Annotated in this window: 55 protein-coding genes (2 of these 55 only partly in view); 21 read left to right on the top strand and 34 right to left on the bottom strand. The window is 61.2% G+C overall.

The features are described from left to right. Positions 1-593 carry the 5' portion of a tRNA 2-thiouridine(34) synthase MnmA gene (gene mnmA, locus E8K79_RS10070; RefSeq protein WP_136514633.1) on the bottom strand. It extends 487 nt beyond the left edge of the window, so the window shows 593 of its 1,080 coding nt (coding positions 1-593); it begins with the start codon at positions 591-593; its stop codon lies off the left edge, out of view. A gap of 204 nt (positions 594-797) precedes the next feature. Here mnmA and E8K79_RS10075 point away from each other — a divergent pair, with 204 nt between their 5' ends. Continuing rightward, entirely contained in the window at positions 798-1,628 is an 831-nt protein-coding gene (locus tag E8K79_RS10075) for an HDOD domain-containing protein (RefSeq protein WP_136514634.1), read from the top strand. Here E8K79_RS10075 and E8K79_RS10080 read toward each other — a convergent pair. From E8K79_RS10080 to E8K79_RS10095, 3 genes are all read right to left on the bottom strand, one after another. Then, positions 1,625-2,017: a (deoxy)nucleoside triphosphate pyrophosphohydrolase gene (locus E8K79_RS10080; RefSeq protein ID WP_246043790.1), complete on the bottom strand. Its 393-nt coding sequence runs from the start codon at positions 2,015-2,017 to the stop codon at positions 1,625-1,627. The two genes, E8K79_RS10075 and E8K79_RS10080, sit on opposite strands and share 4 nt — an antisense overlap. Before the next feature lie 307 nt (positions 2,018-2,324). Beyond that, positions 2,325-3,428, bottom strand: coding sequence for a hybrid sensor histidine kinase/response regulator (locus E8K79_RS10090; RefSeq protein WP_135870592.1), 1,104 nt, complete (start codon positions 3,426-3,428; stop codon positions 2,325-2,327). A 25-nt stretch (positions 3,429-3,453) separates the two neighbouring features. After that, positions 3,454-6,168: a PAS domain S-box protein gene (locus E8K79_RS10095; protein ID WP_246043791.1), complete on the bottom strand. Its 2,715-nt coding sequence runs from the start codon at positions 6,166-6,168 to the stop codon at positions 3,454-3,456. A 290-nt stretch (positions 6,169-6,458) separates the two neighbouring features. On the opposite strand from E8K79_RS10095, the gene E8K79_RS10100 reads away from it, so the two are divergent. The 3 genes from E8K79_RS10100 to E8K79_RS10110 all read left to right on the top strand — a co-directional run bounded on the left by E8K79_RS10100 (position 6,459) and on the right by E8K79_RS10110 (position 9,058). Continuing rightward, entirely contained in the window at positions 6,459-7,034 is a 576-nt protein-coding gene (locus E8K79_RS10100) for an ANTAR domain-containing response regulator (RefSeq protein ID WP_136514637.1), read from the top strand. Positions 7,035-7,285: 251 nt separating this feature from the next. Next, entirely contained in the window at positions 7,286-8,125 is an 840-nt protein-coding gene (gene htpX / locus E8K79_RS10105) for a zinc metalloprotease HtpX (protein WP_136514638.1), read from the top strand. A gap of 12 nt (positions 8,126-8,137) precedes the next feature. Then, positions 8,138-9,058, top strand: a complete 921-nt coding sequence (locus E8K79_RS10110; RefSeq protein WP_136514639.1) for a TerC family protein — start codon at positions 8,138-8,140, stop codon at positions 9,056-9,058. Between the two features lie 39 nt (positions 9,059-9,097). On the opposite strand, the gene E8K79_RS10115 is transcribed toward E8K79_RS10110, so the two are convergent. The 6 genes from E8K79_RS10115 to E8K79_RS10140 form a co-directional block, all read right to left on the bottom strand. After that, on the bottom strand, positions 9,098-10,420 hold the full coding sequence (locus E8K79_RS10115) for a hemolysin family protein (protein WP_136514640.1): 1,323 nt from the start codon (positions 10,418-10,420) through the stop codon (positions 9,098-9,100). Between the two features lie 229 nt (positions 10,421-10,649). Further along, the gene (locus E8K79_RS10120) at positions 10,650-11,150 is read right to left on the bottom strand and encodes a chemotaxis protein CheX (RefSeq protein ID WP_135870586.1); all 501 of its coding nucleotides are present in this window, start codon (positions 11,148-11,150) and stop codon (positions 10,650-10,652) included. A gap of 106 nt (positions 11,151-11,256) precedes the next feature. Continuing rightward, positions 11,257-12,462 carry a methionine adenosyltransferase gene (locus tag E8K79_RS10125; protein ID WP_136514641.1) on the bottom strand — a complete coding sequence of 402 codons (1,206 nt, stop codon included), beginning with the start codon at positions 12,460-12,462 and terminating at the stop codon, positions 11,257-11,259. Between the two features lie 111 nt (positions 12,463-12,573). After that, a complete protein-coding gene (locus E8K79_RS10130) occupies positions 12,574-12,969 on the bottom strand; it encodes an FxsA family protein (RefSeq protein ID WP_136514642.1) in 396 nt (131 codons plus the stop codon). Between the two features lie 6 nt (positions 12,970-12,975). Further along, a complete protein-coding gene (locus E8K79_RS10135) occupies positions 12,976-14,349 on the bottom strand; it encodes a sigma-54-dependent transcriptional regulator (protein WP_136514643.1) in 1,374 nt (457 codons plus the stop codon). A gap of 13 nt (positions 14,350-14,362) precedes the next feature. Beyond that, on the bottom strand, positions 14,363-15,556 hold the full coding sequence (locus E8K79_RS10140) for a pyridoxal phosphate-dependent aminotransferase (protein ID WP_136514644.1): 1,194 nt from the start codon (positions 15,554-15,556) through the stop codon (positions 14,363-14,365). Positions 15,557-15,735: 179 nt separating this feature from the next. On the opposite strand from E8K79_RS10140, the gene E8K79_RS10145 reads away from it, so the two are divergent. Continuing rightward, entirely contained in the window at positions 15,736-17,019 is a 1,284-nt protein-coding gene (locus E8K79_RS10145) for an O-acetylhomoserine aminocarboxypropyltransferase/cysteine synthase family protein (RefSeq protein ID WP_136514645.1), read from the top strand. Between the two features lie 173 nt (positions 17,020-17,192). Here E8K79_RS10145 and E8K79_RS10150 read toward each other — a convergent pair whose 3' ends face one another. Both E8K79_RS10150 and E8K79_RS10155 read right to left on the bottom strand, forming a co-directional pair. Next, positions 17,193-17,684, bottom strand: a complete 492-nt coding sequence (locus tag E8K79_RS10150; RefSeq protein ID WP_198419811.1) for a YchJ family protein — start codon at positions 17,682-17,684, stop codon at positions 17,193-17,195. Positions 17,685-17,715: 31 nt separating this feature from the next. Further along, the gene (locus E8K79_RS10155) at positions 17,716-18,006 is read right to left on the bottom strand and encodes a Dabb family protein (protein WP_136514647.1); all 291 of its coding nucleotides are present in this window, start codon (positions 18,004-18,006) and stop codon (positions 17,716-17,718) included. Between the two features lie 203 nt (positions 18,007-18,209). Here E8K79_RS10155 and E8K79_RS10160 point away from each other — a divergent pair, with 203 nt between their 5' ends. Then, positions 18,210-18,941 carry a DUF4350 domain-containing protein gene (locus E8K79_RS10160; protein ID WP_246038091.1) on the top strand — a complete coding sequence of 244 codons (732 nt, stop codon included), beginning with the start codon at positions 18,210-18,212 and terminating at the stop codon, positions 18,939-18,941. 37 nt (positions 18,942-18,978) lie between these two features. Then, entirely contained in the window at positions 18,979-19,353 is a 375-nt protein-coding gene (locus E8K79_RS10165; RefSeq protein ID WP_135870577.1) for a desulfoferrodoxin, read from the top strand. Between the two features lie 262 nt (positions 19,354-19,615). Here the strand turns inward: E8K79_RS10165 and E8K79_RS10170 are convergent, their stop codons facing one another. Next, positions 19,616-20,989 carry an HD-GYP domain-containing protein gene (locus tag E8K79_RS10170; RefSeq protein ID WP_136514648.1) on the bottom strand — a complete coding sequence of 458 codons (1,374 nt, stop codon included), beginning with the start codon at positions 20,987-20,989 and terminating at the stop codon, positions 19,616-19,618. Then, positions 20,982-22,592 (bottom strand): HEAT repeat domain-containing protein, encoded by a 1,611-nt coding sequence (locus E8K79_RS10175; protein ID WP_162604646.1) that lies wholly within the window; start codon positions 22,590-22,592, stop codon positions 20,982-20,984. Before E8K79_RS10175 ends, E8K79_RS10170 begins: the two co-directional genes overlap by 8 nt. A gap of 270 nt (positions 22,593-22,862) precedes the next feature. On the opposite strand from E8K79_RS10175, the gene E8K79_RS10180 reads away from it, so the two are divergent. Then, positions 22,863-24,146: an Nramp family divalent metal transporter gene (locus E8K79_RS10180; protein WP_136514650.1), complete on the top strand. Its 1,284-nt coding sequence runs from the start codon at positions 22,863-22,865 to the stop codon at positions 24,144-24,146. A 5-nt stretch (positions 24,147-24,151) separates the two neighbouring features. After that, positions 24,152-25,060, top strand: a complete 909-nt coding sequence (locus E8K79_RS10185) for a universal stress protein (RefSeq protein ID WP_162604647.1) — start codon at positions 24,152-24,154, stop codon at positions 25,058-25,060. 88 nt (positions 25,061-25,148) lie between these two features. Here the strand turns inward: E8K79_RS10185 and E8K79_RS21585 are convergent, their stop codons facing one another. From E8K79_RS21585 to E8K79_RS10195, 3 genes are all read right to left on the bottom strand, one after another. Next, entirely contained in the window at positions 25,149-25,271 is a 123-nt protein-coding gene (locus E8K79_RS21585) for a hypothetical protein (protein ID WP_281276066.1), read from the bottom strand. Between the two features lie 413 nt (positions 25,272-25,684). Continuing rightward, positions 25,685-27,076, bottom strand: coding sequence for a DEAD/DEAH box helicase (locus tag E8K79_RS10190; protein WP_136514652.1), 1,392 nt, complete (start codon positions 27,074-27,076; stop codon positions 25,685-25,687). Between the two features lie 295 nt (positions 27,077-27,371). Next, positions 27,372-28,001, bottom strand: coding sequence for a hypothetical protein (locus tag E8K79_RS10195; RefSeq protein ID WP_136514653.1), 630 nt, complete (start codon positions 27,999-28,001; stop codon positions 27,372-27,374). Positions 28,002-28,233: 232 nt separating this feature from the next. Between E8K79_RS10195 and E8K79_RS10200 the strand changes: the two genes are divergently transcribed. The 3 genes from E8K79_RS10200 to E8K79_RS10210 all read left to right on the top strand — a co-directional run bounded on the left by E8K79_RS10200 (position 28,234) and on the right by E8K79_RS10210 (position 32,355). Continuing rightward, the gene (locus E8K79_RS10200) at positions 28,234-29,706 is read left to right on the top strand and encodes an ATP-binding protein (RefSeq protein WP_136514654.1); all 1,473 of its coding nucleotides are present in this window, start codon (positions 28,234-28,236) and stop codon (positions 29,704-29,706) included. Beyond that, positions 29,703-30,383: a response regulator gene (locus E8K79_RS10205; RefSeq protein WP_136514655.1), complete on the top strand. Its 681-nt coding sequence runs from the start codon at positions 29,703-29,705 to the stop codon at positions 30,381-30,383. Before E8K79_RS10200 ends, E8K79_RS10205 begins: the two co-directional genes overlap by 4 nt. 295 nt (positions 30,384-30,678) lie before the next feature. Further along, the gene (locus E8K79_RS10210) at positions 30,679-32,355 is read left to right on the top strand and encodes a methyl-accepting chemotaxis protein (RefSeq protein ID WP_136514656.1); all 1,677 of its coding nucleotides are present in this window, start codon (positions 30,679-30,681) and stop codon (positions 32,353-32,355) included. 127 nt (positions 32,356-32,482) lie between these two features. Here the strand turns inward: E8K79_RS10210 and E8K79_RS10215 are convergent, their stop codons facing one another. From E8K79_RS10215 to E8K79_RS10230, 4 genes are read right to left on the bottom strand one after another with little or no spacing between them, the layout of a single operon-like run. Further along, positions 32,483-32,791, bottom strand: coding sequence for a hypothetical protein (locus E8K79_RS10215; RefSeq protein WP_136514657.1), 309 nt, complete (start codon positions 32,789-32,791; stop codon positions 32,483-32,485). A 10-nt stretch (positions 32,792-32,801) separates the two neighbouring features. Next, positions 32,802-33,455: a CBS domain-containing protein gene (locus E8K79_RS10220; protein ID WP_136514658.1), complete on the bottom strand. Its 654-nt coding sequence runs from the start codon at positions 33,453-33,455 to the stop codon at positions 32,802-32,804. Positions 33,456-33,493: 38 nt separating this feature from the next. Beyond that, on the bottom strand, positions 33,494-34,117 hold the full coding sequence (locus E8K79_RS10225) for a DUF4124 domain-containing protein (RefSeq protein WP_136514659.1): 624 nt from the start codon (positions 34,115-34,117) through the stop codon (positions 33,494-33,496). Between the two features lie 58 nt (positions 34,118-34,175). After that, positions 34,176-35,051: a methylenetetrahydrofolate reductase gene (locus tag E8K79_RS10230; RefSeq protein ID WP_135870564.1), complete on the bottom strand. Its 876-nt coding sequence runs from the start codon at positions 35,049-35,051 to the stop codon at positions 34,176-34,178. A 238-nt stretch (positions 35,052-35,289) separates the two neighbouring features. Here E8K79_RS10230 and E8K79_RS10235 point away from each other — a divergent pair, with 238 nt between their 5' ends. Beyond that, positions 35,290-36,924, top strand: coding sequence for an ABC-F family ATP-binding cassette domain-containing protein (locus E8K79_RS10235; RefSeq protein ID WP_135870563.1), 1,635 nt, complete (start codon positions 35,290-35,292; stop codon positions 36,922-36,924). Positions 36,925-37,121: 197 nt separating this feature from the next. Here the strand turns inward: E8K79_RS10235 and E8K79_RS10240 are convergent, their stop codons facing one another. The 3 genes from E8K79_RS10240 to E8K79_RS10250 all read right to left on the bottom strand — a co-directional run bounded on the left by E8K79_RS10240 (position 37,122) and on the right by E8K79_RS10250 (position 39,332). Then, positions 37,122-37,733, bottom strand: coding sequence for a MarC family protein (locus E8K79_RS10240; RefSeq protein ID WP_135870562.1), 612 nt, complete (start codon positions 37,731-37,733; stop codon positions 37,122-37,124). A 137-nt stretch (positions 37,734-37,870) separates the two neighbouring features. Beyond that, entirely contained in the window at positions 37,871-38,860 is a 990-nt protein-coding gene (locus E8K79_RS10245; RefSeq protein WP_136514660.1) for an NAD(P)H-quinone oxidoreductase, read from the bottom strand. Positions 38,861-38,987: 127 nt separating this feature from the next. Beyond that, entirely contained in the window at positions 38,988-39,332 is a 345-nt protein-coding gene (locus E8K79_RS10250) for a hypothetical protein (RefSeq protein WP_246038087.1), read from the bottom strand. A gap of 163 nt (positions 39,333-39,495) precedes the next feature. Here E8K79_RS10250 and E8K79_RS10255 point away from each other — a divergent pair, with 163 nt between their 5' ends. The 5 genes from E8K79_RS10255 (at position 39,496) to E8K79_RS10275 (ending at position 43,755) form a co-directional block, all read left to right on the top strand. Further along, the gene (locus E8K79_RS10255) at positions 39,496-40,239 is read left to right on the top strand and encodes a YebC/PmpR family DNA-binding transcriptional regulator (protein ID WP_135870559.1); all 744 of its coding nucleotides are present in this window, start codon (positions 39,496-39,498) and stop codon (positions 40,237-40,239) included. 120 nt (positions 40,240-40,359) lie between these two features. Continuing rightward, a complete protein-coding gene (gene ruvC / locus E8K79_RS10260) occupies positions 40,360-40,854 on the top strand; it encodes a crossover junction endodeoxyribonuclease RuvC (RefSeq protein ID WP_136514661.1) in 495 nt (164 codons plus the stop codon). 61 nt (positions 40,855-40,915) lie between these two features. Next, positions 40,916-41,518, top strand: coding sequence for a Holliday junction branch migration protein RuvA (gene ruvA / locus E8K79_RS10265; RefSeq protein ID WP_136514662.1), 603 nt, complete (start codon positions 40,916-40,918; stop codon positions 41,516-41,518). A 505-nt stretch (positions 41,519-42,023) separates the two neighbouring features. Then, positions 42,024-43,040 (top strand): Holliday junction branch migration DNA helicase RuvB, encoded by a 1,017-nt coding sequence (ruvB, locus tag E8K79_RS10270; protein ID WP_135870556.1) that lies wholly within the window; start codon positions 42,024-42,026, stop codon positions 43,038-43,040. A gap of 7 nt (positions 43,041-43,047) precedes the next feature. After that, positions 43,048-43,755, top strand: a complete 708-nt coding sequence (locus E8K79_RS10275; protein ID WP_136514663.1) for a DnaA/Hda family protein — start codon at positions 43,048-43,050, stop codon at positions 43,753-43,755. Positions 43,756-43,957: 202 nt separating this feature from the next. Here the strand turns inward: E8K79_RS10275 and E8K79_RS10280 are convergent, their stop codons facing one another. From E8K79_RS10280 to trpB, 4 genes are all read right to left on the bottom strand, one after another. Continuing rightward, positions 43,958-45,862: an ABC-F family ATP-binding cassette domain-containing protein gene (locus tag E8K79_RS10280; protein ID WP_136514664.1), complete on the bottom strand. Its 1,905-nt coding sequence runs from the start codon at positions 45,860-45,862 to the stop codon at positions 43,958-43,960. 150 nt (positions 45,863-46,012) lie between these two features. After that, positions 46,013-46,507 (bottom strand): LEA type 2 family protein, encoded by a 495-nt coding sequence (locus E8K79_RS10285; protein ID WP_136514665.1) that lies wholly within the window; start codon positions 46,505-46,507, stop codon positions 46,013-46,015. A 99-nt stretch (positions 46,508-46,606) separates the two neighbouring features. Next, on the bottom strand, positions 46,607-47,296 hold the full coding sequence (locus E8K79_RS10290) for a transglycosylase SLT domain-containing protein (protein ID WP_136514666.1): 690 nt from the start codon (positions 47,294-47,296) through the stop codon (positions 46,607-46,609). A 243-nt stretch (positions 47,297-47,539) separates the two neighbouring features. Beyond that, the gene (gene trpB / locus E8K79_RS10295) at positions 47,540-48,730 is read right to left on the bottom strand and encodes a tryptophan synthase subunit beta (protein WP_136514667.1); all 1,191 of its coding nucleotides are present in this window, start codon (positions 48,728-48,730) and stop codon (positions 47,540-47,542) included. Positions 48,731-48,994: 264 nt separating this feature from the next. Here trpB and E8K79_RS10300 point away from each other — a divergent pair, with 264 nt between their 5' ends. Together E8K79_RS10300 and E8K79_RS10305 are read left to right on the top strand one after the other, a co-directional pair. Beyond that, positions 48,995-49,471, top strand: coding sequence for a tRNA (cytidine(34)-2'-O)-methyltransferase (locus E8K79_RS10300; protein ID WP_136514668.1), 477 nt, complete (start codon positions 48,995-48,997; stop codon positions 49,469-49,471). A gap of 65 nt (positions 49,472-49,536) precedes the next feature. Next, on the top strand, positions 49,537-49,872 hold the full coding sequence (locus E8K79_RS10305) for a cupin domain-containing protein (RefSeq protein ID WP_136514669.1): 336 nt from the start codon (positions 49,537-49,539) through the stop codon (positions 49,870-49,872). On the opposite strand, the gene E8K79_RS10310 is transcribed toward E8K79_RS10305, so the two are convergent. Continuing rightward, positions 49,865-50,449, bottom strand: a complete 585-nt coding sequence (locus tag E8K79_RS10310) for an exopolysaccharide biosynthesis protein (RefSeq protein ID WP_136514670.1) — start codon at positions 50,447-50,449, stop codon at positions 49,865-49,867. The two genes, E8K79_RS10305 and E8K79_RS10310, sit on opposite strands and share 8 nt — an antisense overlap. Positions 50,450-50,660: 211 nt before the next feature. On the opposite strand from E8K79_RS10310, the gene E8K79_RS10315 reads away from it, so the two are divergent. Further along, entirely contained in the window at positions 50,661-51,161 is a 501-nt protein-coding gene (locus E8K79_RS10315; RefSeq protein WP_135870547.1) for a rubrerythrin family protein, read from the top strand. A gap of 84 nt (positions 51,162-51,245) precedes the next feature. Here the strand turns inward: E8K79_RS10315 and E8K79_RS10320 are convergent, their stop codons facing one another. From E8K79_RS10320 to E8K79_RS10340, 5 genes are all read right to left on the bottom strand, one after another. Beyond that, positions 51,246-51,983: an alpha/beta hydrolase gene (locus E8K79_RS10320; RefSeq protein WP_136514671.1), complete on the bottom strand. Its 738-nt coding sequence runs from the start codon at positions 51,981-51,983 to the stop codon at positions 51,246-51,248. Between the two features lie 19 nt (positions 51,984-52,002). Further along, complete coding sequence (locus E8K79_RS10325; protein ID WP_136514672.1) at positions 52,003-53,682, bottom strand: sensor histidine kinase; 1,680 nt, start codon at positions 53,680-53,682, stop codon at positions 52,003-52,005. A gap of 213 nt (positions 53,683-53,895) precedes the next feature. After that, positions 53,896-54,204, bottom strand: coding sequence for a hypothetical protein (locus tag E8K79_RS10330; protein WP_136514673.1), 309 nt, complete (start codon positions 54,202-54,204; stop codon positions 53,896-53,898). A gap of 231 nt (positions 54,205-54,435) precedes the next feature. After that, entirely contained in the window at positions 54,436-55,176 is a 741-nt protein-coding gene (locus E8K79_RS10335; RefSeq protein ID WP_135870543.1) for a succinate dehydrogenase/fumarate reductase iron-sulfur subunit, read from the bottom strand. After that, a protein-coding gene (locus tag E8K79_RS10340) for a fumarate reductase/succinate dehydrogenase flavoprotein subunit (protein ID WP_136514674.1) crosses the window boundary here: on the bottom strand, positions 55,176-56,126 show its 3' end. Its footprint extends 963 nt past the window's final position; only the last 951 of its 1,914 coding nucleotides appear in the window; its start codon lies beyond the right edge, outside the window — the gene reads right to left on this strand; the stop codon is at positions 55,176-55,178. Before E8K79_RS10340 ends, E8K79_RS10335 begins: the two co-directional genes overlap by 1 nt.

The following is a 56,126-nucleotide window of genomic DNA, read 5'->3' on the forward strand; positions in this document are numbered from 1 at the left end:
AAGCAGATCTCCTGGCTGTCGCTTTTCTGGGCCACGGGGATGCCGAAGCCCCCGGCGAGCCGTCGCACCTCATCCTTGCTAGGCATCTCCCCGAGCGGGAAGATGACGTGCGAGAGCTGCCGCTGGGTGAGCGTGTACAGGAAGTAGGACTGGTCCTTTGCAAGGTAGTGCGCCTTAAGCAGGTGGTAGGTCCCCTCCGCGTCGCAACTGGTACGCACGTAATGGCCGGTGGCGAGGTAATCGGCGCCAAGCTCAAGCGCCTTGTCCAGGAGTAGCCCAAACTTCACGTAACGGTTGCAGCGCACGCAGGGGTTCGGCGTCTCCCCCGCCTGGTACTGGGCGCGGAAATCGTCCATGATGAGGCGCCCGAACTCCTCTTCCAGGTGCACCTGGTGAAACTCTATCCCTAGGTACTCGGCGACCACCTGGGCGTCCCCCTTTGCCTGCGGGTCCTCCCCCTCGCGCCGAAACAGCTTCATGTTGATGCCGATCACCTCCGCACCCTGCTCTTTCAAAAGGGCGGCGACCGTCGATGAATCCACCCCGCCGCTCATGGCGACGGCTATCTTCCTGCCTTTATAATCTAGCGACATATCTGCTCCGTGTTCCTGATTAGCTGCGCATCCATACTTGACTGAATCGCCTTCGTAAGGCAACACTTTTTCGCCTGCCCATCCCGTGAGGAGATGCTGCGGTGCGTACTCAAGTTTCGGGGCCTGCTGCCGATTCGTACTGTATCACCGTCTTTTCTGAACTACACTGGCCGCCGGCCCGTAAACCGTTCAAGGAGAATCACCATGCCCCTCTCCCTCACCATCAGGCGTCTGCTGGGTAATCAGCCGATCGACCTTCCCGTATTCCACCCCATCGCGCTGAGGCTCGTCCACCTTTTGCAAACGACGGACTTCACGATGGGCCAGGTGACGGACCTGGTCAACGAGGACCAGTCGCTCGCCGGCCAGATCCTCAAGATGTCGAACTCCCCGATGTACATCGGACGGGTACGCGCCGAGACGGTGAAGGAGGCGACGGTGCGGCTCGGGGCGCAGGAGATAACGAACCTCGCCATGGCGGCCTCCCAGGCGAGCCTCCACACCTCGGATAACCGCACGATCAACAGTTTCATGCAGTCGCTTTGGCTCCACAGCCATGCCTGCGCCCTGGGGAGCCGCTGGCTCATGCGCCGGGCCGGGTACCCGCAGCACGCCGACCAGGCGTACATGGCGGGACTTCTGCACGACATCGGCAAGCTGTACCTTTTGAAGTCGCTGGAGCGGCTGAACCAGATGGGTGTGGCACAGGCGGCGCTGGAAGAGGACCTGTTGCTGGAGATCTTCGAGGAGTTGCACATCGAGCAGGGATGCCGGCTCATGGAGCACTGGAACATGCCGAAGGTCTATTACAACGTGGTCGCCAATCACCACGATGAGAACTTTGACACCCAGGACATCGTGCTGACCGTGGTACGGCTCGTGAACACGGCGTGCCGGATGAAGGGGATCGGGCTGGTACGGGATGCGGACATCGACCTCGCCGAGCAAACCGAGGCGGCGATCCTGCAGCTTAGCCAGGAAGAGATGGACGACCTGCTGGACGTTCTCGAGGACTCCCAGGAGCTGGTTATCTAGAAAAGCCCCTGATACTCAAGGATGATGGGGAGGTCGGCGTCGGCCCAGTCGAGTTCCAGCATCCGTGCCGGAGGAAGCCAGGTCATCGCCGAATGTTCGTGCAGGGTGATTTCACCGGATACGATGCTGCAGATGTAGGGGTAGAGCGTCACATCGAAGGCGGGATAGCTGTGGGTTACCGGCGTGAGCGGGCGCCCGACGGCGATCTCCACCCCCATTTCCTCCACCAGTTCACGCTTCAGGCATTCCTCCCGCCCTTCCCCGGGCTCGATCTTCCCACCCGGAAACTCCCACCTGAGCGGCAGGTTCATGGATGCGCTGCGCCGGGCCGACAGGACAAGCCCGTCCCGCTCGATGATGGCGCAGGTGACGTGGACGTGTTTTCTCACCAGCCGGCCTCGTCACTACACTCTTCCAAGGGCGTTTCCATTCCCTCCAGCAAGGACTCCAGCATGCCGGGTATCGACAGCAGATACATGGTTTCGTTCACGGTCATTTCGATCACCTCCGGCAGAAAAATACCCCAACGGGAAGAAACAGGTCAAGGGAAATGCCGGCAGGCAGGCAATCGCGTGCGCCAATGCCCTCACCCTGACCCTCTCCCAGAGGGAGAGGGGAGATGGACGATATCCGGGAAGATCATACCTTGTGAGAAGTGAATATTGGCAGCACGGGGCGCTCAGTAAGAGGGCGCAGTTACGGGAGCACCAGCGGGATCTGCAGTTGGAAGACGGAGCCCCCCTCGGGCGCGTTCTCGGCCCAGATGCTGCCGTCCATCAGTTCGGTCATGCGGCGCGCGAGGGTGAGCCCAAGGCCAAGCCCCGGGAACGAGCGGGTGATCGAGCCGTCGGACTGGGTGAAGTCGCTGAAGATGCGCTCGAGATCCACGGGATCGATGCCGACGCCGGTGTCGGATACCGAGAACTGCAGCATCGGGATCCCGGCCGTCTCCTGAACGCGCACCTCCAGCCCCACCCCTCCCTCGCTGGTGAACTTGACCGCGTTCCCGAGCAGCATGCTGAGCACCTTGTGCAGCATCCCCTGGTCGCTCACCACGGCGGCAGGGAGTGCCGGGTCGAGCAGGACTGCGCACTGCAGCCCCTTAGCCTGCGCCAGGGCGCGCGCTTCCATGGTGATGGTGTCCAGAAATGGCTTCAACTGGAACGGCGCGTTCTCCGGGGCTCCCCCCTCCCCTTCCAGCCTGCTAGTCTCGATGAGGTCCTCCACGATACCCAGAAGGCGCAGGGCCGATTTCTGGACCATCCCCAAGTACTTGCGCTTGTTGTCGTCCTCCTCGCTGTTCAGCACGAGGTCGGTCATCCCGATGATCGGGGTGAGCGGCGTGCGCAGTTCGTGGCTTACGCTGCGCAGGAACTCTTTCTTGGCCCGGTCGGCGGCACTCGCCAGGGTCTCCAGGAGGTCGCGATAGCGCTTCAGCTCCAGGTGGTTCTTGACCCGCGCCCTCACGATGTGCGGGCTGATCGGCTTGGTGAGGTAGTCGATGGCGCCCAGCTCGAGCCCCTTGATCTCCTGTTCCTCCTCGATCATGGCGGTGACGAAGATGATCGGGATGTCGCGCGTGGCGGGGTCACTTTTCAGGATGGTACAGAGCTCGAAGCCGTCCATGCCGGGCATCATGATGTCGAGCAGGATCAGGTCCGGCTTGTCCGCACGGATGAGTTCCAGGGCGTCGGCTCCGCTGGTGGCGAAGAAAAGCTCGTAGTCATCCCCCAGGCTCTCGCTGAGGATCTCGATGTTGGCAGGTGTATCGTCGACGATCATGACCGTCTGGCGTTTCATGTATTCTCCCTCGCTCGGTGCGCGCTTACTGGGGCGCCGGGAATATGGCGAGCAGTTGCCGCGCCTTTCTGAAATCGAGTTTTTCCATGCAGGCCTGCAGCGCCTGCAACTCGTTGGTGTACTCGCCGCGGGGGACCTGGGCGCAGAACTTCTCGAACTGCCGCTTGGCATCGAGGCTGTTGCGGGCCAAAAGCCGCTCCAGCTTCCCCTTCTCCGCGGTGAAGCGCTGCGGTTCGAAAGCGCCTTCTGGTGCGGTCTTCACCGACCTTGCCGTGCCCGCAGCGGTCGTCCGCGCAGGCGGTTGCTGGGCTGCGCGCGAAAGGGCCCGGATCATGCCGTCGACCATGAGCGAGGGACGCACCGGAGCGGCGTACACCGCACTCGCCCCCCACTCGTCCCCGGCCTGCCGCACCTCTTCCAACTGCTCCGCGGCGGCCGCAACTATTACCGGAACGCGGCCGTGGTACCGCCTGCCGATACTGCGGCAGAGCTTTTCCACCCCACCGATACCCGCAGTGGCGCCGTCGACGGCGACCAGGTCGAAAGGATGCGCCGCCTCGTCCTCGAGCGCATCTAGCGCCTCGGCCACGTCGGCAACGGCACAGAGCTCCATCGGCATCCCCTGCAGCATCTCGCTGACCCCATCGACGGAAGCGGCGTCACCGTCCACGAAGAGCAGGCGCATGCTGCGTAACTGCACCTCTTTGCTCACGACCACGGCCTTGCCGGCGGGTGGAAGGGCGAAGCCGACCGTGAAGAAGAAGCTGCTTCCGGCGCCGGGAACGCTATGCACCTTGAGCTCGCTCCCCATGAGTTCGACCAGCTGCCGACTGATGGAGAGGCCAAGCCCCGTACCGCCGAAGCGCCGCGTGGTGGAGCTGTCCGCCTGGGTGAACGGGGTGAAGATGCGTTCCATCTGTTCGGGGGTGATGCCGATGCCGGTGTCCTGGACGCTGAACTCCACGGCGACCTCCCCCTCGCCCTGCCCGACCGGCTTAACGGCGAGCACCACCTCGCCGCGCTGGGTGAACTTGAGGGCGTTGCCGATCAGGTTGTTCAGCACCTGGGTAAGGCGCAGCGGGTCCCCCATGAGCTTTTTGGGAAGCTCGGGGGCGAGACGCACCCGGAACTCGATCCCCTTCTCCTGCGCCTTCAGGTGGTGCATGTCGGAGATGTTTCCCAGTACCTCGTGCAGGCTCAGTTCGGTCTTTTCCAGTTCGACCTTGCCCGCCTCGATCTTCGAGAAGTCGAGGATGTCGTTGATGATGTTCAAAAGGGTCCGGCTCGACGTGCAGATCTTCTCCAGGTAGTCACGCTGTTTCGCGTTGAGCTCGGTCTTCAGAGCCAGGCGGCTCAGCCCCATGACTGCGTTCATCGGGGTGCGGAGCTCGTGCCCCATGTTGGCGAGGAATTCACTCTTGGCGCTGCTTGCCGCCTGTACCAAGTCGCGCTCGCGGCGCAGCTCCAGCGCCTCGCGCTTCGCGGTCACGTCCTCGACCACGCAGATCAGGTACTTGGGTTCCCCTCCAGGCGCGCAGACGAGCGACTTGGTCAGGTTGACCCAGACCAGCGAGCCGTCCTTGCGGATCTGCCGGATCTCTATACTGTAGTTGTCGATCTCCCGGTTGAGGAGCCGCGAGAGGTGGCTTTGCTCGGCGGCGCGGTCTTCCGGATGGATGGTCTGCTCGAGACTCCATCCCATCAGCTCGTCCTGGCCGTACCCCAGGATGTCGCAGAAGCGGCTGTTGATCCTGATCAGGATGTCGGAGAGGGCGATATGGCAGATGCCGACCGCGGCCTGCTCGAAGGTGTTGCGGAAGCGCTCCTCGCTCTCCTTCAGCTGTTCCTCGGCCCTCTTCCTGAAGGTGATGTCGGTAAGGACGCCCAGAAGACCGTAGACCCGCCCGTGATCGTCTTTAAGTGGGGTGAGGGACTTGCTGACCCAGGTGCCGTCCTTCTCGCGCAGCTCGTCGTGCTCCACGGCGGTGCCCGCCTGCATCACCCTTGCGTCCTCGTCCTGCCGCTTTTTGGCGAGGGCGGGGGCGACGATATCGTAGTCGGACTTGCCGAAGACCTCGGCGGGCTGCAGGCCCAGTTCACGCGCGAAACTGGAGTTGCAGGAGAGATAGACGAGGTTGCAGTCCTTGAGGAAGATGCGCTGCGGCAGGTTCTCGATCAGGCCGCGGTAGCGCTTTTCGAAGAAGAGCGCGCTTTCCGCCTCCTTGCGTTCGGTTACGTCGTGCACCACGCTCACCACCCTAAGCGGCGTCCCGGAGGTGTCACGGAAGACCTCGCCAACCTCCTCTAGGATGCGCTCCCCACCATCCGGCCGGACCAGGGCGTACTCCACGGCGAAGGAATCGCCCCCCTTCAGCGCCTTTTCGACCGCGGCGGCCACTGCTTCACGCCCCTTGCCGGGCAGCAACGCGAGAAAGGCCTCGTAACTCGCGGGGGACTCCTCGAAGGGGACGGCAAAGATCCGGCAGAGCTCTTCGGAGCAATCCAGCCTGCCGCTTGCCATGTCCCAGTCCCAGCTGCCGATCTGGGCTATGCGCTGCGAGATGCGCAGCTGCTCTTCACTGCGGCGCAAGTCGCCCTCGGCCTGCCTGCGCCACTTAAGGCGCAGGACGTGAATGCCTGTCACGAACACCATCGCGAGCGCACTCACCGACCATGCCTGGGGACGCAAGGCCGCGACGTAAAGGACGAGCAGCAGCAAGGCGCAGACCGCCAGGAGCATGGTATTTCTGATAAGGCAAGGAAGTGACCTGTAACCAGAGGGCATGGATGACCTTTGCACCTGAATTACGACGTTGTTGACGCGACGATGATCTTATCGGCGCCACGCCGGAAAACATTAATGAAATTAACAGAGAAGGGAGGTGTTTCGTGGTGCGCCCGGCTCCCGTCATCCGCCGACTTTTTCCATCCTTATCGGATCGAGGTCCCGTTTTTGGAACGCTCTGTGCTCTTTAACTTGTTATCCTGTCATTTCAAGGCGGTGTCAATCGTCGTAAGGGGGTGAAACACATGGGAAAAGCGGTCCTGTACATTCGCGACGAGGAACTCCTGAGGAGCCTAAAAAAGAGGCTCAAGGACCGAGGTTTTGCTGAAATAATAGCGCCGGGGAGTCCGGGAGAGCTGTTGAACGAGGCGCTGTCCAGCCATCCGGAGGTGGCTGTGATCGAATACGGCGCCGCAGACCAGGAGATCAGCAGCGTTGCGAAAAGGCTTTGGGAAAAGCTGAGCCTGCCGATCATCATGATCGCGGAGAGCACCGAGGTGGAGGAGGTGCAGACCTGGGGCGAAGCGACGGTGTCCACCATCCTCGCCAAACCGGTGCGCGAGGACGAATTGGTGGCGGCGGTCGCGCTCTCCATTGCGGCCGCGCGTCGTGTGGAGCGCTTGAAGGAGGAGGTGACCTCACTCAAGGAGAGCATCGAGAGCAGGAAGGTGATTGAGAAGGCGAAGGGGCGCCTTATGGAGCGAGACAAGCTCTCCGAGGCGGAGGCGTTCCGCCGGATGCAGAGGCTCGCCATGGACCGGAGGATTTCCATGCGCCAGCTGGCCGATGCCATTCTCCTCACCGAAAGTATCGCCGGCTGAAGCCGTTTCCCCGCCGCAGCGGGGGAAAAGAAACGGTTGACACCCGGCCGACCATTACCTATATTTCACCAAGGTAAAGGGGAGTAGCCAACGGTTGAACCGCAACCGACCCGTGTTCGTCAGGACGGCCGGAAGGCCCGGACATGGGGCATGACAATCCTGTCAGCAGGCAAGACCTTTATCCAGTGCTTCAAGCGCCTGGGTAAAGGTCTTTTTATTTGACCAGTCCACGAGGCTCAGGAGGTAACGTCATGAACAGATTCAAGACCGCAGTCCTGCTCACCACGCTCACGCTGATCATGGTAGCCATGGGAAGTGCCATCGGCGGCCGGGGCGGCATGTACCTCGCCTTCATCATGGCGTGCGTGATGAACCTATTCTCCTACTGGTTCTCGGACAAGATCGTGCTGCGCATGTACGGGGCGCAGGAGATCACCGAAAACGAGAACCCCGCCTTCTACGGCATGGTGCGCCGGCTCGCGCTACAGGGGGGGCTTCCCATGCCCAAGGTCTACATCATCCCGTCCGACTCCCCAAACGCCTTCGCCACCGGGAGAAACCCCGAGCATGCGGCGGTGGCCGCGACCGAGGGGATCCTGCGCATCCTCACCCCGGAGGAACTGGAGGGGGTGATGGCGCACGAACTAAGCCACGTGGCAAACCGCGACATCCTCATCTCCACCATAGCCGCGACCATAGCCGGCGCCATCTCCATGCTGGCGAACATGGTGCAGTGGGCCGCCATCTTCGGCTCCCGCAGTGACGATGACGAGGGAGGGGGATGGGGCGGCCTGGCACTCGCCATCATAGCCCCCATCGCCGCGATGCTGATCCAGTTGGCGGTGTCGAGAAGCCGCGAGTACCTGGCGGACGAGAGCGGTGCCAGACTTTGCGGCAGGCCGCGCGCCCTCGCCAACGCACTTAGGAAGCTGGACCAGGCTTCGCACGTCTTGCCGATGCAGGAGGCGCGCCCCGCAACGGCGCACATGTTCATCGTGAACCCGCTGAGCGGCGGTGCCCTTATGAGGCTTTTTTCCACGCACCCTCCCATGGAGGAGCGGATCGCGCGGCTTGAACAGATGGAACGTTAACCGGAGGGAGTTTTGACAAACAATGAGATGATGTGGATCGCCTTCGCGGTGATCATGACGGTGATGTTCGTTCTGGACCTCTTCGTCTTCAACCGGAAGAGCCATGAGATCAAGTTCAGGGAGGCGCTCACCTGGACCGTGGTCTGGATCGGGCTCGCCATGCTCTTCAACGCGGGGGTGTGGTATGTCCTTGGATCGGCAAAGGCTCTGGAGTTCTTCACCGGTTACGTCATCGAGGAATCGCTCTCCGTCGACAACCTCTTCGTCTTCATCATGATCTTCTCCTACTTCAAGGTCCCGCGGGCGCTGCAGCCCAAGATACTCAAGTGGGGGATCATAGGCGCCCTGGTGATGCGCGGCATCTTTATCATGGTTGGCATCGGACTGATCGAGCGCTTCCACTGGATGGTGTACGTCTTCGGCGTCGTCCTGATCTACACCGGCTTCAAAATGGCCTTCGGCGGCGACGAGGAGGTGCACCCGGAGAACAACCCGATGGTGCGTCTGGTACGGCGCTTCGTTCCCATCACCAAAAGGGCGCGGGGTGACCGCTTCTTCATAAAAAGGCGCGGCATCTGGGCCGCCACCCCGCTCTTCCTGACCCTGGTCGTCGTGGAATCAAGCGACGTGATCTTCGCGGTGGACTCCATTCCGGCGGTGCTCGCGGTCACCCACGATCCCTTCATCGTGTACAGTTCCAACATTTTCGCCATCATGGGGCTGCGCTCGCTCTACTATCTGCTGGCCCACGTCATGGAGATGTTCACCCACCTGAAACTGGGGGTGTCGGTCATCCTCGCCTTCGTCGGCGCGAAGATGCTCCTTTCCAACGTGGTTGAGATCCCGCTCGTGCTATCCCTCGGCGTCATCATCGGCGCCCTCACCATCTCCATCCTGACCTCGGTGCTCCTGACCAAAAAGCAGCACAGGTAAGGGTGACCGGACCTCCTGAGGTCGCCGCCGGGCGCGGCGTCACTCGGGCTCCGTTACTTTCTCCTCCTCCCGCTTCACGATCCGGACCTGGGTGATACCGGTCCGGGTCACTTCCTCGCAGGTGAGCAGATAATCGCCAAACGCCACTTTCTCCCCCTGTTCGGGGAAACGACCGATCCGGTCCAGGATGAGCCCGGCCAGGGTATCGTAGGGAAGGTCCTCACCCAAGTCGATCTCCAGCAGGTCTTCCAGATCGGAGACCGAGATGAGGGCGTCGACCAGATAGCTCCCGTCCGCCATCACCTGCACCCGGCTCGGCTCCCCGACATCGTGCTCGTCCTCGATCTCCCCGACCAGCTCCTCGAGCAGGTCCTCTGTGGTGACGATGCCGCTGATACTGCCGTACTCGTCCACAACGAACGCCATATGCACGCGAGTCTTCTGCATCTCCTTTAGAAGGTCGCTCACCTTTTTCCCTTCCGGAACGAAGACGGGGGGACGGACGATGGAGCGGATGTCGAAGTCCGGCTCGCGCACCATGCGCCCCAAGAGGTCTTTCCCGTGGATGAACCCCACCGTCTCCTCGATGCTCCCGAGGTAGACCGGGTAGCGGGAGTACATGTTGTCCAGCACCCCGTTCAGGATCTCCTCGTTCGACTGGTTCAGGTCGAAGGCGACGATGCGGGTACGCGGCACCATGACCTCGCGCACGGCGGTGTGGGTGAAATCGAAGAGGTTGTCGATGAAGGTGTGCTCGGTCTCGCTGAAGATGCCGCTCTCATGTCCCTCGGCGACGATATGCTGCACCTCCTCCCGGGTGACGAAGGCCTCCCCCTCGCTCTTCAGCCCGAACAGGGCAAGCGTCGCCTTGGTGGAGAAGCTGAGCACCGAGACCAGGACGCCGGCTACGCGGGCTAGGAGGTTGATCGGTTGCGCCACGCGCAGCGCCACCTGTTCCGCGTACTGAAGCCCGATGGTCTTCGGGACCAGTTCCCCGAGGATGAGGGAGAGGTAGGAGATGGCGCTTACCACGAGGCCGATGGAGAGCGGCTCAGCGGCGTTTCTGACCATCGCGAAGGGGGACATGAGAAACACGGGACGGATGTAATCGACCGCGATGACACCGCCCACCGCGGAAGCGGTCGAGCCGACGACGGTTACGCCGATCTGCACGATGGCGAGCAGTCGGTGCGGGTCCTTTTGCAGCGACTCGATCAGTGCGGCGCGCGGGTTCCCCATGGAGACCAGTTGCGCAACGCGGCTTTTTCTTATGGAGACGATGGCGAATTCAGCGCAGGAGAAAAATCCGTTCAGCAGTATGAGGACGGCTATGACCAGCAGTTCGATGAAGACGGTGTCCAATTACCCTCCGGTAGTTCATGGCTCGCCAAGAAGGTGCCTTGGCTTGCTAATCTCAACAGGTGCTCATTTTCAACGCTAACCGGCACCTTGTCAACCTTTTGTAGCTGTTGGACGGTAGAAGCGGTCGTGTGGACGGGGGAAGCAAAGTGGGGAACAGAGTGGATTTACTCTTGGGGGAACCTGGCGGAGGTGCGGCGGCCACCGCTGGGGTGGCCGCTGGAATGAGATCCTACCTGCCGATCTTGAAGGAAAGCAGGAAACGGTCGTCGCCGCAGATAAAGGGCATCACGAGCGATTCGGCGCTGGAGACGCTCTCCATGGCGTAGTCGCTGCCGTAGATGACGGTGGGGATGGAGAGGTTTATGTCCGCCCCGCCGGGGGAGAAGATGTGCTTCACGTCCCCGCCGACCATGTTGGCGATCTCTCCCATGGCGTCGTTCACATCGTCATCGACCTCGGTGATGTCCATGCCGAGCATGTTCGAGGTGACCTGTAGCGCCAGCCGCTTCGGGCAGTGTATAGCGAGGATCCCCGTGTGGCTCCCGGCGAGGCCGACCATGCTGGTGACCGTCTCGTGGAAGTTGAGCACCGGCTCGTCCAGAGGGGGTTCGTCTACCACGTCGAGCATGACCATCGTGGAGAACACCCCGCGGGTTATGTCGGCTATGGTCTTCCGGACCGCTTCTTCGGTGGTATTGGCATCGCTCAAGACCGCGGCATCAAGCCCCATTTCCATCCTCCTCGCTTCCGAGTTGAACTACCATATCGGCTACCGTCAGCCGGCAAAACAGTACATAAGTGTATTCGGCAGTAATCACTGCGACTTTAGAAACTTTTCAGCAGACCCGGTACTCTCCCCTTGCAAGGGCGAGACAGAAGTCGTTCATCGAAGCGAACTCCCGCTGCATGACCTCACGGACCGCCTCTTCGACCTGGACGACATCCCGCCCCGGTTCCATGACGAGCTGCGCGTTGGCCATCTGCGGCTCGTCCACCGGAGAACCGATGCGGCTCAGGAGCATGACGTTCGCCCCCTCGACCCCGGGGACCGACTTGCAGATGGAGCGCGCCATCTTGTGCGAGAGGAGGTTGTAGATCTTGCCGACGTGGCTTACCGGGTTCTTCCCGGCCGCGGCCTCGGTGCCGATGGGACGCCCGATCGGGATGACGCCGTTCACCCGGTTGCCGCGCCCGACCTGGCCGGAGTCCGCGTCCTCGGCCGAGGTGCCGAGCAGCGAGAGGTAGACGCCGCCCAGCCCCCGCCCGGCCTGGTCCAGGGTGTTGTAGTAGACCCGGATCCGGTCGAATCCGGTACAGGTCGTCTCCAAAAAGCGCCGCATCTCGGCCTCAATCGCCTCTTTCCTCTCGAAGTATTCCCGCTCCGAGTTGACCATTGCCGCCAGCAGGGGCATAGCGACGGTCAGCTCCAGTTCACAGCCGTTGCGAAGCCCCATCACCTTAACGTCCTCGCCGGTCTCCGGGAAGAGGTGCTTGAAGCGCTCGCCGTTCAGCTCCCGCTCCAGGGAGAGCACGGTGCGCTCCGTGGGGCTCAACGGGTAGTAGCCGACCGCGGCCGAGGTGTCGTTCGCCCCCCGCATCGCTCCGGGGCGCGCGAAGATGTCGGTCAGCTCCTGAGAGCCTGGAGCGAGCCTGAAGCGGTAGGCCAGGTGCCGGTCCGGGTCGACGTGGCGCAGGTTCCCCCTGATCCACCCTTTCGCCGCATCGAGGGCGATGTCGCGTACCGGAATCTCCTTACCGGCAACCGAGAAGGTAGCGCGGTCGCCGATGGTGAGTTCCATGGGCTCCAATACCTCGCCGCCGCCGAAGCGCTTCTCGACGCGCCCGGCCGCAAGGAGTCCCTTGTCGATGTTGTGGTGCAGGATGATGCCGAACTCGGCTAGGTAGGCCTGGGAAAGGGCGACCGAGATGGCGTCCATGATGCAGTCGCAGATCTGGTCCGGGTGCCCGGTCCCCTTGCGCTCCACCATCTCGACCCGCTGCTCGGTAACTTTAGTGCCGCGAAACTCCTCGACGACCAGCATCGGCTCCTCCTTTCACCCCGGACGGCGCGGCAGTCCGGGGAACTGGAAAATAGTAGCGGAAAAAGGAGGTGGTGCAATTAATGGGAAAACAGGGGTGAGGAAGGGGGAGGATCAGAAGTGCCGGCGCACCACGAAGCCGCCGCGGGCGATTTTCGCCTGCAGCCAGAGCCCGAGCCACATCTTTATGATGCGTCTCGTGGCAGGGATGAGGAAGAAGATGCCGAGAAAGTCGGTGAAAAAGCCGGGTGTGGTGAGGAGCACGCCGCCGATGAAGATGAGGGCGCCGTCTAAAAGCTGCGCCGCGGGGAGCCGCCCTTGGGCCAGCTCGTCGCGGATCTGACCGAGCACCCGCCCCCCTTGGTGACGAATGAGCCAGGCGCCCAGAAGGCTAATGGTAAGGAGGATCGAGACGGTGGCGACGCCTCCGATCACCTGCCCCACCTTGATGATGAGGTAGATCTCGATGACCGGGACGATGAGGAAGATGAGAAATAGTCTGAAGAACATGAATGCCTACTTCTTCATGTCGATGCCGTAGCTCTTGATCTTTCTGTGCAGGTTGCTTCGCTCCAGTTCGATCGCTTCGGCGGTCTTCGAGACGTTCCAGTCGTTCTCCTCGAGCTTTTGGATGATGAACTCGCGCTCGAACTCCTCGCGCGCCTCCCTTAAACTGGAAAGCTCCAGCACGCTGTCGAGCTTCCCCGCGCCCGCCTCGCGCTCCGCCGACGCGTTCAGGTAGTCGGGGAGGTGGTTTATCGTGATGGTGCCGCCGGGGGTCATGATCACCAGGCGCTCGACGATGTTCTTCAACTCGCGGACGTTGCCGGGCCAGTCGTAGCGCTTGAGGGCTTCCATCGCCTCGGGGACGATGCGCTTTCGTTCCCGACCCTCCTGGTCGCAGAACGCCTCCAGGAAGTAGCCGGCAAGAAGCGGGATGTCCTCGCGACGCTCGCGCAGGGGTGGGACCTTGAAGGGGACCACGTTGAGGCGGTAGTAGAGGTCCTCTCGGAAGGTGCCGTTTTTGATCTCCTCCTCGAGGAGCTTGTTGGTGGCGGCCACGATGCGGACGTCGACCTCCATGGTCCGCGTCCCACCGACCCTTTCGAACTTCTTTTCCTGCAGGATGCGCAGCACCTTCGCCTGGGTCTTGAGCGACATGTCGCCGATCTCGTCCAGGAAAAGGGTCCCGCCGTCGGCCAGGTCGAACTTCCCCTTCTTCTGCGCGACGGCCCCGGTGAAGGCGCCCCGCTCGTGACCGAAGAGCTCGCTCTCGATGAGTTCCTCGGGGATGGCGGCGCAGTTTATCTCGATGAAGGGCTTGTCGCGGCGCTGGCTGTGGTAGTGCACCGAGCGGGCCACGAGCTCCTTGCCGGTGCCGTTCTCGCCGGTGATGAGGACCGAGGCGTTGGTGGGGGCGACCAAGCGGATCTGCTCGGCCAGCTGCTGCATGGGGGCCGAGGTTCCGATCATCTCATGTCCCTGCTGCACCTGGCCCCTGAGCGTCGCGTTCTCTTCCTTCAGGCGCGTCATGGCAAGGGCGTTTTCCACCGTGACCACCACCTTCTCCAGGGAGAGCGGCTTCTCGATGAAATCGTAGGCACCGAGTTTTGTGGACTTAACCGCGGTCTCGATGGTGCCGTGACCGCTCATCATGATGACGTTCAGCCCCGGGTGCAGCTCCTTCAGGCGCTTGAGCGTCTCGATGCCGTCCATCCTGGGCATCCAGATGTCGAGGAGCACGAGCCCCGGGAGCTCCTTGTTGCACATGACGAGCGCCTCGGCGCCGTCTGCGGCGCACACGGTGCGGTACCCCTCGTCCTCGAGGATCCCGGCGAGCGAAGAGCGGATCCCCTCCTCGTCGTCCACTATGAGAATGGTGTCGGTCATTGCGCTCCCTTGGCTAGCCGGAAAGCCCCGCTTCGCGGGCGAGGTTCCTCCAGGCGGGGAGGCTCCTCTCGATCATCCCCTTGTCCACGCAGTAGGCGATGCGGAAAAAGCCCGGCGCGCCGAAGCCCGCCCCGGGGACGAGGAGGATGCGGTGCTTCTGGGCCATCTTGACGAACTCGACGTCATCGGCCAGGGGGGACTTCGGGAAGAGGTAGAAGGCGCCGTCGGGCTTAACCATGGAGAAGCCCATGGCGGTGAGCGAATCGTAGAGGAGGTCGCGCTTCACGCGGTAGGCGTCGATGTCCACGGAGACGTGCTGCAGCCCCGCCACCAGGCGCTGCATGAGGGCGGGTGCGTTCACGAAGCCAAGCACGCGGTTGGAGAAGACCGCCCCCTCCATGAACTGCTCCACGTTCTTCATGTTCGGGCTCGCAGCTAAGTAGCCGATGCGCTCACCGGGGAGGGCGAGGTCCTTGGAGTGCGAGGTGACGATGACCGAGTTGCTCACGTAACGGAAGATGTTCGGGACGCTCTTGCCGTCGTAGGCGATGCGGGCGTACGGTTCGTCGGAGATGACGAGGATCTGCCGGGAAAGCTCCTTCTCCTTTGCCGCCACCATGTCACCCAGGGCCTTGAGGCTTTCCGCCGGGTAGATGACGCCGGTCGGGTTGTTCGGAGAGCAGATGATGATGGCGCGGGTCTTTGCGGTGATCGCGGCGGCGATGGCCGGAACGTCAAGCTGGAAGGTCTCGCGGTCGGTCCAGACCTCGACCGGGACGCCGCCGTGGTTGTCGATGTAGAAGCGGTACTCGACGAAGAACGGCGTAAGGAGGATCACCTCGTCCCCCTGGTTCAGGATCGTCTTCAGCACCACGTTGAGGGCGCCCCCGGCGCCGCAGGTCATCACCACGTGGCTCCCCTGAACCGGGAGCTCGCTTGCCGCGGCGAGCATGGAGGCTACGGCGTCTCGTGTCTCCTGGTACCCCGCGTTGTTCATGTAACGGTGCATGCCCGGAACCGGGTCCTTGGCGAGCTTTGCGAACTCGTCCTGGAACGCCGCGGGGGGCTCGACGTCGGGGTTCCCCAGGGTGAAGTCGTACACCTGGTCGGCGCCGAATTCCTTTCTGAGCTTCTCCCCCTCCTCGAACATCTTCCTGATCCACGACGATTTTGCAATGAAACCGGCTATCTTATCGGCAACAGGCATGCCACCCTCCTTGGTTTGGTGTCCAGTTTTATTAACACATTACGTAGTCCGGGGCAAGGCGTATTCCCCCCCGGCGATCACCCTACCGGAGCACCATTTTAATATTTCCCTGCATTCGCCCGGACAATCTGCTATGATACGCGCCTTGCCTTGTCATCAGAACCTAGAAGGAGGGAACAATGAAGAAGCATTGGCGCATCGAGACCCAGGCGATCCAGGAGGGATTCACCCCGAAGGACGGTGACCCGCGCATCCTGCCCATCTACCAGAGCACCACCTACAAGTTTTCCAGCGCGGAGCACGTGGCGAAGCTGTTCGACCTCGAGGTGGGGGGACACTTCTACACCCGGCTTTCCAACCCGACCGCGGAAGGTTTCGAGGTGAAGATCGCGGCCATGGAGGGTGGCGTCGCTGCCATGGCGACCTCGAGCGGCCAGGCGGCCTCGACCATAGCCGTTATGAACATCTGCCGCGCCGGTCAGCACGTGGTCGCCGCCAGCACCCTTTACGGCGGCACCTACTCGCTCTTCGCCAACACCTTCCCGAAGATGGGAATCGAGGTGACCTTCGTGGACCCGGAGGCCGACGAGGCGACCATCTGTGCGGCTTTCCGCCCCGAGACCCGCTGCCTGTTCGGTGAGACGATAGGGAACCCCGGGCTCAACATCCTCGACTTCGACAAGTTCTCCCGCATCGCGAAGAAGATGCTGGTGCCCCTCATCATCGATAACACCTTCCCGACCCCTTACCTCTGCCGGCCGTTCGAGCATGGCGCCGACATCGTGGTGCACTCCGCGACGAAGTACATCGACGGACACGCGACCAGCGTCGGCGGGGTGATCGTCGACAGCGGCAACTTCGACTGGGGGTGCGGCAAGTATCCCGAGATGACCGAGCCGGACGAGAGCTACCACGGCCTCAAGTACCTGGAGACCTTCGGCAAGCTCGCCTACATCGTCAAGGCGCGCGTTCAGCTCATGCGCGACATCGGCCCCTGCCCCGCTCCGATGAACGCCTTTTTGTTCAACCTGGGGCTCGAGACGCTCCCGCTTCGGATGCAGCGCCACTCGGAGAACGCCCTCGCCATGGCGAAATACCTCGAAAAGCACGAGGCGGTCTCTTGGGTCAACTACCCAGGGCTTGAAAGCCACAAGAGCTACGAGCGGGCGAAGAAGTACCTCCCCAAGGGGGCGAGCGGCGTGCTCACCTTCGGCATCAAGGGTGGGGCCGCGGCCGGCAAGAAGTTCATGGAGAGCTGCCAGTTAGTTGCGCTCGTGGTGCACGTAGGGGACGCGAGGAGCTGCGTTTTGCACCCGGCGAGCACGACGCACCGCCAGCTTTCCGAGGAGCAGCAGATCGCCTCAGGCGTCTCGCCGGATCTGATCAGGCTCTCGGTAGGGATCGAGCACATCGACGACCTGATCGAGGACGTGAACCAGGCGCTTTTAGCGAGCCAGAAATAGTATAAGCTGCAAAGCAAATCCCCCCTGTCCCCCCTTCGCAAAAGGGGGGGACGCCGGGGCGCCGGCAGCGCTTCGTGGGGAGCCTTGATATGCACCGGCAGCAGCGACCAAGTCTCCAAAAAGAAAGGGGCGAGTGGATTTCCACTCGCCCCTTTTGCTTTACCGCGGCCGGCCTACTTGCCGCAGCACTTCTTGTACTTCATCCCGCTGCCGCAGCTGCACGGATCGTTGCGCCCGATCTTCGGGGCCGTCCTCACGACCGGCTGACGGGTAACCGCCTTGCCGTCGGTGAAGAGCCAACCCTGCTTTTCCTTCTTGAACAGGGCACGCTCGTGGTGCACACGGTCCTGCCCCTGCTCCTTCCAGCGCGCGATGAACTCGACCTCACCGGTCGCGTCATCCTTGCCGCCGTCCTTGGTGGAGACGATCTCCAGTCCCAGCCACTCGGACTTTTCCGCCCATTCGCGGGTCCCCTCGGCGTCATACCCTTCGCGGTGCTTCGGGTGGGTGCTCTCGAAAATGAACTCGGTCTCCACGTTGACGTACGCGGCGTAGCGCGCACGCATCAACGCCTCGGCCGTCTCGGCTGCGCGCTCACCCTTGATGATGGGGCGGCAGCATTCGGCGTAAGCCAGGGCGCTGCCACAGGCACAAAGCTCCATCAGTTACTCCTCCTCTTGTTGTTTATAGTTCCCGTTAGATCTCGTAGTCGGCGGCTACCACGGAAGAGCAGACGCTCTTCATGTAGGCGGCGACCTCGTTGGCGTGATACGGGTGCACCTGGTAGGCCTGCAGGTCCTCCAGGGAGTCGAACTTTGTATAAAGGGCGACGTCGGCGGAACGCTCGGAACGGATCAGGTCGACACCGACCTCCAGCTGGCGCAGCATCTCGACCTTTCCCTCCATGCTGAGCAGGCGCTCCTTTGCCTTCTCCACGTTCTCGGCGGTCGCCTCTTTCAGCTTGAACAGCACTATATGCACGATCATCGTCATCCCCCAATAAGATAGTGGCGTCACAAGGACATCTGTTAATACATCGGCGCCCGCCCCCCTGTCAACGATGGCGGACGATGGCGCAAAAAAAAGGTTGCACGTGGAAAACTTTGCTGCTATAAGGACCAACAAGATCGAAAAGGTCCTATTTAAAATTTTATGCAATGGAGGATTAAATGACTGGCGCTTTGAAATTCATGAGTATACTTGTACTGGCCTGCCTCGTCTTCGCTTCGAACGGGGAGGCGGCCCAGAAGGTCCTTTTCGACAACGCCCACGGTGAACGCTTCCAGATCGGGGACAAGGGCCCCCTGCAACTCTCTGGCCTCGCCGAGGTTTTCCAGGGTGCCGGGCTCCAGACCGCGGTGATCGACCAGCCCTTCACCGACGCGACCCTCTCGGGTGCCGGAGCGCTGGTGATCTCGGGTGCTTTCACGCCGCTGCTTCCCAGCGAGGTCGAGGCGGTGGCGAGGTTCCTGCAAAACGGCGGCAAACTGGTGGTAATGCTCCACATCGCCCCGCCGCTTAGGTCGATCCTGGACCGGCTCGACGTGGCGTACACGAACGGTGTCATCCTGGAGCATGAGAACGTCATCGACGGGGATCCCCTCAAGTTCAAGGTGAACCGCCTCGAGGCGCACCCGGTCCTTACCGGACTTAGCGACTTCAGCCTTTACGGCGTCTGGGGTGTCATCAACCGCACCGAAGCCGCGAGGGTCATCGCTTCCACCAGCCCCAACGCCTGGATCGACCTGAACCAGGACAAGGTGCAGACCAGAGAGGAAACCGCGAGCATCGGCGTTGCCGTTGCCGGCGACCTCGGCAAGGGGAGCTTCCTCGTCTTCGGCGACGACGCCATCTTCCAAAACAAGTTCCTCGAAGGGAACAACAAGACTCTCGCAGCAAACTTGGCCGCCTGGCTCAAGTAGCGCTGTACTCATCAAGCAAACCGACAGGAGGGATTCAATGGCACAGGCTTTGGAAATCTACAAGTGTGAGATGTGCGGCAACATAGTCGAGGTTTTCCACCCGGGCGGCGGCCAGCTGGTCTGCTGCGGCGAGGCGATGGCCCTGCAGAAAGAAAACACGGTCGACGCAGCCAAGGAAAAGCACGTACCGGTCATCGAGCGCGGCGAGGGGACCATCACCGTCAAGGTCGGCAGCGTGCCGCACCCGATGGAGAGCGCCCACTACATCGAGTGGATCGAGCTGATCGCTGATGGCAAGATCTACCGCGCCCAGCTGCAGCCGGGTCAGGCGCCGGAGGCGACCTTCCAGGTCACCGCTACCGACGTGAGAGCCCGCGAGTACTGCAACCTGCACGGCCACTGGGCCGCCTAGGCAAGCTCCCGCATCTACGCATGCAAAAAGGGGGGACGGCTTCAAGCCGCCCCCCCTTTCTTTTTGTTCTTTGCGGGGGACTGAAAAGGAAATCCACCTAACGGCAAATCCCCCATGTCCCCGGTCTATACACCCTTCGCAAAGGGGGGGACGCCGGGGCTCCCGCAGCGCTTCTTGGCAGCTTACTCAGCGTTACGCCTGCAGCGGCAACTTTCTCGGGAATCCACTGAAGAACCTTCTCTTTATTCCGCCTGTTGAGCGCTTAAGCGGCCAGGAGATGCTGCGCCAGCGAGACGTTCTTCAAAAGAGGGTCGACCGGGGCGACGATGCTCGCGTAGCGCTTGCCGTTTTCCTCGACGAGACTCACAAGGCGCGGCGTCTCCAGGGTCTCCCCGTGCGCCCCGATGAGCACCTTCACCGCAGGCTCCACGCTCTCCATCGGGTGGGGCTTCATCACCAGGGCGATCTCGTTCGTGTCGAGACGCACGAGGCTCCCCACGGGGTATTCGCCCATCATCGCCTCGAACTGCTGCACGAGTTCCCCGTTCAGCGAGGTTCCAGACAGGCGCCGCATGATCTCCATCGCCTCCTTGGGGAGGGTCGGCCTCTGGTAGGTGCGCAGCGTGGTGATGGCGTCGTAGCAGTCCGCTACGGAGACGATCTCGGTGTAGAGCCCGAAAGACATCCCCCTCGCCCACTCCGGGTATCCGGTACGGTCGTGCTTTATATGGTGCCCGAGCACCGCCTCGGCCACCTGTGGCGGGATGTTCTTCATCTGGCGGACGATCTCCGCCCCCTCCTCCGTGTGCCGCTTCATCTGTTTGAACTCGTCGTCGGAGAGTCTCCCCGGGCTGTTCAGAATGGTCTTGTCGATCCTGGTCTTGCCGATGTCGTGCAGAAGCCCGGCGGTGTTCACCTCGTGCAGCGCGTCCTTGTCGAGCCCCAGGAACGCGGCGAGGGTGAGGGCCAGGATGCCGACGTTCACCGAGTGGCTGAAGGTGTAGTTGTCATAGTCCTTGATCATGGCGAGCCCCAGTAGGGTGGTCGGCTCCTCCATGGTCACCTGGACCATGTTTTCCACGACGCCGTTGATCCAGTCGCCGCTCGGGATCCTGCCGTTGTCGATCTCGCGCATGGTGTCGCGCACCGCCTTGAGGGCGTCCCGGTAGATGGCGGCGGGCACCAGGGCCTCCCCCTTTTCGCCCCCCTCACCCGCCACCACGTCCTCGATCCCGAGCCGGATGTTGACGATCCCCTTACCTTCCAGCTCGGCGGGAATTGTGTCGGCGCTGCTGTTTCGGGCGGCAAGGGCCGCGGCAAAACCGAAGAGGTCATCCGGGGTCACGCCGGAAAAGACGGTGCAGGCGTCGATCCCTTTCTGAGTCAGACGCTCCACAAGTTCGGTGACGGCGGCGTTCGGGGCGACCAGGAGGCACCCCTCTATGAAGAAGGTCCCCTCGACCACCCCGAAGTGCAGCTCGTGCTTCTCACCCATCATGCCGGCAAGGAGCCCGATGAGCTCCTGCAGGGGCTGGCGCACCGCGGGGTGTGCTAGGGGGTAAAGCAGCACCGACTTGATCGAGGCGGTCAAGAGCATCGCCGCCCGTTGCACATCTTGTTTGTTGATCTCACTCATGCTCGTCGCCTCTGTGCCGCATCGCTTCCAGCACCACTTGGGCGGGGCGTGCAAGTTCGCCACCGCCAGCCGAGATCTCCTTCAGAAAGGCCCGGGCCTGCTCTCCGCCAAGCGCCGCTATCGCCTCGATGGCGGATAACTTCTGCTCCAGGCGGCGCGCAGGAGCGATGAGGTGGCGCCTGCGCACGAGCCGGAACAGCGGGTCGAGCGCCCGCCGGTCACCGATACGCCCGATGGCCCGTAGTGCCTCCTTCTTGAGCACCTGTAGCTTTCCCATCAGATCGCGGCGCGCCACAAGCTGCAAAAGCGGCTCGAGGGCCGCGTGGTTGCGGCAATTGCCAAGCCAGGTAATCGCCTGGACCGCGGCGGCCTCGTCCTCCGCCTGGATGAGCGAGAGGACAACGCCGGTTGCCTCCATGCCGCCTATGCGCGCGAGGGACCGGATGCTTTCCATGCGCACGCGCTGGTCCGGATGCTGGAGCGTCACGGTGAGCGCCCGGACCGCATCCCTCGTGCCGATCTCGCCCAGTATGGCGACGGCCATCTGCACCACCGCGATCCTGCCGTCCTTTAAAAGCGGCAGCACCTGCGGCTGGGCCGCGGTCCCCATGCGCACGAGGGCGGTGCCGAGCGCCTTGCGTGATGCCCTGCTGCCGGTAGCCGCCAGGCGCCGGGCAATCGCCTCCGCCACGGCCCCACCGCCTAGCTTCAGGATGCGGCAGATCTCTTCCTTCTGCGGGAAATCGACGTCCTCCAGGTGGTCCAGCATGTGCTCGGCCATCTCGCCTAAACAGAGCTGCTCCAAGACCTCCTGCGCCGCTTCACGGCAGGCGGCGCTGCGCGCGGGATCGGATAGCTGCGGTATCAGGCGCAGAAAGACCACGTACAGCCGGTCGAAGTTCCCCTCGAGCTTCAGGGGGAGCGCCTTCTTCAGCAAAAGGCGCGTAAGCTGCCGGTAGCGGGACTCGTCCTTTTCGTCCGCCAGCGCGGCCAGGATCTGGTCGATCCCCGGCTCGGCCTGCGGCGCCGCACCGCTCTGCGCTGTCACCGTTTCCGGCTCGGGCTCGGACTCCGGCTCACGCTCCTCGTCACCATCCGCCCCTTCTTCAGGGGCATCCTGTTCGGGCTGTCCCGCGGACTTTTTGGTGAAGACGGCGGTGACATCGATTTGGTTCACCGTGACGGTCGCGACACCAGCCTTGGTAAGCATCTCGCCCACCCCACCCTCCTCGGCGATCTTCTGTGGGGCGACCGCGAGAATGGAGAGCAGGGCCGAGAAGTCGGCGAGTGACAGTTCTGGGTGGATGGTGATGCGCTGCAGTTCGCGAGCAAAGAGTTCCTGGGCGAGTGCCTTGGTCATCGGGCTAGTTTCGATGACGCTCTGGCTGCCGGCGATGGCAAAGCCGCCGCGCTGCACGATGAGGGAGATGCGCCCCATTGCGGCGAGGGCGGCCATAGATTGATAGGCGGAGTCGAAGATCTGCCGGCGCAGGGGATGGTTTTCCGGATAGAAGGCAAACGCCTTCAATGCCTTGGAAGTATCACCCAGCGCTTTTTGACATGCCGGGGCGAGCCGCTCGCTGTCATCAGCTATGTTTTTCATGTCTTCCGGCATTTCCCATTCCCGTTAAGAGGAGGCGGACGCCAGATTCTAGCCGAGGTAATGTTAATTATCAAACAATTTCAGCGGTCGCTCTGCTGGCACAGGGCGTCGCTTGCCTCGTTTTGCAAGGCTCTCGCGAGCGTTTGTCACTCGATTGCAGTAAAAAAGCAGCTTCGGGACGGTAAAGAGAGGCATAACTGTTGAACTTAAGCCTGCCGCGGCTAGAATTAGCTGGACGTTCAGCCAGACAAGCAGGGCAGTGAGGATTTAGTGCCAAAGAACAACCTAGATTCAAAGACCGTCCAGTCCGCCCTCGATGCGCTCTCGCGCCAGCCGCGCGGGTCTCGCCTCACCCGCGTCCTCCCTTTTCTCGGCCCAGCCTTCATCGCCAGCGTCGCCTACGTGGACCCCGGCAACTTCGCCACCAACATCCAAGGGGGCGCCCAGTTCGGCTACCTCCTTTTGTGGGTGATCATCGCGAGCAACCTGATCGCCATGCTCATTCAGACCCTCTCGGCGAAGCTCGGGCTCGCCACAGGTCACAACCTCGCCGAGCACTGCCGCCTTCACTTCCCGAAGCCGGTTTCCCTCGGCATGTGGCTCATCATGGAGGCGGTGGCCATGGCCACGGACCTCGCCGAATTCATGGGTGCGGCGCTTGGCTTCCAGCTTTTGTTCGGCATTCCGCTTCTTGCCGGCGCCCTGCTGACCGCGGTCACCACCATCGGTATCCTCGGCATGGAGCGCTTCGGCTTCAGGCCCCTTGAGGCGGTGATCTCCGCCATGGTCGCGGTGATCGCCCTTTGCTACGTGGCGGAGATCTTCATCGTGAAGCCGGATTGGTCCGACATCGCGGCGCACGTCGTGCGTCCGGCCTTCAGCGGCAGCGAAAGCGTCCTCCTCGCCACCGGCATCATCGGTGCGACGGTGATGCCGCACGCGATCTTTTTGCACTCCTCGCTCATGCAGGGGAGGATCGTGGTGAAGGACAGGAAGAAACTGCGCACCCTGTACCGCTACGAGATCATGGACGTGGTGATCGCCATGGGGATCGCGAGCTTCGTCAACATGTCCATGCTCATCATGGCGGCGGCCACCTTCTACGCCACCGGCAAGACCTCGGTTGCGACCATCGAGGAGGCGTACCGTACCCTGGAGCCGCTTTTGGGCCCGGCCGCCAAGTTCATCTTCGGCGTTTCCCTGCTCTTCTCCGGGCTCTCCTCGAGCAGCGTCGGCACGAGTGCTGGTCAGGTGATCATGCAGGGTTTCATACAGCGTCACATCCCGCTCTGGATCAGGCGCATCATCACCATGGCCCCCTCGCTCTTCGTCATCGCCATGGGGTTCGATCCCACCCGCACCCTCGTCATAAGCCAGGTGGTGCTAAGCTTCGGCCTCCCCTTCGCCATAGTCCCGCTGGTCATGTTCACCCGCCGCGCCGACATCATGGGTGACCTCGTCAACCGGCGCACCACCACGATGTTCGCCGGCTTCGCTGCCGCCGTCATCGTGGCGCTCAACATGTACCTGCTCTACACAACCTTCACAGGATGACCGTCATGTTCAAGCACATTCTAGTACCGATGGATGGATCCAAACTGGCCGAGGCCGCACTTCCCGCCGCGCGCTACATGGCCGACAAGTTCGCGGCCCAGGTGACATTATTTCACGTCGTGGAGAAGGACGCCCCGAGCCAGGTGCACGGCCAGAAGCACCTGACCGGTTTCGACGAAGCGCGGCGCTACCTTGAGGAGGTGGTGCAGCGCTGGTTCCAGGGGGTATCCCAGGTCGAGTGCCACGTGCACGAGACCGAGACGGAACTGGTCTCACAGAGCATCATCGCTCACGCCGCCGAACTCGGCCACGACCTGGTGGTGATGTGCTCCCACGGGCGGGGAAAGGCCTTCCACCTCCTGTTCGGCAGCATCGCCCAAAAGGTGATCGCCGGCGGGACGCTGCCGGTACTCATCACCCACCCCGACGAACAGGGGGAGCCTCCCCCCTTCGCCTGCCGACAGATCCTCGTGCCGCTCGACACCGATCCCGAGCACGAAAAGGGACTCCCGGTGGTGCGTGCCGTTGCCCTTGCCTGCTCTTCCGAGCTGCACATCGCCACGGTGATCCCGACCTACGAATCGCTTTCCCCCGAGGAGAAGGTCTCGGCCCGGACCCTCCCCTCCACCGCCTCGCGCATGCTGGAACTGGAGGTGCGCGACGCGTCCGAACACCTGGACCTTCTGGCACGGGAACTGACCGATGCAGGGATACGCGCCTCCTCGCATGTCTTAAGGGGCGATCCGGCAGAAACCATCGCGCTGGCCGCTACCGAGGCGAAGATCGACCTGATGGTGCTGGCGACCCACGGCAAGACCGGCATGAAGGCCTTCTGGACCGGAAGCGTCGCCCACGCCATCTGCAGCCGCAGCCGTTGCCCACTTCTGCTGGTGCCGATCAGCGAGGCGTCCTGAGCGCGGTCGGATACGCCCCTAAACACGAAAAAGGGGAGGAACCGTGTGAGGCTCCTCCCCTTTTTTGACGCTCTCCTGTGATGCTTTTCTATTTCTTCCCGCTTCCTTTGCACATGTTGCAGGGAACTTCCACCGGGTCGTATCCTGTCTGGCGGGAAGCGGTCATGATTTTGCCTTTGCCGTTGCATTTGGGGCATCTGGATTCTAACATGGCGTTCCTCCTTTATCTGCCGTAACCGCTTTCTTTATCTATATATTTTATCAAATTGGGATAAAAGAAAGTAGCGACAACACGGGGCCTAACGTTCCCCCCTTTGCGAAGGGGGGGCAGGGGGGATTTGCCTTGGCTGGACCATACAAACACCTGCTGACGCTGCGATCACGCACACTGCACAAATAAACTGACGGATGTCGGAGAACCCTTCTACCCAGGAGTAAAGCAAGAACCAGAATCACGTCCCGCCAACGAGAGCTGAGAGACAAAAGCAAATCCCCCCCGTCCCCCCTTCGCAAAGGGGGGAGCTATAAGGCACCGTTCTCAGCAAGAGAGGACAAGGGGTTACTTGAAAGGCTTCTTCCCCGGAATAGCCGGATGAACCTTACGGGAGCAGGGGGCGAAAGGCGCTAGTTGCTGCGGCGGGGACGGTTTCCGGGGCGGCCGCCGGGGCGTGCCGGCTTCGGGGCCGCGCCGTTGGCGCCAGGCGCACCGGGGCCACGCCTTTCGTCGCCGCCTCGACCGGCAGGACGGCCGGAGCCGGCGCTCCTGTTGCCGTGGGACTGTTTGGCAGGGGCCGCTCCCTTCGCTTCGGCGGGCTTGCCGGCAGGTTTGGCCTCCTTCCTGCGCTGCGGCTCGCGGGGGGGACGTGCGAACTCCACGTCTTTCTTCGGTGCCGGAACGTTGTAATCGAAGTCCTCCACCCGGCGCCGTTCGATCTTCGCGCCAAGCACCCGCTCGATGCTGCGCACCATCGCCTCGTCTTCACCGGTCACCATGGTGAAGGCGTCGCCGGTCTTCGCGGCGCGGCCGGTGCGGCCGATCCGGTGCGTGTACGCCTCGGGGGTGTCCGGGATGTCGTAGTTGATGACGTGCGAGATCTGGGAGACATCGATACCGCGGGCGGCGATGTCGGTTGCCACCATGATCTGGTAGGTGCCGTCCCTGAAACCGTCCAGGGCCGCCTGCCTGCGGTTCTGGGAGAGGTTCCCCTGCAGGCTGGTCGCCTTGTAGCCGCTTTTCTCGAGCTGCTCGCCCAACCGCTTGGCGCGGTACTTGGTCTTGGTGAAGATGAGCACGCTCTCCGTGTCGGAATGCTTCAAAAGCTCGAAGAGAAGCGGGGTCTTCAGGTGCTGTCCCACCGGGTAAAGCGCGTGCGAGACCGTGGCAGCGGGTGCGATGCGGCTCACCTGGATCGTTTTCGGGCGGTGCAGGATCTCGTGGGCGAGGACGCGGATGTCGTCGGGCATGGTGGCCGAGAACATGAGGTTCTGCCGCTTGTTAGGAAGCGCCCTCAGGATCTTCCTTACGTCCGGGAGAAAGCCCATGTCGAACATCTGGTCCGCCTCGTCCAGCACAAGCACCTCGACCTTGGAGAGGTCGATGGTCCCCTGGGAGATGTGATCCAAAAGGCGGCCGGGACAGGCGACCACGATATCGGCCCCTTCCTTCAGTCTCTTTATCTGGGTGTTGATGTTGACCCCGCCGTAGACAGTGATGCTTTTCAGCCGGGTCTGCTGCGCCAAGGCGATGAGCGATTCGTTGATCTGCTCGGCGAGCTCGCGAGTCGGGGCGAGCACGAGGCCGCGCAACCGGCCGCGCTCACCGTCGACCAGGCGGTGCAGCATGGGAAGGCCGAAGGCGGCCGTCTTGCCGGTGCCGGTCTGGGCGAGGCCCAGGACGTCCTGCCCGGCCATGACCGTGGGAATTGCCTGCATCTGGATGGGTGTCGGGGTAAGATACCCCACGGTTTCGACGCCGGCCTGAACCTTGGGGTGCAAATTAAACTCTTTGAAATCCACTACTACTCCTGTTTCTTCGTTGTCGCGCCACAAAAAACCCCAGAAGCCGGAAAAGCCCATGGGGTCTGTGACTCATTAGAATGGTGACTATAACACGAAACGGGAGAAAAGACGGCTCAAATTTATCTAATAGTGCGATTTTTCGATATTCGGCTTTCGCAGCTCCCGGAGTAGGCACAAAGAGGGGATGTCCGGCGCGAAAGCCGGGCTTTCCCCCCTCCGGCCCCTCTTCCCCCTGCGGACCAAAGCCCAAAGTGTGCGAAGGCCCGTGGGGAGAGGGGATCCGGACGGAAAATCAGTGGCGCTCTCGGTAATCCCTGCGGTCATCGTGCCGGTCGTCCCTGCGGTCGTCGCGGGAATCGTCACGGCGGCCGTCGCGGTAGCCGTCACGATAGGTATCGCGGTAGTAATCCCTGCGCTCGCCCCAGCGACCGTCGCGCCTTTCCGCTACCGGGCGGTACCAGTTGCCGCGATAGTGGTCGCGGTCGTGCAGGAAGGTGCGGTATTCATAGTCGCGGAAGTAGCGGATCTGTTCGTAGCGGTGACGGCTCAGCCCGTAAGGGAGCCTGCGATAGGACGTGTAGGTCCATGGCCCGCGGTAGCTGGCGGCGGTGTACCATCTGCCGTCACGGTACTGGTAGTAGCAGTTGTCGAGGTACACCACATCGTAGGGGAGCCCGACCGAGACGTAGAAGCCAAGGGCCGGCGAGAATATGAAGCTTGGCGGTTCGGCATAGGCCACCGGGACGGCGGGCGCCGGGTAGGCCACCGGAGCGGGTGCCGGATACACTACCTGAGGGGGTGCCACCGGTACCGGGGTGACCGCCACAGGTACGCCGATATTCACGCTGACGTCAAATCTCGCCTGTGCCGTGGCAGCCCCGCCAAGCACGAAAAGAGCTGCGAGTGCGATGAACCTTTTCATGATCTCCTCCTTGCGGCCTAGGCCGTCTTTCGTTTCGTGATCGTTCCAGCCAACGGTTGAGAGTGTCAATGAGACTGTTTGCTCTCTCTATCTTTGAAATCAAAGCTAACAGCACAATGAGGAACAATTGTGGAGCAAATATGGAATTTCCCGAGCAGCTAAAGATGCAATGGAAGAATCACGACAACTGTGTTAATAACAAATTGTGTAGCGAATTTAACGGTGGATCGTCATGAAGATAAAGATCAAATACAGACTCTTTTGCGCCATACTGGCAGCGACCGGTGTCGTCGTGATCAGTATGTTCCTCATCATGCAGTGGAGCGTCGGGCGCGGCTTTCTCGCCTACGTCAACACCATGGAGAAGGACCGCCTGCAGCGGCTGGCACACGTGTTGGAGCGCTCCTACGACAGCAACGGGAGTTGGGAGTTTCTGCGCGGGAACCCCGAGATGTGGCCGGAGCTGCTTGCATCGACCCGCGAAGGACGCGAAGGACGAGAGGGGCGCGAAAGCGGTGAAACGGAGAACGTTCAGCGCCGCATGGGACGGCGCGACATGACCTTCTCCAACCTAAGCGGCCAGGGACGGCACATGCCGCAACGTTTCGCCTACCGTTTCGAGGCGCGCGTGGTGCTGCTCGATGCCAACAAATCGCCCATAGTAGGTACCCCCGGCAACCTGGACAGTGCGCAGATGAGAAAACTCACCAGCGGCGGCGACCTGATAGGTTACGTGGCGCTCCGCCCGAGGCAGCGCCTCACCGACACCTATCAGCTCCTCTTCGTGAAGCAGCAAAAACTCACCATGGGGCTCGTCGCCGTCATCATGCTCCTGGTCTCGGCGGCGCTCTCCCTGCCGCTCTCGAACCGCCTGGTCGAGCCGATCAAACGGCTCGCCGCCTCCATGCACCGCCTTGCCTCCGGCGAGTTCGGCACGAGGGTTCCGGTGTGGTCACAGGACGAATTGGGACAGCTCGCGCGCGATTTCAACACGCTCGCCCTCGCCCTGGAAAACAACGAGCGGGCACGCCGGCGCTACCTGGCCGACATATCCCACGAGCTGCGCACCCCCCTTTCCATCCTGCGGGGCGAGATCGAGGCGCTGCAGGACGGCGTGCGCCCCATGGGTCCAGAATCCATGCGCTCGCTGCACGCCGAGGTGATGCACTTGAACCGGCTGGTCGAGGACCTGTACCAGATATCCATGTCCGACATCGGCGCGCTCAACTACCGAAAGGAGATGCTGGACCTCACCGAACTCCTGGAGGATGCCCTGGACCCCTTCGCCCAGGAATTCAAGAACAAGGGTGTCGCTCTCTTTCCGGGACTTCCGGACGGCGAGTTCCCCGTCTTCGCCGACCCGGTGCGGCTCAACCAGCTCTTCACGAACCTTTTGGAGAATTCACTCAAGTACACCGACGCCGGAGGTGAGCTGTCGGTGCGACTTACGCGTCGTGAGGCCTTCGCCGTGATCGAGTTCGCCGACAGCGCGCCGGGCGTGCCGCCGGACGATCTGGAGCGGCTTTTCGAACGCCTCTACCGGGTGGAAAGCTCCCGGAACCGATCCTTGGGCGGAGCGGGCCTGGGCCTTGCCATCTGCAAGAACATCGTCGAAGCACACGAGGGGACCATAGCGGCGCTCCCCTCCCCCACTGGCGGGATCCTGGTGCGGGTAGAACTGCCGCTTGCGGGGAACGTGACATGACACAGACCATCATGATCGTCGAGGACGAGGAGAAGCTCGCGAGCCTTCTGGCGGATTACCTCAGGCAGTCCGGTTTCGAAACGGTGTGGATTGGAAACGGCACCGACGTGGTGCCGCGGGTGAAGGAAAGGCAGCCGGACCTCATACTGCTGGACCTGATGCTTCCGGGGCGGGACGGCCTGGAGATCTGCAAGGAGATCCGCACCTTCTTACAGCTCCCCATCATCATGATCACCGCCCGGGTGGAGGAAATCGACCGGCTGCTGGGCCTCGAGCTCGGGGCGGACGACTACATCTGCAAGCCCTTCAGCCCCCGTGAGGTAGTGGCCCGGGTGAAGACGGTGCTGCGTAGAAGCGGCGAGCATCCAGCCCCCGCGGCAGGCGGCCTCATCCTCGACCCGGAGCGCTACTCGGCACAGTGGAAAGGGCACGACCTCGACCTGACCGTGGTCGAATTCAAGCTCTTGCACTTTCTCTACCAGAACCCGGGGCGCATCTACTCGCGCACCCAGCTCATGGACCGGATCTATTCGGACCAGCGCATCGTGAGCGACCGCACCATCGACAGCCACATCAAGAAGCTGCGCAAGAAGATCGCCGCCGTGGCCCCTGAAGAGGAGTTGATCCATTCCATCTACGGCGCCGGGTACAAATACGAACCGCCGGGGGCGTCCTAGCCCCCCACTCACCCCTCTTTTTCGCCCCGCCTTATTTTGCCGTTCAGGCAATGAGCCTCGCGTTGTACTCTCAGCGATCGGTTATTGCCAAACTACGTTTGAAAAATTTCCTTAAAGTAGACATAAATTCGCACCGATACCCTCATTGACACCCGATGATTGTGACAATGGCGCTTGCCGTACCGTTATTGGCTACAGGAAAAAGCGTACCATATCCTAGCAAAAGTACCATTCACTCTCACTGCGTCGGGTCGATTGCTTGCAGTAAGTGGCAACAGCCTTGAGGAGGGCCAGAATGTTAAAAAACATGAAAATCGGTACCAGGTTGATGCTCTGTTTCAGTCTCGTCACCATGCTGCTTTTGATAGTCGCAGGGACCGGCTATTGGGGGGTCAAGGAAGGTGAGACCACCATGGTGACAGTCCTCGACGGCGACGCCAAGATCGCGGAACACGCTTCCAGGGCGAGGGCGAACGTGGTGGGCATGAGGCGCTATGAAAAGGACATGTTCCTTAACATCACGAACGCCAAGGCGGTCGAGGAGTACCATGCCAAGTGGAGCGAGGAAGCGGGCAAGCTCACCGACCGGATTGCCGATCTGGAAAAGGTGGTGCACAAAAAGGATGATTTGGAGCAGACAAAGATCATCAAGGACAACTTTGCAAGCTATAAAGCCGGTTTCAACAAGGTAGCCGCCTCGATACTGGATGGGAAGCTGAAGGATCCGGCTGCGGCCAACGCGGCGATCGCCGCCTTCAAGGATGAAAGCCACAAGATGGAGAGCACAGCGATCCTGATGGCCCAGGAGTCCAACAAGACCATGGAACAGGAGAAGGGAGAGGTTCAAAAGGCTACCCAGCACGTGGTATTGCTGCTGGTCAGCATCTCCCTCATCGCCGTTTTGTTTGCCGTCGCGCTCAGCATCCTGGTAACAGGCAGCATCAAAAAGCCGCTGCAGATCGGGGTCGACACGGCGAACCGTCTCGCCGACGGCGACCTGACCATCGAGATCGGGCAGACCTCAAAGGACGAGACCGGCCAGTTGCTTGCCTCGATGAAATCAATGCTCAACAAGCTTAGGGAGGTGGTTACCGAGGTGAAGGCTGCCACCGACTACGTGGCGCAGGGAAGCCAGGAGCTATCCTCCAGTTCCGAGGAGATGTCGCAGGGTGCCAGCGAGCAGGCGGCGGCGGCCGAGGAAGCCTCTTCCAGCATGGAACAGATGACCTCAAACATCCGGCAAAACGCCGACAACGCCATCCAGACCGAGAAGATCGCGGTGAAGTCGGCGGAGGACGCGAAAGAAGGCGGCAAGGCGGTCCTGGAAACGGTGCACGCCATGAAGGAGATCGCCAGCAAGATCAACATCATCGAGGAGATCGCGCGTCAGACCAACCTCCTCGCGCTTAACGCCGCCATCGAGGCGGCACGCGCCGGCGAGCACGGCAAGGGGTTCGCGGTGGTGGCAAGCGAGGTGAGAAAGCTCGCCGAGCGGAGCCAGAAGGCGGCAGGGGAGATCTCAGAATTGTCCGCCAACAGCGTCAACATAGCCGAACGCGCGGGCGAACTTTTGGCCAAGATGGTGCCAGACATCCAGAGAACCGCCGAACTGGTCCAGGAGATCAGCGCCGCCAGCCGCGAGCAGGATACCGGTGCCGAGCAGATCAACAAGGCGATCCAGCAACTCGACCAGGTCATCCAGCAAAACGCCAGCGCCTCCGAAGAGATGTCCTCGACCGCGGAGGAACTCGCCTCGCAGGCCGAACAGTTACAAGGGACCATCGCCTTCTTCAACATCGGTGAAATGGGGAGAGGCAGGGGCAGGGGCGGCGCAAAGGCGGCCAAAACCGCGCAAAAACAACCTGCGAAGACGATGACCGCGGCAAAGAGCACGCCCCATCCGGCCGGCGCGCACCTCGGCAAAGCGGTCGGTGCCGACCTCGACATGGACGAGGAGTTCGAGAGGTTCTAAAAAATCTGCAGGCGCAATGAAAAAAGCCGGGTGCCCCGGTGACCATCTAGGTCGCCTCGGCACCCGGCTTTTTTTCTTCCCGCACCGTCCTTTAGGCACCGGCGGCTGGGCGAATGATTATTCGCCCCTACAGAAGCTCCACCTCGCTCACCCGCACTATCAAAAGCGCCTGACGGAACGCTGCAGTCAGTTGCTTTCTGTACTTCGTCCACCAGGCCCGGTCCAGCGTCTCGGTCATCACCTCGTATATGACGATGTCGTCATGGACCGTGGTATCCTTGGTCTCCTTCCAGAGCCCGCGCGCCGGCGAGCGCATGTAGGTGGTAATGCCGCCGAAACGCTCGGACAGCTCGTCGCGTACCTTGAGGAACTCGTCCTGGGTGAACGGCTGTCCCTCGTTGTCGTAAAGCGGCAGGAGGATCTGGATCAGGTGCATGATACCCCCGCTACGAAGTTTCGCGCACGTCCATGATTTCCCTTACGTGCGGACGGATCGCCTCAACCAGCTTCTCCTTGGGAACCCCCTGAACCTTAAAGGTGTTCACCCAGGTGTCGCTCGTGTTGCCGTCGACCTCGCTGAAGCCGAGCCCCACGATGTCACCCCCCGCCTCGTAGATGGTCTTCGCGACGTCGGCCAGGGTTCCTTTCGCGCCGGTGGTGGCGACGGTGATGCGTACGCCCTTGCGGCGCCCACCCAAAAGCTCGAGAAGGATATTGAAGAGGTCGGACTCGGTGATGATGCCGACGAGCTTGCCGTCGGTAACCACCGGCAGGCCGCCGATCCTGCTGTCCACCATGATGCGCGCGGCCTCCTCCAGAGGGGTGTCCTCGGAAACGGTGATCACGTCCTTTGCCATGCACTTCTCTACCGTGAGCTTGGCTAACAGGTCGTGGATCTCCCATATGGCGAGCGAGGTGGCCGGTGAGGGGGAGGCTTGAAGCAGATCGCGGTCCGATACGATCCCGACCAGTCGGCCGGAACGGTCTACTACGGGGAGGCGCCGGATCTTCTTTTCCCCCATCAGACGCAGCCCTTCGGTCACCGAAATGTCCGGAATGATGGTTATCGGGTTTTTTGTCATCCTGTCTCGTACTAGCATTGTGGCACCCTCCTAGATGTATTGTGCTGCAGCCGGCTTCATTGCCGATTCATGTTTTCCGAAGACGGTACGGCGGACGGCAGTGAGGATCCCTCAGGGGCCGCCACACCGCCCTCGGGAACCTCGCGGTTGGAAGCTTTCTTCATCATGATCACCGCCCGGTCCTTGAGCTTCATGCTCCCGTCGACCAGGTAAGTCACGTAACTCTTGTAAAGGAACACCATGACGCCCGCGAAAAAGGAGATGTAGATAACCCTTGAGAGCATGGGAGAGGAGAGCCAGGAGGCAAGCTTCACGACAGATAGAAACAGCAGTGTTATCGCCGCGACGACGGCAAGCGGTTTGATCCACACATGCCGCGAGGCCAACTGGGCGAAAAGTCCCTGTTTCTGCTCCGACGCCTCCTGCGACGCCGACACGCTCTCACTGGCGGAATCGAGAGCTGGAGCCGCTTGGCCGGCGGCCTCCTTTTTCGGCTCTTCACGTATCACCCTCATGGATGCACGGAATTTTGGGGGGACCGACTCGAGGCGGTTCGTCATGTGAACGACACCGCGGCTATCGGTGTACCTGTAGTAATCGGCGAGAAGTCGTGATGGGAATGTACAGGAAAGGCAAATGGCTACGAACAGCAGAAGTGGCAGTAGTACGTTCTTATTCATCTTCCCTCCCAACAACGGCTATTTCAGCCGCCATCACATTGAAAATTGCATCACACTCCTACGGTAACAGTCCATCGACCAGATCAAGCACGACCTGATCGCGGTTCAACGTGTAGATGTGCACCCCAGGGACCCCAGCGGCCAGAAGCTCCTCGGCCTGTTTGCGCGCATGCGCGACACCAACCTTCTGCACCGCGGCCGCCCCACCCCGGCGATCGGCTTCCTCCAGCTCGGCGAGGTACGCCGCGGGGAGTGTCGCCCCGCAAAGCGAGATGATGCGCTGGATCACCTTGAGGCTCACCACCGGGATGATACCGGGAATGATAGGCTTGTCAACGCCGATGGAACGGGCCTTGGCGACGAAATCGAAGTAGTGATCGTTGTCGAAGAAGAGCTGGGTGATGGCGAAGTCCCCACCCTGGTCCAGCTTGAGCTTCAGGTACGAAAGGTCGTGCTCCGCGTCAACCGCATCCGGGTGCACCTCGGGATACCCCGCGACGCCTATTCCAAGGTCCGGGTGGCACTCCTTGATGAAGGCGGCGAGGTCGGAGGCGTGCAGGAGGGTACGGCAGGCGGAGAACTCCGGCGGGGCGTCCTGCGGAAGATCGCCTCTAAGGGCAAGTACGTTGTCGACCCCGGTCGCTACCAGCCGATCCAGGAAGAGCTGCAGGTCGCCGCGGTAGGCGCCGATGCAGGTGAGATGCGCCATGGTGTCGAGGCCGTGCTCGTTTCTCAGCCGGCTCACGATCTCGAGGGTGTCCCCCTTGGTGCTTCCGCCGGCGCCGTAGGTGACCGAGGCGAAGAGCGGCTGCAACTGCGCCAAGCGGTCCGCCACCCGGAAGAAGGCGGGCCATTCGTTCTTATCTTTTGGTGGAAAGAATTCAAGGGAGATGAACTGCTTTTGCAGGCGGTCCATCTTTTCAACTATCTTCATGCAATCTCCGTAGCTGATCCGTCCGCCACGCATCACGACGCTTGTGACAGACGTCTTTGTCTCCTCGACAGGGACGAAGTGGACTTTAGCATTTTTTTATAAGGAAATCGACTACAGTGTGCCGTGTCACAAAGGCAAAAAATACGTTGCCCCGCGGGTGAAAGGGATGTTATAAGGGTAAGATTCTCGACCACAGGCAACCCTGTGGTTTTTTCATTTTTCGCAGAAGGAGCACCGCATGATCAGCGCATCAAACGTCACCCTCGCCTACGGCAAGAGGGTGCTCTTCAAGGACGTAAACATAAAGTTCACCCCGGGCAACTGCTACGGGCTGATCGGCGCCAACGGCGCGGGGAAGTCCACCTTCCTGAAGATCCTCGCCGGCGACATCGACCCGGACAAGGGGGAGGTCTCGATCGGCAAGGGTAGGCTCGCGGTCCTGAAGCAGGACCAGTTCGCTTACGACGAGCACACCGTGTTCAACACCGTCATCATGGGGCACAAGAAACTCTATGAGGTGATGGCGGAGCGCGAGGCGATCTACTCGAAGCCGGAGTTCAGCGAGGAGGACGGCATCCGTTCCGCCGAACTGGAGGCCGAATTCGCCGAGATGAACGGCTACGAGGCGGAGAGCGAGGCAGCAGTACTCCTGAACGGCCTCGGTATCCCCGAGGAGTTGCGCGGCAAGCTGATGAAGGAACTGGAAGCGGGTGACAAGGTCCGCGTGCTTTTGGCACAGGCCCTCTTCGGGAACCCGGACGTGCTCCTTCTGGACGAGCCTACCAACCACCTGGACCTGAAATCGATCGCATGGCTTGAGGACTTCCTGTACCGCTTCCAGAACACCGTGATCGTCGTGTCCCACGACCGCCACTTCCTGAACCAGGTCTGCACCCATATAGCCGACATCGACTTCAGCCGCATCCAGGTTTACGTCGGAAACTACGACTTCTGGTACCAGGCGAGCCAGCTGAACCTGAAGCAGCGCCAGGACGATAGCAAGAAGGTCCAGGACAAGGCCGCCGAACTGAAGGAGTTCATCCAGCGCTTCTCGTCCAACGCATCGAAGGCGAAGCAGGCGACCTCCAGGAAGAAGCTTCTCGAGAAACTCACCATCGAGGACATGCCGGTATCCTCCCGCAAGTACCCGTACGTGGTCTTCAAGCCCGAGCGCCCCTGCGGCGACATCATCCTCGAGGTGAAGGGTCTCTCCAAGACGGTGGACGGGGTGCAGGTGTTCAAGAACCTCGACCTGATCGTCAGGAAAAACGACAAGATCGCCTTCGTGGGGAGCAACTCGCTCGCGAAGAGCACCCTGTTCCAGATCCTCGCGGGCGAACTCGAGCCGGACGAGGGTACCTACCGCTGGGGTATCACCATAACCAACGCGTACTTCCCCAAGGAGAACGGCGACTACTTCAAGGGGGACCTGAACCTGATCGAGTGGCTGGGGCAGTACTCCCCGCCGACCGAGGGCGAGAGCTTCGCGCGCGGCTTTTTGGGGAGGATGCTCTTCTCCGGCGACGAGGCGACCAAGAAGACCAGCGTCCTCTCCGGCGGCGAGCGGGTCCGCTGCATGCTCTCCAGGATGATGCTCGCCGGCGCGAACGCGCTGATCCTTGATGAGCCGACAAACCATCTGGACCTTGAGTCCATCACCGCCCTGAACAATGGTCTCATCTCCTACACCGAGGTGGTGCTCTTCTCCTCGCACGACCACGAGTTCGTCTCCACCGTGGCGAACCGGATCATCGAGATCACGCCGGTCGGCATCATCGACCGCGACATGAACTTCGACGACTACCTCGAGGACGCCGGCGTCATCGCCGAGCGCGAAAGGCTCTGCAACGGCCACGCCGAGCTCAGTCTGTAGTCGCCAGGCATTAGAAGCAGGAAAAACGAAGGGGGCTTCCGGTTACGGAAGCCCCCTTTTTAATTGTGCAATTCCCAAAGATACAGCAATCCCCCTCGCCCTTCGGGAGAGGGGCAGGGGTGAGGGCGTCGGCAGATGCGGCGCCCTCACCCGCCCTACGGGCACCCGGAGGAGAGGGAATTCGGCTTAGGGCTCTGTCACGCCCCGACCTTCAGGAAGTTCCTGACCCCGGTGAAGACGATCTGGGCGGCGAGCGCGGCGACGAAGAGACCGGTCAGCTTGCTCAGGATGGTGATCCCCTTCTTGCCGACGATGTGCTCGATGAAGGAGGCGCACACGAGCAGGATGCCGACGCACAAAACCGCCATGGCAAGGGCGGCAAGCCCGACGAACACCTGCCAGTTGTGCTGCACCTCCGCACCCATGACGAGGAGCGCGCCGGTCGTCCCCGGCCCGACGGTCACCGGGATCGCGAGGGGTACCACGGAGATGGCGTCGCGCTTCTCACTCGTAGGCGCGCTGTCGTCACCGTGCACCATGTGCACCGCGGAGAGGAAAAGAAGGCTCCCGGCGCCGATCCGGAAGGAGTCGAGCGTGATGCCGAAAAGGGAGAAGAGCGTGTTCCCGAAGGAGTAGAGGACGAAGCAGGCGACCATGACGGCGAGGGTCACCCGGAACGCGGTCGCGCGCCGCTCACGGGCGGTTAGCTCGGGGGTCATGGCGAGAAAGGTGGAGAGGACGAAGAAGGGAGTCAGCAGGAAGAAGAACCTGATCCACACGGTGAAGAAAAAATCCGAATAAGCTTCCATCCTGAAACTGCTCTCCTTTGTTGTAGGACCTCCATCCATACGGAGGGAGCAGTCGAGGTGCCCAAAGTTGTAGGGGCGAATGATTATTCGCCCCTACAGACACCTGCAAGCTTCCCCCCGCCAGGGGGAGGTTTCCGCTATTGCGCTACCTTCAGCACGATCTTGCCGAAGTGTTTGTCTTCTTCCATCATGCGGTGTGCTGCGACCACCTCTTCGATCGGGAACACCTTCTCGATGATCGGTACGATGGTGCGGTCGGCGAACTTCGGCATGGCGCGGCGCACGAACTCGGCCGCGATCTCGCCTTTCTCGGAGACGGGACGGGAGCGGAGCACGCTGCCGATGATCTGCTGGCGCTTCACCATCATGAGGGCCAAGTTCAGCTCCGCCTTGATGCCGGAGATGACGCCGATGACAACGAGCCTACCCTTGTACCCCAGGGAGTTCATATTGGGTCCCAGGTACTTGGCACCGACGTGGTCGAGGATCACGTCGACCCCCTTCTTGTTGGTGAACTCCTTCACGATCTCGGTGAAGTCCGGGTTCTCGCGGAAGTTGATCACGAGGTCAGCGCCGAGTTCCTTCACGCGTTCGATCTTCTCGGGGGAAGCGGTGACGATCAGCTTGGAGTTGGGCGCAAGCGCCTTGCAGAGCTGGATCGCCGCGGTGTTCACCCCGCCGCCGCCACCGTGCAAGAGCGCGGTCTCACCGTCCTGCAGTCCGCCGATCATGAAGACGTTCAAAAACGCCGTGATGTAAGACTCGCAGATGCAGGCGGCCTCTTCGAAGCTGACCGTTTCGGGAATCGCCATCAGATGGTTCGCATACGCCACGGCGTACTCGGCGTAACCGCCGCCGCCCACCAGCGACACCACGCGGTCACCCACCTTCCAGCCAGTGACGCCCGAACCGAGCGCCTCGATCACGCCGGCAACCTCGAGACCGAGGATCTCGGAATCGCCCGGCGGGGGGGGATACTTCCCTTCGCGCTGTACCAGGTCGGGACGGTTGATGGAGGTCGCGCAGACCTTTATCAGCACCTCGTTTTCCTTGGGTGCCGGCTTCTCCACCTCACCTACCTTGAGCACATCGACTCCGCCAAAGCCTTCCATCAGTACCGCTTTCATGGCCATCCTCCTATATGTTTTGAATTCATGGCGACCGGTGCACCGGCCGCGATAGTGTATACGGCGCACACTATCTCAAAAACAGCCGCCGATAATCAACGGAATTTTCTCAGGAGGAGGAAATAAATCAGCGGAATTTGATGGCGGTTCCCCGCGCGGTCATCTCGCTTCTGGGGAAGATGATGAAGGTTTCCGTCTCCACCTTCACCTCCGGGCTGATGACGGCGTCGGCTCCGATCTTGCCCGCCTCGGCACGCAGGGCGTCGTAGGCCCAGTTGTAGTCGGCGGGAGTCAGGGTTTCGGTGGTGAAGTCCCGAGTCCGGTGCACCTCTATCGTCCCCACCTTCTGGTAGGGGCGCGTCACCTCTTCCTCGGACAGGATGGGTGGCCCCTCGCCCGTGAAGACAACCCTGGCACAACCGGCGGTCAGAACCAGGCAAAGCAGCAAAAGCACAGGCAGGAAAGTTTTCAATGGCCGACAGTCCCTGTTCATTTTTCTCCCTGTCAGGACGAAAGTCCTATCTAGATCAATCCGGCAACACAGTTTAACCGCCATTTTCCCACTTTACAACAGCATTTTCAGCGTGATAGTATTTGGCGTTTCAATCACAAACTGATCGGAAAGGAAGCAGCTAATGTCAGGCCATAATAAATGGAGTACCATCAAACACAAGAAAGGCGCCGCGGATGCCAAGCGCGGCAAGATTTTTACCAAGTTGATCAAGGAGATCACCGTTGCCGCAAAACTGGGCGGTGGCGACCCGGATGGGAACCCGCGCCTGAGAACTGCTATCGATAAGGCCAAGGGCGAGAACATGCCGAAGGACAACGTCGAGCGCGCCATCAAGAAGGGTGCAGGCGGGATGGAAGGGGTCAACTACGAGGAGACCACCTACGAAGGGTACGGTCCGGGCGGCACCGCGGTGCTTGTCGAGGTCATGACCGACAACCGCAACCGCACCGTTTCCGACGTGCGCAGCACCTTCTCCAAGTGCAACGGCAACATGGGCGAGACCGGTTGCGTCTCCTGGCTCTTCGACAAGAAGGGGCTCCTCGTGTACCCCAAAACCACCGACTTCGACAAGCTCTTCGAGGCCTCCATCGAGGCGGGAGCCGACGACGTCGTCGATGAGGAAGAACAGTACGAAGTGCTGACCGATCCGAGCGCGTTCCACCAGGTGAAGACCGCGCTCGAGGCGGCCGGCTTCAAACCGGAGTCCGCGGAGATCACCATGATCCCGCAGACCATGGTTAAGCTCGACGGCAAGAATGCCGAGAACATGCTGAAGCTCATGGACCGTCTTGAGGACAACGATGACGTCCAGAACGTCTACGCCAACTTCGACATCTCCGCTGAGGACATGGAAAAGATGATGTAGCAAAGGCACGTCGTTTTGTGGTACTAAGAGCGCGGTGGCGCGGAGGAATTCCGCCCGCCGCGTTTTTGTTTTCTCAACTTCAAAGGCAAGCGGACAGCCTCCTGTCTGTTTCGGATTCCCATGATCATCCTCGGCATAGACCCAGGCTCGCGCAAGACCGGCTACGGCCTCATCTCAAAGCAGGGCAACCGCCTGATCCACATCGATAACGGTGCCATCTTCACCGACAAGGCGAAGGACTTCCCGCAGCGGCTGGAGAAGATCTTCTCCGGGCTTTCCGCCATCATCGCCGAGTACCAGCCGGAAGTGGTGGCGGTGGAAGACGTCTTTCTCGCGAAGAACGCCATGAGTGCGCTGAAGCTCGGCCAGGCACGCGGTGCGGCAATCGTCGCCGCGGTGAACGTGGGGCTCCCGGTGCACGAGTACACCGCCATGCAGGTCAAAAAGGCGGTGGTGGGAACCGGGCGCGCGGAGAAGTCGCAGGTGCAGCAGATGATCAAGGCGCTTTTGAACCTCCCGGAAATCGCCCAGGAGGACGCCTCCGACGCCCTGGCCGTAGCCATCTGCCACGCCCACTCCGCCGGCATCGGCGCCTTGCTGAAAAGCATCAGGTAGGCAAGCAGCGTCGGGCTCCACTTAAGTCGCATCGTCAATTGTGCATTGAACAGAGGTTTCCATGATCGCTCTTCTGACCGGCAAGATCGCCTATAAGGCCCCCGATTACGTCATCCTCGACGTGAACGGCGTCGGCTACCACGTCTTCATCCCCTTCTCCACCTACTACGCCCTTCCGGCCGAGGGGGGTGCCGCGACGCTGCAGATCCACACCTCGGTGAAGGAGGACGCCATCAACCTGTACGGTTTCCGCACGCTGCAGGAGAAGGAACTATTCCAGCTCCTGATCGGTGTCTCGGGCGTCGGCCCCAAACTCGCCAACGGCATCCTCTCCAACAGTGAGCCTGCGGAACTTGCCGACTCGCTGGTGAACGGCAACCTGGCGAGACTCTCGTCGATTCCGGGGATCGGGAAGAAAACGGCGGAACGCCTGGTGCTCGAACTGAAGGAAAAGATGAAGAAGCTCGGCATAGCGCATCCGGCGCCGGGGGGAGCCGCTCTTCCCGCGAAGCAGGAGGTGCGCGAGGACGTTCTCTCCGCGCTGATCAACCTCGGCTACAAGGAATCCGTCGTTCAAAAGGCGCTCACAGAGCTGAAAGTCTCGGAAGACGGTGTAACCGTCGAATCGCTCCTCAAGCAGGCCTTGAAAATCCTTATGAAATAGCAGGCGTCTCGTTCGGAATCCGTGGCAAAGAGAGGAATTAATCCGTTCCCAATAGTGCCATCGGAAAGATGTCAGGCCAGAACCGTGCAATCCCCATCCGGACAGTGCAATCCCCATCCGGACAGTGCAATTTCCGTCCGGAACAGTGAGTTTCCATCCGGAATAGTGAAGTTTCCGTCCGGAACAGTGAAGTTTCTATCCGGAACAGTGAAGTTTCCGCCCGGGCCAGTGCAATTCCCATTCGGTACAGTGAAGTTTCCATGCGGGAACAGTGCAATTCCCATCCGGAATAGTGGGATTCCGTTCGAACCGTGTAATCTTGCCTCCCAATCCAACTGCGTCACGCCCCCACCCCCCAGTCCCAAACGGAAAGGGGCAACTTCCCCCACCGATTTTGGCGGCTCCGCCTCCACCACGTAACCGGGCATCCCCCTTGACCTTTACCGCCAACTGTTATACCTTGGCACCCTGCTAAGAGGCGGTAAAAGCCGCAAGAAGGAGAGGTATGACCACCCGCTTTATCAGCGCCGAGAGAACCGAAGAAGACCTCCTCGAGGCATCGCTGCGCCCCCGCGCGCTGGCGGACTACGTGGGGCAGGAAAAGGCGAAAGGAAACCTCGGGCTCTTCATCGACGCCGCGCGCGGCAGGGGCGAGGCGCTGGATCACGTTCTTCTTTACGGCCCGCCGGGACTGGGCAAGACCACCCTCGCCAACATCATCGCCTGCGAGATGGGGGTGAACATAAAATCCACCTCCGGCCCGGTGATCGAGCGCCCCGGCGACCTCGCCGCCATCCTCACCAACCTGGAACCGCACGACGTCCTCTTCATCGACGAGATCCACCGTCTCTCCCATGTGGTGGAGGAGATCCTCTACCCCGCCATGGAAGACTTCCAGCTCGACATCATCATCGGACAGGGGCCGAGTGCCCGTACCATCAAGCTCGACCTCCCGAAGTTCACCCTGGTGGGCGCCACCACCCGCGCCGGGCTCCTCTCCTCCCCGCTTAGGGACCGCTTCGGCGTCATCTCACGCCTGGAGTTCTACACCCACGAGGAACTCGCCTTCATCATCACCCGTTCCGCGCGCATCTTCGGCATGGAGATCGCGCCGGACGGCGCCATGGAGCTAGCACGCAGGAGCCGTGGCACCCCAAGGATCGCGAACCGCCTTCTGCGCCGCGTGCGCGACTTCGCCCAGGTGCGCGCCAACGGCGTGATCACACGCGAGGTGGCGGACCAGGCCCTGGCCCTTCTCGAAATCGACGACATGGGGTTCGACTACATGGACCGCGCCATCCTTCTGACCATCATCGACAAGTTCGGCGGGGGGCCGGTGGGGCTCGACACCATCTCGGCCGCCATCAGCGAGGAGAGCGACACCATCGAGGACGTGTACGAGCCGTTTCTCATCCAGAACGGATTCCTGAACCGCACCCCGAGGGGGCGCGTCGCGACCGCTGCCGCCTACAGCCACTTCGGCAGGGTGGCGCCTGAGCCGCCGCAGGGCAAACTGTTTTAGGGGTCATATGCAGCTTATCTTCGATTTCCCCGTCGTCCCGCGCTTCGGATTTGAAAACTTCGTCGTCTGCAGCGGCAACAGGACCGCCTACCAGTTCGCCCAAAGGCTCGCCTCGGGCAGCGACGCGGAAAACCTCCTCTACGTCTACGGCCCCGAGGGATCGGGGAAAACTCACCTTCTGACCGCGCTTGCCGTCGCCCTGGAGGGGAGATACTTCTCCTTCCGTGACGCAGCGTCCCTCTACCGTGGCGACTTCCGCAATGAAGGCCCCTCTCCGCTCGCCGAGCACTTCGCCGGCGCCAACGCGCTCATCCTGGACGACTTGAACCTGTTGCCCGACAACCAGGAGGTCCGCGTCGAGCTTTGGGAACTCTTCAACGCCTTCTACAGCGCCGGGAAAAAGATCGTCATCTCCGGGCTCACCCCGCCCAAGGAGCTTCCCAACCTGGACGGGCACCTGACCAGTCGCCTGTTGTGGGGTCTCGTCGCCCGCATGGACGTCTCTGACGACGATTCAAGACGCATGATCCTGAAAAAGCTCGCCGAGGACCGGCAGATGGCCCTGCCGGACGACGTGATCGACGAGATGCTTTTGAAGGTGAGGCGCGACATCCCCTCGCTGGTCTATGCGCTGGAGACCATCAACCGCACCGCCATCGCCACGAAGAGAAAGGTGAGCCTGAGGCTCGCCAAGGAAATCTTCAAGAGTAATTGACGGTTGGAGCTTATGCCCGACCTTCGCCGACGAGCTCCCATCCCCTCTCCCCCCGGGAGAGGGACCAGGAAAGTCCCATCAATCTTAAGGCTGCAAACAACAAAGGCTTCTGAAGAGATCACACCTCCAGAAGCCTTTGTCATTTAAAGCCCGGCGTCATCGATCGGGCAGGTATCAGCTGCCAATCGTCAATCATCCATCGTCAATTGCCTTTCTTAGTTTCCAGCTCCTCCCACCGATCGAAGGCCTTGGCGAGTTCCGCCTCGAGCCTGCCGTAGTCAGCGGTGATGGTGGCTATGCCCCCCTCAACGGAGCCATAGCGTGAAGGATCGCCGAGGAGCGCTTCCACATCGGCGAACTCCTTTTCCAGCGTGGCGATTCTCACCTCCAGTTTCTCGAGCTCGATCCGCTCGGCATAGGTGAGCCCCTTCTTCGGCTTCTCCGCCTTCACCGCCTGGGCTTCCTTCTTCTCGACGCGCAGCGCCGAGGCCGCCTGCCGATTCGCTTCCCGGCGCTCCCGGTAGTTCGCGTAGTTCCCCTCGTAGAAGGTCACCTCCCCCTCCCCCTCCCCCTCGAAGGCAAGCACTCCGGTCGCCACCTTGTCCAGGAAGAAACGGTCGTGCGTCACCATCAGCACGCAGCCGGGAAAGGACGAGATGGAAGCATCGAGCAGCTGCAGGGTCGGGATGTCCAGGTCGTTGGTCGGCTCGTCGAGCACCAGGAGGTTCGAGTCCTGCAGCATGAGCCGCGCCAGGATGAGGCGGCTCTTTTCACCGCCGGAGAGGCTTCCGACCGGGCGCCTTCTATCCTCTGGGGAAAAGAGGAAGTCCTCGAGGTAGCCGATCTTGTGCCGCTTCTCGCCGTTGGCCGTGGTGACGTAGTCTCCCTCGCCGAAGAAGTCGTAGATGGTCTGGTTCGGGTCGAGCACCTCGCGCAGCTGGTCGAAGTAGGAGATGCGCGTTTTCTTGCCGACTACGACCTTCCCCTGGTCCGGCTCTTCCTCCCCCATGATCATCCGGATCAGGGTCGTCTTGCCGCAGCCGTTGGGGCCGATCACCCCGACCCGGTCGCCACGCTTCATGCCGAAGGAAAGCCGTTTCACGAGGTCTCTCGCGCCGAATGACTTGCTCACCCCGTCCAGTTCGAGGATGGTGCCGCCGAGTCCCTCCTCGGTGTTGAAGCCGATCTTCAGATCGCGGCGCGCCGGTCCGGAGAGGCTCTCCTCGAGGGCGTGGTAGCGGTCGATACGGGCTTTTTGTTTCGTGGAGCGCGCCGGGGGGCCGCGCCGGATCCAGTCGGTCTCGGTGCGCAGCAGGTTCAAAAGACGCGAGCGGCGTGTCGCCTCGTTCATGAGCCGCTCTTCCCTCTGGATCAGGTAGTTCGAGTAGCCGCCGGGATAGGAGATCATGCCGCCACGCTCGAGCTCGAGCATGCGCGTCACCACCTCGTCCAGGAAGTAGCGGTCGTGGGTGATCAGCATCACGGCGCCGGGGTAGGCCTTCAGATGATCCTGGAGCCACTGGGTCGTGTCGGCGTCCAGGTGGTTGGTAGGCTCGTCGAGGAGCAAAAGTTCCGGGGCCTGCAGCAGAAGCTTCGCCAGGGCAACGCGGCGCTTGGTGCCGCCGGAAAGGGTGCCGATGACCTGGTGCGGGTCGGGGAGCTGCAGATGGGTCATCATCTCGAGTACACGGTGGTCGGTGTTCCAGCCGCCATGGTGCTCGATCCAGACCGAGAGTTCACCCTGGCGTGCCAGGAGGCGATCCATGTCAGGCGGGTTCGCCGCCATCTTCTCGGAGAGCTCGTTGAAGCTCACCATGGCGGCACGGATCGCGGCGAGGCCGCTCTCTATCTCCGAGGCGACGGTGGCCTCGTCGTCAAGAACCGGTTCCTGGCTAAGATAGCCTACCGAGGCGCCGCGCTTCATGGCGATGGAGCCGCCGTCACGGTCCTCCAGCCCGGCGAGGATGGTAAGGAGGGTCGATTTGCCGGCGCCGTTCGCGCCGATCAGCCCAACCCGCTCGTCCTCCCCGATGGCGAAGGTCACGTCATCCAGAAGGACCCGCGAACCGAAGCTCTTGGAGAGCCCGGTGATATCAACAACGTTCATGTAAACTCCGTCTTTCAGCTAGAACACCCAACGTACCCGCCCCCGGAGGGGGAGGGACAGGGAGGGGGCTCGCAGGCCTCCCCCTCCCGACCTCCTCCCTCCGGAGGGAGGTGTGCCTAACCGTTTTCGTGGGGGGCAATTCATCAGGTATTAGAATTTGAAGAAGTCGGCGATTTTGCCGAAGATGGCTGCCGGGCGGTACTGCTTCGGAATGGCGTAGGTGCCGGTGTGCTTCACCGGGACGGACATCTGCCCGAGCGGGGTTTCGAGGTCGAGGCCGGCGGCCAGTTGGTAGGGTATCTTGTCCGGATCGGGCTTACGCTTCAGGATCTCCAGGAGGTCGGCGTAGGCCACGCGAATGGGGATGCGGACGTCCGTTTCCTCATTGGCCGGAAAGTTGATCTCCTCGCGTGCCCCCCCCTTCACGAGCGGCAGCGCCATCACCTTCAGGTCATAACTGTACCCGTAGAGCTTCAGGTCGAAGTTGTTCGGGTTTTTGAGTCTCAGGTAGACCTCCATGCCTGCCCCGGCGGGATCCACCGAGACCACACTCAGGTCCTTCATTACGACAACCGGCGTCTTGACCAGCGTATTGCACCCAGAAAGAACGGCTAACAGCAACAGCAGCAAAGCAAGTCTTCTCAAAACGGACTCCTGGAAAGGGGATTGGTGAAAAACAAAGCGGGCGAGCCCCGAAAGGAACCCGCCCACTATAGCACAACGTCTACTCAAACAGCAAAAGGACTATCGGTTGCTGGCAACCTGCATCAGCATGCCCCTTTGCATCTCCCGCAGTATCTCCGTGCGGAAGCGCTTACGGATTTTGTCATAGGCTCTGGCAGCCGGCCCTGTTCCACAATAGAGCCTTTTAGCACGGGCCTTGTTCCCACCGGCCATGTCGAGCTTCTCGTAAAGTTCCTTAACGGCCGCCTCAGCGCACTTCTCGTCGTCCCACATGTCCTGCGGTGTGAAGCCGTGGCTCTCGGCCCGTTCCGGCATCAACTGCCACACCCCAAGGGCACCCTTGGATGATACCGCTCTCGATGAGAGCTTGTGCCCGCCGGTTTCCGCCAGAGCTATCTCGGCCAAATCCAGCGGCGTGAAAATGGTTCCCTCCGTCTTCTCATAGCAGATTTCCGCGAGCCACTTGGCCCTTGCAGAGGTCGTCCTGCGGGCAAAGGTGGCGTATATTGCGGAAACCAGCTTCTTCCTCCCGTCGAGTTCAGTCTGTTTCGGAAGGTCCATCTGCACGGACGGGGCTGCAGGGGCTGTTTTGTCCCCCTGCTTCTCACTCCCTTCCGCCCAGGTCAACAGCGCCCGGTCCGACTCCGACACCGACGGAGTCACCGGTACCTGCGCCTGCTGCAGGTGGGACTGGTCGCACGATGCCGTCATCAGAAGCAACGCGACCAGCACTACAATTTTTCTTTTCATGATCAATTTTGTGATATGGCTTTTGCCGGCTTTAGGTAGTGATACTTAATGTCGGTAGTGAAGCCCGCGCCAATCATCTCCTTTCTCTAGAATCGCATTGGCTCGTCGCCAACCAGAGGTGTACTAGTGTAATCTATTCCGACTCTCTTGCAACCCTCACATTAATTTTTTGCAATCATCGAAAATAAGAAGGGAGGCCCGCCAGTGCGGCCCTCCCCCACTAAAGCCTCAAAATTTCGTATGTTAAAGCTGCACCCCCATAACATCAGCCACGGTATGGATGTCCTTATCGCCCCTGCCCGACAGACAGACGACGATGCTCTCGTTGGTGGAAAGTGTCGGAGCCAGACGCAGTGCGTGAGCCACGGCGTGGGAAGACTCCAGGGCGGGGATGATCCCCTCCTCGCGTGTTAGTACCTGGAACGCCTCCAGGGCCTCATCATCGGTGACCGAGACATAGCTTGCCCGGCCGAGCTCCTTGAGGTAGGAGTGTTCGGGGCCGACCCCCGGGTAGTCGAGGCCTGCGGAAATGGAGTGGGCGTGGGCGATCTGCCCGTACTCGTCCTGCAAAAGGTAGGTCTTGTTGCCGTGCAGCACCCCGACGCTGCCGGCGGAAAGCGGAGCGGCATGCTTGCCGCTTTCGATGCCGTACCCCGCGGCCTCGACGCCGATCATCTGCACGCTTGCATCATTGACGAAGGGGTGGAAGAGACCGATGGCGTTACTCCCGCCGCCCACGGCGGCCACTAGGTAATCGGGGAGCCGACCTTCGGCCTCTAAGTGCTGCTCGCGCGCCTCGCGGCCGATGATGGACTGGAAGTCGCGCACCATGACCGGATAGGGATGGGGTCCCGCGACGGTGCCGATGATGTAGAAGGTATCTTCCACGTAGGTCACCCACTGGCGCATCGCCTCGTTCATGGCGTCCTTGAGCGTTGCGGTGCCGGAACTTACCGGGGTCACCTTGGCACCGAGAAGCTTCATGCGGAACACGTTCAGCGACTGGCGGCGGATGTCTTCTTCACCCATGAAGACCTCGCACTCCATGCCGAAGAGGGCCGCTACGGTTGCCGTCGCCACACCGTGCTGCCCGGCGCCGGTCTCGGCGATCACCTTTTTCTTGCCCATGCGCTTCGCGAGCAGCGCCTGTCCGATGGTGTTGTTCACCTTGTGCGCGCCGGTGTGGTTCAGGTCTTCGCGCTTCAGATATATCTTCGCCCCGCCCATTTTCGCGGTGAGTTTCTCGGCCAGGTAGAGCGGATTCGGGCGCCCAACGTACTGACGGAGGTAATAGGCAAACTCCTCCTGAAACCCCTTTTCATTGCGAAAATGGTGGTACGCCTTCTCGAGTTCGAGCAAGGCCGGCATGAGCGTTTCGGAGACGTATCTGCCGCCGAAACGGCCGAAGTGTCCAGTGTGGTCAGGCGTGTCCAAGGTTGCCTCCAGTCGGTGTATGAGGGGGGCATAATAGACTATCTGTCGATAAATTGCAAGCTTACAGAGCACCCCCCCTAGGCAACCTACCGCCGTTACTCACTTTTAGCCGTTTCTCTTTGCCTTATTTTCGGCTTTGGGCTACATATAAACACTGTTTCTCGAGCTCATTTTCCAGGGTAAAAAACGCCCCCTGAGAGGACGATTTTTCCTCTGAGAGAGCCCTGTTTTCCACCCTGCCGATTAATCCTGAAGAGGTGACCGATGGCGTTGCAGAATCCATTTCACATAGTGCTGGTCGAACCAGAGATCCCGCCCAACACGGGCAACATAGCGAGGCTTTGCGGGGCGACCGGAACCATCCTGCACCTGGTGGGTAAGCTCGGCTTCTCCACCGACGACCGTTACCTGAAGCGGGCCGGGCTCGACTACTGGAGCGAGGTCGACATCCGTTACTGGGACAACCTGGAAGCCCTGATGGCCTCCTTCCCCGAGGGACGCTTCATCTATACCAGCAAGAAAGCGGACAAGAGCTACGTCGAGTTCTCCTTTCTTCCCGGCGATTTCATCGTCTTTGGCAAGGAGACTAAGGGGCTTCCCGAAGAACTCATCGCCGCAAACCCGGATACCGCGGTCAGGATCCCGATCATCGGCAAGGTGCGCAGCCTGAACCTCTCCACCTCGGCGGGGATCGTGCTTTACGAGGCGCTGCGACAGACCGGAGCGCTGCAAGGGGCGTAGCTCCCCTCCCCCGCCGGCGCGGCCGGTTCACTGGAGGAGGTGCTTATCTGAAAAAGGAGAGAGGGATGTTCGAAAAGAAGTGCGGCGAAGGGTATCGAGAAGTCCTGCCGGGGATCATGCAGAAGACCCTGGTGCACGGCGAAAAGACGCTGATGGTCGAGTTCCTGCTTACAAAGGGAGCCCTGCTTCCGATGCACAGCCATCCGCACGAGCAGACGGGATACTTAGTGAGCGGACAGATCAGGCTGACCATAGCCGGTGTCCCGCACGAGGTGCAGCCGGGGGACAGCTGGTGCATCGCGGGAGCGGCCGAGCATCGCGCCGAGATCATCGAGGACTCGGTGGCGATCGAGGTGTTCTCACCCGTGCGCAAGGAGTACCTTCCGGGCGGCGTCAGTTGAACTGGTAGATAACCACGCCGAAACTCACGGCGGTCACGGCGAAGGCGATGAGGGCCAACAGACCATCGCGGGAAATAAGCGCCAGGCCGAAAGCGGTGAGGGCGACCCCGGCGCCGTGTGCGGAGAAAGGGACCAACTCCATCATCGGCATGACGATCGCTATGACTGCACAGACAAACGAGATGAAGTATGTGCTCCCCCCCTGGATCAGGGCGGACATGCGCGGTCTCAACCAGCGGTCGATGAAGCGGGCTGAAGGACGCAACCACCGCACCGCCGTGTGCACCTTCTCTTTCGCCAGCGAGCGCCGCAGGACCCATTTCGGCAGCCAGAAGTGTTCCCTGCGAAAGAAGAGCTGCCCCGCAATCAGCAAGATGAAGATCCCCATCGTGGTAGGTACGCCCGGCATGCCGCTGATCGGGGAGGCGGCGATCACCCCCACCATGAGCAGCAAAGGTCCGAAGGATCGATCCCCCACCGATTCAACGATCTGCCCCAAGGAGACACGCCCCTCGTCGTCGGCCGATTGGTTGATGCGGTCCAGCATATCCTGAAGGTTGGTGATCTCGTTCGCCATACGGAGCCTCTCTCATACCGCCGTCAAAGCGCCCGCTAATACTGCCTTTCGCAGATTACATTGGATGCGACCAATGTCAAGAGCCTCCGCCAGCCCCATACCCTACCCAAAAACCGTATACATATCAGATAAATATAATGTTTCCCGTCCTTGACTGTGGAAGATCTCTGTCTATATTCAAACAGCACATTTTTATAACAGGGAGGAAGTGATGTCGACTAAGGAGAATCTTGCCGAAGCGTTTGCCGGGGAGAGTCAGGCAAACCGCAAATACCTTGCCTTTGCTGCGAAAGCCGAGGCGGAGGGGCTGCAGCAGGTAGCAAAACTGTTCCGTGCCGCGGCACATGCCGAGACGGTACATGCCCACGCGCACCTGCGCGCTATGGGGGGGATCAAGGGGACCGTGGAAAACCTCAAAGAAGCCATCGAAGGCGAAGGCTTCGAGTTCCAGCAGATGTACCCGCCCTTTCTCGAGCAGGCGAAAAATGAAGGAGATCGCGCGGCGGAGAACTCCTTCAAGTTCGCCCTCGCCGTCGAGGAGATACACCACGACTTGTACCAGCAGGCGCTGGCCGCCGTGCAAAATGGCGTCGATCTGGCGGACCGCCCGATCTATGTCTGCGAAGTCTGCGGCAACACGGTGTACGACGAGGCACCTGACAAGTGCGCCATCTGTCTTGTTCCGAAGGAAAAGTTCTCCAGGATCGCATAACGCGACGAGGGCGCGGCCGGCATCGGCTGCGCCCTTTCTTTTCACAAACGCCCCTCCCGAGATGAACCTACCCCCGTCCTGCCGTCAGGGATTCCTGATGCTGACCCGCCCCGGTGCCGCCCAGTCGTTATGTCCCCCGGGGATCTCGTGAAACACCGTCCCCGGCCTGCTCTCCGCCAGGGTCTTTGCGAACCGCGCCGGGATGACCTCGTCGTTCTTCGCGCCGAAGATCTCCAACTTTCCCGTATATCTCGCGAGTGATTTCACGTTGTCCCAGTCGTCCGCCAGAAGCAGACGCACCGGGAGAAACCGGTAGTGGTACTGTCCCACCCTGTGCAGCTTGTCAAAAGGCGCGACGAGGACGATTTTGTCCGGTGGCGGCGTCACCGTGGCGAGAAAGGACGCCGGCCCGCTGCCGAGGGATTCTCCGACCACGCAGACCGGTCTATCGGGATACTGCTGCCGCAAAAGCAGGTAGGCCTCTTTAGCCGCCTCGTTGATGCTCTCTTTGGAGGGGGTTCCCTGTCGCAGGCCGTATCCCGGGTACTCAAGGATGTAGACCGCATCCGTGCGGGAAAAGGAGGAAATGGCGTAAGCTCGGTCGCTTGCCTGGCCACCGTTGCCGTGGGTCATGAGCCAGACGTTCGCAGGGGTCGCGGCCGGGCGATAGACCCCGATGAGTTCGCCCTTGTCGCGCCACGGGATGAGACCGTTATCCCGGTCATGATGGGTGGGGAAGTAGAGAAGCTGCCGCTGCCAGGCCATGGCGCTCAGCAAAAGCGCCACCAGACAGACCAGCAGGAGTTTGAGCAATCTGAGCATGAGCCCTCCCGCGGCATGATCAGGGGAGGCAGAAATAGACGGTTGCGCCCTCGTCGACCACCCCGTGGGCCCACACACTGCCGCCGTGCCGCTCGACGATCCGCTTCACCGTGGCGAGCCCGATTCCCGTCCCTTCAAACTCGGAACCATGCAGCCGCTGGAAGGCGCCGAAAAGCTTGTTCTGGTAGGCCATGTCGAACCCAACGCCGTTGTCACGCACGAAGAAGGTATCTTTCAAAGCCCCCCCGCTGCGCCCCACCTCGATCCGGGTCAGCTCCCGCACGCTTGAGTATTTCCAGGCATTGGCCACGAGATTTTCCAGCATCTGCTCCAAAAGCCCCCGGTCTCCGTGCACCTCGAGGTCCGGCTCGATCAGCATCTCCACCCGGCGGCGCGGCTCGGCATCCTGAAGCTTGCTCCCTATTGAACGGGCCACCTCGCTTAAGTTAACCGGCACCTTGATAAGTTCCGAGCGCCCGATGCGGGAGAGCTCTAGCAGGTCGTCTATCAGGGTTCCCATCCTGCGCGTCGAGGCGCATACCCGCTCCAGGTACTGCTTCCCATCGGACGGAAGGTGGGAGCCGTACTCCTCAAGCACGATGGAGGTGTAGCTGTTGATGTGGCGCAGCGGCCCGCGCAGGTCGTGCGACACGGAATAGCTGAAGGTTTCCTGCTCCTTCATGGCGGCCTCGAGCCGGGCAGTGCGCTCGATGACGCGCCGCTCCAATTCCTCGTTCAAAAGGCTTAGCTCCTCGGCCATTCTTCGGGTCTGCGTGATGTCCCGGCTGATCCCGAAAACCCCAACCACGTTTCCGTCCTTGTCGTGCAACGGCCCTTTGGTCGCCTCGACCAGAACGCGCTCGCCGTTTGGCAGCGACAGCATGTGTTCAACAACGCGGATCACGTTGGAGCCCAGGACCCTTTGATCCTCCTCCATGACCCGCTGTGCCTCTTCGGGTGGGAACAGTTCCGTGTCGTCTTTGCCCTGTATCTCAGTCAGCGACTTTCCTGTCATCTGCGACGAAGCCTTATTGAAGAGCAGGTAGCGGCCGTTCACATCCTTCACGAAAACAGCATCCGTGGTCCCCTCGATGACGGCATTCAGTACTTCACGGTTTTGCTGCAGCGCACTCTCCACCAGCGCACTCTCAAGCAGGGTTCGCTGCAGTTTATCGTTCACCGACACGAGACGCTCTTGTTCCAGATCGTACCTTCTGAGCAAGGCCCAAAGCATGGTTGTGCAGGCACCGGCCGTCACCATCAGCCCAACCACGTGGTCCGCGATCCGCTCAGTCTCCGAGCGAAAGGGAACCACCCATTGCGGAAAACATAGCTCCAGCACGAGCAGTGCAATGATGTCTGCGATGGCAATTGCGACTAGTACCCACCGTTCCCGTCCGCGGAAGAAGATGGGGAGGTACATCACAATGCAGAAAAAATAAAAAGCTATACTCCCGTGCGACGCGCCGTTGGGAAACCAAACGAGGTTGAGCAAGGCGAGTAGCAGATAAAAGAGTAGCTTCGGGTGGCACCGCCCCCGGCAGGATTCCCGGAAGAGAACCAGCGCGAAAACGGAGAAAAGGGCAAGCAGCACATTGATGGAGGGGGGAAGAGCCTGCAGGTAGTTCGCCGGCATTATGACAAAAAAGGAGACGACGGCGGCCATCAGGCATAGTACTCCGAAGAGAACAAGCTCCATACTGGCTGCCCCATCTCGCCATATGCAGGCCTTCAATCTTGCGATGGAAGATGCTCTACAGCTCATATTAGCCTCGGGCGTCCGCTGATGTCGCAAACGAACTGTAAAGCTAACACATTAATTCAAATTGATAAAGAGTTAATTTAAGCAACGACAACCATCGTAGAGAAAGGCTCCGCGACGGTGACTTAAGCTCTTATGGCTCCTCCAGGTTCAGCGCCCTCTGCGCCCGATCACCTTGCGAAAAAGTAGCAGTTGGGCCGTGATATCCACGGCAAGTACTGCAGAGGTGAAATACAAAAGCCATTCCCTGTTGTCGAAATAGGCGAGACAGTTGAAGAACATGTACAGGGTGACGACCCAGGACAGAAGCCGCCGGACACTGAGGACGGTACGTTCGACCTCCTCCTCGTCGGTTCGGACAAGCAGAGCGACCGCCGGAGCGGCATAGTAGCCGACCGTGGCGTCGACGAAGGTGAGGAAGATGTTAGCGGCGAAAATGTAGGTCAGATGCTGGTCCATTGTGGCTCCTGGTCTTTGCTTACCAGGGATAATTAAGACAAAGCGGCACAGGAAGCAAGCACAATAAGAGCGCTGCCGAGATCCCTACAGTAGTCCAGTTGTCTGGGTCGAAAGATATAGGTTGTGGATGAATGGCACCCAGAGAGGCGGGGTGCAAGCACACCCTGATCACGAACATAAAAAGGGCGGAAGGTTTCCCTTCCGCCCCTTGTTTGATGCATAAGCTGCTTGTTACTTGAACAGCGCCTTCTGGTACTCGCGGTTCAGCCTTGCGATGAACTTGACGTTGATACCTTTCGGGCACGCGGCCTGGCACTCGTAGTGGTTCGAGCAGTTGCCAAAACCTGCTTCCTGCATAGCGTCGGTCATGGCACAGACGCGCTGTGCAGCCTCAGCCTTGCCCTGCGGCAGTGCGGCAAGCTGCGCCACCTTAGCAGAGGTGTAGAGCATCGCCGAGCCGTTCGGGCAGGCGGCGACGCAAGCGCCGCAGCCGATGCACTCGGCGGCGTCCATGGCGTAATCCGCATCCACTTTCGGGACGAGGATGGCGTTACCGTCGGCAACACCGCCGGTGTGGCAGGAGGTGTAACCACCGGCCTGCATGATCTTCTCGAGGCCGCTTCTGTCGACGATCAGGTCCCTGATGACCGGGAAGGCGAGAGCGCGCCACGGCTCGATGTAGATGGTGTCGCCGTCGCTGAAGTTCCTCATGTGCAGCTGGCAGACGGTGGTACGCTCCTGACCGCCATGCGGCACGCCGTTGATGACCTGGGAGCACATACCGCAGATACCTTCGCGGCAGTCGTGGTCGAACACGATCGGGTCCTTCCCTTCCTTGATCAGCTGCTCGTTCACTTCGTCAAGCATCTCCAGAAAGGACTGATCCGGACTTACGTTTTTGGCATCGTACTGCTCGAGCTTGCCCGGCTGATTGGGACCACTTTGGCGCCATACGTGTAGTGTGAGGTTCATTATTTATAACTCCTTACCGCCAGATGAACGTTCTCGAACGTCAACGGCTCCTTGTGCAGTTCGGGCTCTTTGTCGACACCTTTGAACTCCCAGGCTCCAACGTAGCAGTAGTTCTCGTCGTCACGCTTCGCCTCGCCGTCGGGCATCTGGTGCTCGACGCGGAAGTGACCGCCGCAGGACTCGTTCCTGTGCAGTGCGTCCTTCGCCATCAGCTCGCCGAACTCGAGGAAGTCAGCAACGCGGCCGGCGTTCTCCAGCTGCTGGTTCAGTTCTTCGCCCTTGCCGGTGACCTTGACGTTCTTCCAGAACTCTTCGCGCAGGGCCGGGATCCGCTTGATGGCGTCCTTGAGGGTCTCTTCGCTCCTCGCCATGCCGACGTTCTCCCACATGATCTTGCCCAGCTCGCGGTGGAACTCGGAGACGGTCTTCTTGCCGTTGATGTTGAGCAGGCGGTTGTTGTAGGACTTAACGTCCTCAACCGACTTCTTGCACTCGGGGTGGTCTTCCTTCACGGCACCCGGCTTGGTCTTCGCCAGATAGTTCGCGATGGTGTAGGGGATGACGAAGTAGCCGTCGGCGAGGCCCTGCATGAGCGCGGAAGCGCCCAGGCGGTTCGCGCCGTGGACCGAGAAGTTAGCCTCGCCGAGGACGAAGAGGCCCGGTACGTTGCTCTCGCAGTTGTAGTCGACCCAGAGGCCGCCCATGGAGTAGTGCGGAGCCGGGTACATACGCATCGGCTGCTTGTACGCGTTCTCGTCGGTGATCTTCTCGTACATCTCGAAGAGGTTGCCGTAGCGCTCGCGGATGGTGTGCTCGCCCACGCGCTTGATCGCATCGGAGAAGTCGAGGTTCACGCCGCGGCCGCCGGGGCCGACGCCGCGCCCGTCGTCGCACTGCTCCTTGGCCGCACGCGAGGCGATGTCGCGGGGGGCGAGGTTACCGAAGGAGGG

This window comes from Geomonas edaphica (assembly GCF_004917075.1).
GTDB lineage: Bacteria > Desulfobacterota > Desulfuromonadia > Geobacterales > Geobacteraceae > Geomonas > Geomonas edaphica.

What these genes read in the sequence shown, in the direction of transcription:
- E8K79_RS10075 (WP_136514634.1), top strand. Translation starts at nt 798, where the DNA reads ATGCCCCTCTCCCTCACCATCAGGCGTCTGCTGGGTAATCAGCCGATC.
- E8K79_RS10090 (WP_135870592.1), bottom strand. Translation starts at nt 3,428, where the DNA reads ATGAAACGCCAGACGGTCATGATCGTCGACGATACACCTGCCAACATC.
- E8K79_RS10095 (WP_246043791.1), bottom strand. Translation starts at nt 6,168, where the DNA reads ATGCTCCTGGCGGTCTGCGCCTTGCTGCTGCTCGTCCTTTACGTCGCG.
- E8K79_RS10100 (WP_136514637.1), top strand. Translation starts at nt 6,459, where the DNA reads ATGGGAAAAGCGGTCCTGTACATTCGCGACGAGGAACTCCTGAGGAGC.
- htpX (WP_136514638.1), top strand. Translation starts at nt 7,286, where the DNA reads ATGAACAGATTCAAGACCGCAGTCCTGCTCACCACGCTCACGCTGATC.
- E8K79_RS10120 (WP_135870586.1), bottom strand. Translation starts at nt 11,150, where the DNA reads ATGGGGCTTGATGCCGCGGTCTTGAGCGATGCCAATACCACCGAAGAA.
- E8K79_RS10125 (WP_136514641.1), bottom strand. Translation starts at nt 12,462, where the DNA reads ATGCTGGTCGTCGAGGAGTTTCGCGGCACTAAAGTTACCGAGCAGCGG.
- E8K79_RS10130 (WP_136514642.1), bottom strand. Translation starts at nt 12,969, where the DNA reads ATGTTCTTCAGACTATTTCTCATCTTCCTCATCGTCCCGGTCATCGAG.
- E8K79_RS10135 (WP_136514643.1), bottom strand. Translation starts at nt 14,349, where the DNA reads ATGACCGACACCATTCTCATAGTGGACGACGAGGAGGGGATCCGCTCT.
- E8K79_RS10140 (WP_136514644.1), bottom strand. Translation starts at nt 15,556, where the DNA reads ATGCCTGTTGCCGATAAGATAGCCGGTTTCATTGCAAAATCGTCGTGG.
- E8K79_RS10145 (WP_136514645.1), top strand. Translation starts at nt 15,736, where the DNA reads ATGAAGAAGCATTGGCGCATCGAGACCCAGGCGATCCAGGAGGGATTC.
- E8K79_RS10155 (WP_136514647.1), bottom strand. Translation starts at nt 18,006, where the DNA reads ATGATCGTGCATATAGTGCTGTTCAAGCTGAAAGAGGCGACCGCCGAG.
- E8K79_RS10160 (WP_246038091.1), top strand. Translation starts at nt 18,210, where the DNA reads ATGAGTATACTTGTACTGGCCTGCCTCGTCTTCGCTTCGAACGGGGAG.
- E8K79_RS10165 (WP_135870577.1), top strand. Translation starts at nt 18,979, where the DNA reads ATGGCACAGGCTTTGGAAATCTACAAGTGTGAGATGTGCGGCAACATA.
- E8K79_RS10170 (WP_136514648.1), bottom strand. Translation starts at nt 20,989, where the DNA reads ATGAGTGAGATCAACAAACAAGATGTGCAACGGGCGGCGATGCTCTTG.
- E8K79_RS10175 (WP_162604646.1), bottom strand. Translation starts at nt 22,592, where the DNA reads ATGAAAAACATAGCTGATGACAGCGAGCGGCTCGCCCCGGCATGTCAA.
- E8K79_RS10185 (WP_162604647.1), top strand. Translation starts at nt 24,152, where the DNA reads ATGTTCAAGCACATTCTAGTACCGATGGATGGATCCAAACTGGCCGAG.
- E8K79_RS21585 (WP_281276066.1), bottom strand. Translation starts at nt 25,271, where the DNA reads ATGTTAGAATCCAGATGCCCCAAATGCAACGGCAAAGGCAAAATCATG.
- E8K79_RS10195 (WP_136514653.1), bottom strand. Translation starts at nt 28,001, where the DNA reads ATGAAAAGGTTCATCGCACTCGCAGCTCTTTTCGTGCTTGGCGGGGCT.
- E8K79_RS10200 (WP_136514654.1), top strand. Translation starts at nt 28,234, where the DNA reads ATGAAGATAAAGATCAAATACAGACTCTTTTGCGCCATACTGGCAGCG.
- E8K79_RS10205 (WP_136514655.1), top strand. Translation starts at nt 29,703, where the DNA reads ATGACACAGACCATCATGATCGTCGAGGACGAGGAGAAGCTCGCGAGC.
- E8K79_RS10210 (WP_136514656.1), top strand. Translation starts at nt 30,679, where the DNA reads ATGTTAAAAAACATGAAAATCGGTACCAGGTTGATGCTCTGTTTCAGT.
- E8K79_RS10215 (WP_136514657.1), bottom strand. Translation starts at nt 32,791, where the DNA reads ATGCACCTGATCCAGATCCTCCTGCCGCTTTACGACAACGAGGGACAG.
- E8K79_RS10220 (WP_136514658.1), bottom strand. Translation starts at nt 33,455, where the DNA reads ATGCTAGTACGAGACAGGATGACAAAAAACCCGATAACCATCATTCCG.
- E8K79_RS10225 (WP_136514659.1), bottom strand. Translation starts at nt 34,117, where the DNA reads ATGAATAAGAACGTACTACTGCCACTTCTGCTGTTCGTAGCCATTTGC.
- E8K79_RS10230 (WP_135870564.1), bottom strand. Translation starts at nt 35,051, where the DNA reads ATGAAGATAGTTGAAAAGATGGACCGCCTGCAAAAGCAGTTCATCTCC.
- E8K79_RS10235 (WP_135870563.1), top strand. Translation starts at nt 35,290, where the DNA reads ATGATCAGCGCATCAAACGTCACCCTCGCCTACGGCAAGAGGGTGCTC.
- E8K79_RS10240 (WP_135870562.1), bottom strand. Translation starts at nt 37,733, where the DNA reads ATGGAAGCTTATTCGGATTTTTTCTTCACCGTGTGGATCAGGTTCTTC.
- E8K79_RS10245 (WP_136514660.1), bottom strand. Translation starts at nt 38,860, where the DNA reads ATGAAAGCGGTACTGATGGAAGGCTTTGGCGGAGTCGATGTGCTCAAG.
- E8K79_RS10255 (WP_135870559.1), top strand. Translation starts at nt 39,496, where the DNA reads ATGTCAGGCCATAATAAATGGAGTACCATCAAACACAAGAAAGGCGCC.
- ruvC (WP_136514661.1), top strand. Translation starts at nt 40,360, where the DNA reads ATGATCATCCTCGGCATAGACCCAGGCTCGCGCAAGACCGGCTACGGC.
- ruvA (WP_136514662.1), top strand. Translation starts at nt 40,916, where the DNA reads ATGATCGCTCTTCTGACCGGCAAGATCGCCTATAAGGCCCCCGATTAC.
- ruvB (WP_135870556.1), top strand. Translation starts at nt 42,024, where the DNA reads ATGACCACCCGCTTTATCAGCGCCGAGAGAACCGAAGAAGACCTCCTC.
- E8K79_RS10275 (WP_136514663.1), top strand. Translation starts at nt 43,048, where the DNA reads ATGCAGCTTATCTTCGATTTCCCCGTCGTCCCGCGCTTCGGATTTGAA.
- E8K79_RS10280 (WP_136514664.1), bottom strand. Translation starts at nt 45,862, where the DNA reads ATGAACGTTGTTGATATCACCGGGCTCTCCAAGAGCTTCGGTTCGCGG.
- E8K79_RS10290 (WP_136514666.1), bottom strand. Translation starts at nt 47,296, where the DNA reads ATGAAAAGAAAAATTGTAGTGCTGGTCGCGTTGCTTCTGATGACGGCA.
- E8K79_RS10300 (WP_136514668.1), top strand. Translation starts at nt 48,995, where the DNA reads ATGGCGTTGCAGAATCCATTTCACATAGTGCTGGTCGAACCAGAGATC.
- E8K79_RS10305 (WP_136514669.1), top strand. Translation starts at nt 49,537, where the DNA reads ATGTTCGAAAAGAAGTGCGGCGAAGGGTATCGAGAAGTCCTGCCGGGG.
- E8K79_RS10310 (WP_136514670.1), bottom strand. Translation starts at nt 50,449, where the DNA reads ATGGCGAACGAGATCACCAACCTTCAGGATATGCTGGACCGCATCAAC.
- E8K79_RS10315 (WP_135870547.1), top strand. Translation starts at nt 50,661, where the DNA reads ATGTCGACTAAGGAGAATCTTGCCGAAGCGTTTGCCGGGGAGAGTCAG.
- E8K79_RS10320 (WP_136514671.1), bottom strand. Translation starts at nt 51,983, where the DNA reads ATGCTCAGATTGCTCAAACTCCTGCTGGTCTGTCTGGTGGCGCTTTTG.
- E8K79_RS10325 (WP_136514672.1), bottom strand. Translation starts at nt 53,682, where the DNA reads ATGGAGCTTGTTCTCTTCGGAGTACTATGCCTGATGGCCGCCGTCGTC.
- E8K79_RS10330 (WP_136514673.1), bottom strand. Translation starts at nt 54,204, where the DNA reads ATGGACCAGCATCTGACCTACATTTTCGCCGCTAACATCTTCCTCACC.
- E8K79_RS10335 (WP_135870543.1), bottom strand. Translation starts at nt 55,176, where the DNA reads ATGAACCTCACACTACACGTATGGCGCCAAAGTGGTCCCAATCAGCCG.